Annotated in this window: 40 protein-coding genes and 1 pseudogene; 23 read left to right on the top strand and 18 right to left on the bottom strand. The window is 28.8% G+C overall.

From position 1 onward, the window contains the following. Window positions 1-454: Nif3-like dinuclear metal center hexameric protein (locus tag ABJG40_RS04505; RefSeq protein ID WP_348023375.1), on the bottom strand; the 454-nt coding region annotated here is incomplete at its 3' end. A 76-nt stretch (window positions 455-530) separates the two neighbouring features. On the opposite strand from ABJG40_RS04505, the gene lpxK reads away from it, so the two are divergent. After that, window positions 531-1,544 carry a tetraacyldisaccharide 4'-kinase gene (gene lpxK, locus ABJG40_RS04500; RefSeq protein ID WP_348023374.1) on the top strand — a complete coding sequence of 338 codons (1,014 nt, stop codon included), beginning with the start codon at window positions 531-533 and terminating at the stop codon, window positions 1,542-1,544. A 106-nt stretch (window positions 1,545-1,650) separates the two neighbouring features. Here the strand turns inward: lpxK and ABJG40_RS04495 are convergent, their stop codons facing one another. Beyond that, complete coding sequence (locus tag ABJG40_RS04495; protein ID WP_348023373.1) at window positions 1,651-2,370, bottom strand: YebC/PmpR family DNA-binding transcriptional regulator; 720 nt, start codon at window positions 2,368-2,370, stop codon at window positions 1,651-1,653. A gap of 161 nt (window positions 2,371-2,531) precedes the next feature. On the opposite strand from ABJG40_RS04495, the gene ABJG40_RS04490 reads away from it, so the two are divergent. Further along, window positions 2,532-3,665: a T9SS type A sorting domain-containing protein gene (locus ABJG40_RS04490; protein WP_348023372.1), complete on the top strand. Its 1,134-nt coding sequence runs from the start codon at window positions 2,532-2,534 to the stop codon at window positions 3,663-3,665. A 53-nt stretch (window positions 3,666-3,718) separates the two neighbouring features. On the opposite strand, the gene ABJG40_RS04485 is transcribed toward ABJG40_RS04490, so the two are convergent. The 5 genes from ABJG40_RS04485 to ABJG40_RS04465 form a co-directional block, all read right to left on the bottom strand. After that, window positions 3,719-4,903: an acetate kinase gene (locus ABJG40_RS04485; protein WP_348023371.1), complete on the bottom strand. Its 1,185-nt coding sequence runs from the start codon at window positions 4,901-4,903 to the stop codon at window positions 3,719-3,721. Window position 4,904: 1 nt separating this feature from the next. After that, window positions 4,905-6,998 carry a phosphate acetyltransferase gene (pta, locus tag ABJG40_RS04480; RefSeq protein ID WP_348023370.1) on the bottom strand — a complete coding sequence of 698 codons (2,094 nt, stop codon included), beginning with the start codon at window positions 6,996-6,998 and terminating at the stop codon, window positions 4,905-4,907. A gap of 172 nt (window positions 6,999-7,170) precedes the next feature. Next, window positions 7,171-8,799, bottom strand: a complete 1,629-nt coding sequence (locus ABJG40_RS04475; RefSeq protein ID WP_348023369.1) for a carboxyl transferase domain-containing protein — start codon at window positions 8,797-8,799, stop codon at window positions 7,171-7,173. Window positions 8,800-8,906: 107 nt separating this feature from the next. Then, window positions 8,907-11,795, bottom strand: a complete 2,889-nt coding sequence (locus ABJG40_RS04470; protein ID WP_348023368.1) for a T9SS type B sorting domain-containing protein — start codon at window positions 11,793-11,795, stop codon at window positions 8,907-8,909. A 251-nt stretch (window positions 11,796-12,046) separates the two neighbouring features. Next, entirely contained in the window at window positions 12,047-16,540 is a 4,494-nt protein-coding gene (locus tag ABJG40_RS04465; RefSeq protein ID WP_348023367.1) for a T9SS type B sorting domain-containing protein, read from the bottom strand. 257 nt (window positions 16,541-16,797) lie between these two features. On the opposite strand from ABJG40_RS04465, the gene ABJG40_RS04460 reads away from it, so the two are divergent. The 19 genes from ABJG40_RS04460 to ABJG40_RS04370 all read left to right on the top strand — a co-directional run bounded on the left by ABJG40_RS04460 (window position 16,798) and on the right by ABJG40_RS04370 (window position 35,357). Beyond that, window positions 16,798-18,141, top strand: a complete 1,344-nt coding sequence (locus ABJG40_RS04460; RefSeq protein ID WP_348023366.1) for a microtubule-binding protein — start codon at window positions 16,798-16,800, stop codon at window positions 18,139-18,141. Between the two features lie 93 nt (window positions 18,142-18,234). Next, window positions 18,235-19,272 carry a hypothetical protein gene (locus ABJG40_RS04455; protein WP_348023365.1) on the top strand — a complete coding sequence of 346 codons (1,038 nt, stop codon included), beginning with the start codon at window positions 18,235-18,237 and terminating at the stop codon, window positions 19,270-19,272. Between the two features lie 124 nt (window positions 19,273-19,396). Next, window positions 19,397-19,756, top strand: coding sequence for a four helix bundle protein (locus ABJG40_RS04450; protein ID WP_348023364.1), 360 nt, complete (start codon window positions 19,397-19,399; stop codon window positions 19,754-19,756). Between the two features lie 161 nt (window positions 19,757-19,917). Next, window positions 19,918-21,876 carry an AAA family ATPase gene (locus ABJG40_RS04445; RefSeq protein WP_348023363.1) on the top strand — a complete coding sequence of 653 codons (1,959 nt, stop codon included), beginning with the start codon at window positions 19,918-19,920 and terminating at the stop codon, window positions 21,874-21,876. After that, the gene (locus ABJG40_RS04440; RefSeq protein WP_348023362.1) at window positions 21,869-22,453 is read left to right on the top strand and encodes an NUDIX domain-containing protein; all 585 of its coding nucleotides are present in this window, start codon (window positions 21,869-21,871) and stop codon (window positions 22,451-22,453) included. Before ABJG40_RS04445 ends, ABJG40_RS04440 begins: the two co-directional genes overlap by 8 nt. Before the next feature lie 82 nt (window positions 22,454-22,535). Continuing rightward, window positions 22,536-23,771, top strand: a complete 1,236-nt coding sequence (locus tag ABJG40_RS04435; protein WP_348023361.1) for a DUF6638 family protein — start codon at window positions 22,536-22,538, stop codon at window positions 23,769-23,771. 42 nt (window positions 23,772-23,813) lie between these two features. Continuing rightward, the gene (locus ABJG40_RS04430; protein WP_348023360.1) at window positions 23,814-24,326 is read left to right on the top strand and encodes a hypothetical protein; all 513 of its coding nucleotides are present in this window, start codon (window positions 23,814-23,816) and stop codon (window positions 24,324-24,326) included. A gap of 113 nt (window positions 24,327-24,439) precedes the next feature. Beyond that, complete coding sequence (locus ABJG40_RS04425; protein WP_348023359.1) at window positions 24,440-26,131, top strand: hypothetical protein; 1,692 nt, start codon at window positions 24,440-24,442, stop codon at window positions 26,129-26,131. Window positions 26,132-26,378: 247 nt separating this feature from the next. Further along, on the top strand, window positions 26,379-26,732 hold the full coding sequence (locus ABJG40_RS04420; protein WP_348023358.1) for a DoxX family protein: 354 nt from the start codon (window positions 26,379-26,381) through the stop codon (window positions 26,730-26,732). Beyond that, the gene (locus ABJG40_RS04415; protein ID WP_348023357.1) at window positions 26,732-27,118 is read left to right on the top strand and encodes an OsmC family protein; all 387 of its coding nucleotides are present in this window, start codon (window positions 26,732-26,734) and stop codon (window positions 27,116-27,118) included. The genes ABJG40_RS04420 and ABJG40_RS04415 overlap by 1 nt, the downstream gene beginning before the upstream one ends. 106 nt (window positions 27,119-27,224) lie before the next feature. Continuing rightward, complete coding sequence (locus tag ABJG40_RS04410) at window positions 27,225-27,758, top strand: NAD(P)H-dependent oxidoreductase (RefSeq protein ID WP_348023356.1); 534 nt, start codon at window positions 27,225-27,227, stop codon at window positions 27,756-27,758. Window positions 27,759-27,916: 158 nt separating this feature from the next. Beyond that, window positions 27,917-28,354, top strand: a complete 438-nt coding sequence (locus ABJG40_RS04405; RefSeq protein ID WP_348023355.1) for a MarR family transcriptional regulator — start codon at window positions 27,917-27,919, stop codon at window positions 28,352-28,354. Window positions 28,355-28,357: 3 nt separating this feature from the next. Next, entirely contained in the window at window positions 28,358-29,074 is a 717-nt protein-coding gene (locus tag ABJG40_RS04400; protein ID WP_348023354.1) for a pirin family protein, read from the top strand. A 123-nt stretch (window positions 29,075-29,197) separates the two neighbouring features. Then, a complete protein-coding gene (locus ABJG40_RS04395) occupies window positions 29,198-31,222 on the top strand; it encodes an NADPH-dependent 2,4-dienoyl-CoA reductase (RefSeq protein ID WP_348023353.1) in 2,025 nt (674 codons plus the stop codon). 90 nt (window positions 31,223-31,312) lie between these two features. Then, window positions 31,313-31,894, top strand: a complete 582-nt coding sequence (locus ABJG40_RS04390; RefSeq protein WP_348023352.1) for a hypothetical protein — start codon at window positions 31,313-31,315, stop codon at window positions 31,892-31,894. A gap of 104 nt (window positions 31,895-31,998) precedes the next feature. Next, window positions 31,999-32,991: a UDP-3-O-(3-hydroxymyristoyl)glucosamine N-acyltransferase gene (gene lpxD, locus ABJG40_RS04385; RefSeq protein ID WP_348023351.1), complete on the top strand. Its 993-nt coding sequence runs from the start codon at window positions 31,999-32,001 to the stop codon at window positions 32,989-32,991. Between the two features lie 255 nt (window positions 32,992-33,246). Further along, window positions 33,247-33,429, top strand: coding sequence for a CAL67264 family membrane protein (locus ABJG40_RS04380; protein WP_348023350.1), 183 nt, complete (start codon window positions 33,247-33,249; stop codon window positions 33,427-33,429). Window positions 33,430-33,481: 52 nt separating this feature from the next. Next, window positions 33,482-35,173 carry an energy-dependent translational throttle protein EttA gene (gene ettA, locus ABJG40_RS04375; protein WP_348023349.1) on the top strand — a complete coding sequence of 564 codons (1,692 nt, stop codon included), beginning with the start codon at window positions 33,482-33,484 and terminating at the stop codon, window positions 35,171-35,173. A gap of 7 nt (window positions 35,174-35,180) precedes the next feature. Continuing rightward, window positions 35,181-35,357: a hypothetical protein gene (locus ABJG40_RS04370; RefSeq protein WP_348023348.1), complete on the top strand. Its 177-nt coding sequence runs from the start codon at window positions 35,181-35,183 to the stop codon at window positions 35,355-35,357. A 201-nt stretch (window positions 35,358-35,558) separates the two neighbouring features. Here the strand turns inward: ABJG40_RS04370 and ABJG40_RS04365 are convergent, their stop codons facing one another. Continuing rightward, entirely contained in the window at window positions 35,559-36,476 is a 918-nt protein-coding gene (locus tag ABJG40_RS04365; RefSeq protein WP_348023347.1) for a hypothetical protein, read from the bottom strand. A gap of 244 nt (window positions 36,477-36,720) precedes the next feature. Here ABJG40_RS04365 and ABJG40_RS04360 point away from each other — a divergent pair, with 244 nt between their 5' ends. Next, window positions 36,721-37,218 carry a DinB family protein gene (locus ABJG40_RS04360; protein WP_348023346.1) on the top strand — a complete coding sequence of 166 codons (498 nt, stop codon included), beginning with the start codon at window positions 36,721-36,723 and terminating at the stop codon, window positions 37,216-37,218. Between the two features lie 10 nt (window positions 37,219-37,228). Here the strand turns inward: ABJG40_RS04360 and ABJG40_RS04355 are convergent, their stop codons facing one another. From ABJG40_RS04355 to trmD, 9 genes are all read right to left on the bottom strand, one after another. Continuing rightward, complete coding sequence (locus tag ABJG40_RS04355; protein ID WP_348023345.1) at window positions 37,229-38,221, bottom strand: DUF6695 family protein; 993 nt, start codon at window positions 38,219-38,221, stop codon at window positions 37,229-37,231. Window positions 38,222-38,225: 4 nt separating this feature from the next. Beyond that, window positions 38,226-38,468, bottom strand: coding sequence for a DUF6095 family protein (locus ABJG40_RS04350; RefSeq protein ID WP_348023344.1), 243 nt, complete (start codon window positions 38,466-38,468; stop codon window positions 38,226-38,228). Further along, complete coding sequence (gene murQ, locus ABJG40_RS04345) at window positions 38,465-39,277, bottom strand: N-acetylmuramic acid 6-phosphate etherase (RefSeq protein ID WP_348023343.1); 813 nt, start codon at window positions 39,275-39,277, stop codon at window positions 38,465-38,467. The genes ABJG40_RS04350 and murQ overlap by 4 nt, the downstream gene beginning before the upstream one ends. Before the next feature lie 143 nt (window positions 39,278-39,420). Then, window positions 39,421-40,251, bottom strand: coding sequence for a DUF4249 family protein (locus tag ABJG40_RS04340; protein ID WP_348023342.1), 831 nt, complete (start codon window positions 40,249-40,251; stop codon window positions 39,421-39,423). A 4-nt stretch (window positions 40,252-40,255) separates the two neighbouring features. Continuing rightward, entirely contained in the window at window positions 40,256-42,625 is a 2,370-nt protein-coding gene (locus ABJG40_RS04335; RefSeq protein ID WP_348023341.1) for a TonB-dependent receptor, read from the bottom strand. 160 nt (window positions 42,626-42,785) lie between these two features. Next, window positions 42,786-45,011, bottom strand: coding sequence for an NADP-dependent isocitrate dehydrogenase (locus tag ABJG40_RS04330; RefSeq protein WP_348023340.1), 2,226 nt, complete (start codon window positions 45,009-45,011; stop codon window positions 42,786-42,788). A gap of 862 nt (window positions 45,012-45,873) precedes the next feature. After that, on the bottom strand, window positions 45,874-46,224 hold the full coding sequence (gene rplS, locus ABJG40_RS04325) for a 50S ribosomal protein L19 (RefSeq protein ID WP_348023339.1): 351 nt from the start codon (window positions 46,222-46,224) through the stop codon (window positions 45,874-45,876). Between the two features lie 112 nt (window positions 46,225-46,336). After that, window positions 46,337-47,815, bottom strand: coding sequence for a glycosyltransferase family 39 protein (locus ABJG40_RS04320; RefSeq protein WP_348023338.1), 1,479 nt, complete (start codon window positions 47,813-47,815; stop codon window positions 46,337-46,339). Continuing rightward, a complete protein-coding gene (gene trmD, locus ABJG40_RS04315) occupies window positions 47,808-48,488 on the bottom strand; it encodes a tRNA (guanosine(37)-N1)-methyltransferase TrmD (protein WP_348023337.1) in 681 nt (226 codons plus the stop codon). Before trmD ends, ABJG40_RS04320 begins: the two co-directional genes overlap by 8 nt. A 107-nt stretch (window positions 48,489-48,595) precedes the next feature. Between trmD and ABJG40_RS04310 the strand changes: the two genes are divergently transcribed. Continuing rightward, window positions 48,596-49,003, top strand: coding sequence for a DUF2721 domain-containing protein (locus ABJG40_RS04310; protein WP_348023376.1), 408 nt, complete (start codon window positions 48,596-48,598; stop codon window positions 49,001-49,003). Between the two features lie 87 nt (window positions 49,004-49,090). Here ABJG40_RS04310 and ABJG40_RS04305 read toward each other — a convergent pair. Beyond that, window positions 49,091-49,224, bottom strand: a pseudogene (locus ABJG40_RS04305) (IS982 family transposase); the annotation flags it as partial.

Below are 49,224 nucleotides of genomic sequence, written 5' to 3'. Positions count from 1 at the left end.
AAAGAGAAGTTCTTAATGCTTTTGTATTGTTTGTAGGTACATAAGTGGTTAATTTTTTTATAATTCCTTTTTTTGGAATTAATATTTTAGTGTTTTCTAAGCCTAAAATTGCACACATTTTAGCTGAAACACCGTTTTTACTATTGTCTAAAGCTGTATGAGTAGCGTAAATTGCAATGTCATTTTTAATGGCTTTTAAAACAACACGTTCTACATACGAGTTTCCATTCAATTTTTTTAATCCACCAAAAATAATAGGATGAAAACTAATAATTAAATTACATTTTTTTGCAATAGCTTCATCTACAGTTTCTTCTAAAGTGTCTAAGGTAACTAAAACTCCAGAAACGGAAGTAGAATAATTACCAACTAATAAACCAACATTATCAAAATCTTCAGCATAATTTAAAGGAGCTAATTCTTCTAAGTAATTTGTGATGTCTTTTATAATCATAAATCAAAATTGTATCGAAAATCAAAGTTAACATTTTCCATGCATCAATCCATAAAAATGACTTATTTTCGTATGAATGAAATTTCTACGATTTTTATTATTTCCATTTGCTGTTATTTATAACGTTGTAACAACCATTCGCAATTTCTTTTTTGATGTAGGGTTTTTTAAGCAAACATCTTTTAAGACACCAGTAATTGTTGTTGGTAATTTAAGTGTTGGAGGAACAGGAAAAACACCTCAAATTGAATATTTAATTCGTTTGCTAAAAGATGAATTTAAAACTTCGGTTTTAAGTAGAGGTTACAAACGAAAAACTAAAGGATATGTTTTGTTAAATGAAACACATTTTGCAGAAGATGTTGGTGATGAACCTTTACAATATTTTAAGAAGTTTAAAAACATAAATATTGTTGTTGATGAAAATAGAGTAGAAGGAATTACTAAATTAGTTAAAGATAAATCACCTGAAGTTATTTTATTAGATGATGCTTATCAGCATAGAAAAGTAAAAGGTAGTTTTTATATTTTATTAACTAAATTTAATGATTTGTTTGCTGATGATTTTTTACTGCCAACAGGAAATTTAAGAGAAAGTAGGATAGGAGCAAAAAGGGCGGATGTTATTTTGGTTACTAAATGTCCAGAAAATTTAACTGAAGCTTCTAAAAATGAAATTTTAAGAAAATTAAAGAAATATCATAAAAAAGTATTTTTTACTACTATTTCTTACAATTTAAAAACTTCTGGAAGTCAAGAAGTTCCAGTAAGTCATTTATCTGATTATGAGGTCTTATTAATCACCGGAATTGCAAATTCTACACCACTTTTAAGTTTTCTGAGTGATAAAAATATAAGTTATACGCATTTAAAATATACAGACCATCATCATTTTACAAAAAAAGAAATAGAAGACATTAAGAAAGAATTTTTAGGTTTTAAATCGGCTAAAAAACTAATTTTAACTACAGAAAAAGATTATGTTCGTTTAGAAAGTAAGTTAGAAGAGCTTTCTTTTTTAGGGATTCAAACTTCATTTCTAGAGAATAAAGAAGAATTTAATTTAATTATTAAAAATCATATAAAATAAAACCAGCGTTGTTAAGCGCTGGTTTCTTCTTTTTGATTTTTGTTAGAAGTATCTTTAATAAGGTTACTTCATTTTTATGACACAAATTTTTTATAAAAGTCACTTTTTATTCAATCACCATAGAATGATACACGTTTTGTACATCATCATCTTCTTCTAATTTTTCTAAAAGCTTCTCTACATCAGCTTGTTGGTCTCCACTTAAAGTTGTGGTGGTTGTAGGTATTCTTTCAAATCCAGAAGATAAGATTTCTGCATTATTTTTTTCAAAGAAAGCTTGTATTGCTCCAAACTGCTCAAAAGGTGCATAAATAATAATACCTTCTTCATCATCAAAAACTTCTTCAACTTCAAAGTCAATTAATTCTAATTCTAACTCTTCCATATCCATTGTAATGTCTTCTTTTTTAATGGTGAAGTTACAAGTATGGTCAAACATAAAAACTACAGAACCAGAAGTACCTAGGTTTCCATCGCACTTATTAAAAGCTGCTCTAACATTAGCTACAGTTCTGTTATTATTGTCTGTTGCAGTTTCTAAAAGAATTGCAATTCCATGAGGAGCATACCCTTCAAACAAAACTTCTTTATAGTTAGCAGTATCTTTATCTGTTGCCTTTTTAATTGCACGCTCAACATTGTCTTTAGGCATGTTTGCCGCTTTTGCATTTTGTATAACAGCACGCAAACGAGAGTTTGTTTCAGGGTTAGGACCTCCTTCTTTAACAGCCATTACAATATCTTTACCTATTCTGGTAAAAGTTTTTGCCATTGCTGACCAACGTTTCATTTTTCTTGCTTTCCTGAACTCAAATGCTCTACCCATTTCTAATGATTGTTTTAATTAAAATGCCTACAAATGTAAAAATAAGCAAGTTGTTTTACAATTTTTAAGTTAAAATTTAAAAAAAAAGAATACCTATTTGTAAGTATTGTTTTGTTCTTAATTTAAGAATAGTTTTATAACGAATTAAAATGAATATAATTATGAAAAAAATTACTTTTTTACTTTTAACAATTGTTTCTATTTCTGCTTTTGGGCAAGATAAATTAACTTCGGCAATAGAAGAATATTATGATGGCACAAATTGGTTAATACAAGGAAAAACAGAGTACACTTATGATACTCAAGGGAATGTAGTTACAGAAACTTACTATGATAGTAATAATGATGTAACAGACACAACAACTTATACTTATAATAGTTTAAATAGGCTTATTGAGGTAGAATCAATTTATGGAGACGATTCTTATAAAAGTGAATTTATTTATAACTCCGATAATTTACCTGAAACAATAATACAATATGACAAAGAAAATGGTAATTGGGTTAAAGATGATAAAATAGAAGTGGTTTACAATGGCACTAAAATAGATTATTATGTTGAATACGAGGAGTGGAATGGTGAAGAATGGTATTTAGAAGATGATAATTCTTATAAGGCTAAGTATATTTATACAAATTCTAATTTTACAAAAATAATTTATTATGAATATCACAATAATATTTGGGTAGAAGATGATAAAGACGAATATACATATGATGCCAGTAATAAATTAATAAAAGAAAAGTGGTTTTCAAAAAATGATGATGGTACTTATCTGTTAGGTGGGGGTATTGAGTATTCTTATGATTCAAATAATAATATTATAGAAGAAGGATTTGTAGAATATACTGATGAAGGTACAATTAATTATTCTGATACAACAACGTATCAATATGATTTAAATGTAAAAATGAAGGATATTATTCATCCTTTTAAAGATAAGTATGGAGTAAAAATTGATTTTGAAACAAGTGATTTTTATGTAAACAAAATTCTTTTAGAAACAGATGGTTCAAATAGAACTACGTATTATTATAATGGTGATACAGCTAGTGTAGAGGAATTTAATGCATTTGCATTTAAAATATACCCAAATCCTACATCTTCTATTTTAAATATTGATGACAGTAGTTTTTCAATAAAAAGTGTAGAAGTTTATAATTTATTAGGTAAAAAAATAATAACAACAACTCTAAATGAAGTTAATATAGAAAATATTACCAATGGTATTTATATGTTAAGAGTACAAGATATAAATGGTAATTTTGCTACAAAAAGATTTGTGAAGAATTAGAAAAAGAAAATAGATATAAAAAACCACAAGTTTTTTAAGCTTGTGGTTTTTATTTATTTTAACAGATTGTAAGATTGTTTTGCAATTTCAATTTCTTCGTTTGTAGGAATAATTAAAATTTTTGTTTTACCATTTTCTTTTTGAATTTCCCTTATTTTTTTAGAACGAATTGCATTTTTTGCATCATCTAATTCAATACCAAAAAAGTCCATGTTTTCACAAGACATTTGTCTCATTAATGCAGAATTTTCTCCAATTCCAGCAGTAAATACAATTGCATCTAAGCCATTTAAAATTGCAGTATAAGAACCAATATATTTTTTAATTCTATAGGCAGCTAATTCTAAAGCATTTTGACAATTAGCATCTCCATTTTCTGCTTTTTCAGAAATTTCTCTTAAATCAGAAAATCCTGTTAAACCTTTCATTCCAGACTCTTTGTTGAGTAAATTAGAAACTTCATCTGCGGTTTTATTTAATTTTTTCATTAAATAGAAAATTACAGACTGATCTATATCTCCAGAACGAGTTCCCATTACTAAACCATTCATTGGTCCAAAACCTAGAGAATTTTCAATACTTTTTCCATCTTTAATTGCAGACATGCTACAACCATTACCTAAATGAATTGTAATAATGTTTTTAGATTTTTCTCCTAAATATTCAATTGCTTTTTCTGAAACAAATTTATGACTTGTACCATGAAAACCATAAGCTCTAATTTTATGCTCTTCTAAGTAAGAATTATCTATAGCATATTGGTAGGCTTCTTTAGGCATTGTTTGATGAAAAGCAGTATCGAAAATTGCAATTTGTTTTGCTGATGTGAAAATTGTTTCTGCTATTTCTATACCTGTTAAGTTTGCAGGGTTGTGTAAAGGCGCTAAATCAAATAATTCTCTAATACTCTTTTTAACTTCTTCAGTAACCACAACTGTGCTACTAAATTTGCTTCCACCATGAACAACTCTATGGCCAACTGCAAGAATTTCATCAACAGAATTTATAACACCAATTTTAGAGTCTAATAAAGTTGCTGCAATTTTTTTTAAACCTATTTCATGGTTTAAAATTGGCAAAATTTCAGAATATTCATCATCTCCTTTTTCGTGATTAAAAATGGCATCTTCCATACCAATTCTTTCTACAAGACCTACACATTTTACTGTTTTAGCAGGCATTTCTATTAGTTGGTACTTTAAAGAAGAAGAACCAGCATTTAAAACTAAAATATTCATATTACTCTTGATTTGCTTGAATTGCAGTTAATAAAACTGTGTTAAAAATATCTTCAACAGTACAACCTCTACTTAAATCGTTAACAGGTTTGTTTAAACCTTGTAACATTGGTCCAATTGCTAATGCACCAGTTTCTCTTTGTATTGCTTTGTAAGTGTTGTTACCTGTATTTAAATCTGGAAAAATTAATACAGATGCTTGACCAGCTACTTCAGAGTCTGGCATTTTTGTTTTTGCAACAGACATGTCTACAGCAGCATCATATTGTATTGGTCCTTCAATTTTTAATTGAGAATTTTTTTCTTTTACAATTTCAGTAGCTTTTCTTACTTTTTCTACTTCTTCACCTTTTCCTGAATTACCAGAAGAATATGATAACATTGCTACTCTAGCTTCTATACCAAAAGCTTCCGCAGATAATGCTGAAGAAATGGCAATTTCTGCTAATTGTTCTGCATTTGGGTTTGGGTTTACTGCACAATCTCCCATTACTGAAACTCTATCTGATAAACACATAAAGAAAACAGAAGAAACTACAGAAACGCCAGGTTTTGTTTTAATTAATTGTAAAGATGGTTTAATGGTATGCATTGTTGTGTGTACTGCACCAGAAACCATACCATCTGCTAAACCATTCATAATCATTAAAGTTCCATAATAAGAAACATCATTTACTAAATCTTGTGCAGCTGTTTCTGTCATACCCTTATGTTTACGTGCTTCAAACAATGTATTTACAAAATCATCATTATGAATAGAATCTTCAGGGTTTAAAATATTTATTTCATTTAGATTTAATTGAGAACCTATTTGATCACATTTTAATTGTATGCTAGCTTTATCTCCTAATAAAGTTAAATCTACAATATCTAACAATTGTAAGCGAGCAGCAGCTCTAATAATTCTTTCGTCTTCACCCTCTGGTAAAACAATGTGTTTTTTATTAGCTCTTGCTTTTTGCATTAAGTTGTATTGAAACATACTTGGTGTTAACTTATTAGATTGATAAGAAGTTAATATGTTTGTTAAACCTTCTGCGTTTACGTATTTATCGAAAGTGTCTAATGATAATAAAATCTTTTTATTATGCGATGAGTAAATTTTAGATTTTACGTTACCAATTTTATTTGAGATTCCAAAAGTTCCACCATCAACAGAAATAATTGGTACAGTAGATTGTACCCCTTCAATTAATTTGATAATAGATTCTTCAGGTATTAAAGTTCCGGTTAAAATAATACCAGATATTTTAGGATAATTGCTAGATGCATTTGCTTGTAAAGCACCTAAAATAATATCTGCTCTATCACCAGGAGTTACAACAAGGGCGTTTTCTTTTAATCTGGTTAAATAGTTACGCAATTGCATTGCACCAGTACTGTAACTTCCAATTGGGTTGTCTAGAAATTGTTCTCCAAATAAAACTCTTCCGTTTAAAGCTTCTACAACCTCTTTAACTGTAGGGTTAGATAAAAAGTCAACTTTAGGAATGATGTCTATTTGTAATTTTTCAGGAAAACTTTTTTGCAGTTCTTTTTTAATATAATCTACTTCATCAATTTCTATTTTATTAGCAATAAGACCAATAACATCAACTTCTTTATTGATAAAAGATTTATAAGTAAGTTGCATTGTATTTATAAAATCTTTCTTCTTTTTACCATTTCCAGAACCAACAATTAATGCAGGAATACCAAGGTTTTTGGCAATCATAAGGTTAACATCTAACTCTGTAAAACCTCCTTCACCAGAAAAATCTGTACCTTCTACTAAAACATAATCGTAATTGGCTTCAAGTTTTTTGTATTTTTCGATAACAGTTTGAATTACATCATCAGCTTTTCCATCACTTAAAAGTTCTACAACTTCACTTTGTTTGTATGCAAAACAATCGTGATAATTGATGTTTAAGTTAAAAAAATTGATAGCAGTATTTGTATGATTATCACGTTTACTGCCTTCTAAATCATTAATAATAGGTCTAAAATATCCTACTTTAGAAGATTTGGTTAACATCATTCTTAAAAGACCTAATGAAACCAATGATTTACCACTGTCCGATTCTACTGCGGCAATATAAATAGCTTTACTCATGTTGTGTTTAAATAATTATTTGGCAAAAATATATCATAAAGTAACTACTAATTATGATAATAGTCATTATTTTTTGAAAAATAAATAGGTTTTAGTTTAAAAAATTTAGTATTCAATAAAAAAAATAAACAAACCTTATTAAAATTGTGTTTTATTCAACAAAGTACAAGTTTTACACTTGTAATATTCCCATATTAAATTGTTTTTCTATTGTAGCATGATTTGCAGCTTCAATTCCCATAGAAATCCAAGTTCTAGTATCTAAAGGATTGATAACTGCATCTGTCCAAATTCTGGCAGCTGCGTAATATGGCGATATTTGATTGTCGTAACGAGATTTAATTTTATCAAATAATTCAGCTTCTTTTTCAGGAGTTATTTCTTCTCCACGTTTTTTTAGTGAAGCCGTTTCTATTTGTAATAAAACTTTTGCTGCGGAATTTCCGCTCATTACAGCCAGTTCTGCACTTGGCCACGCAACAATTAATCTTGGGTCATACGCTTTACCACACATTGCATAGTTTCCTGCTCCGTAAGAATTACCTATAATAATTGTGAATTTAGGAACCACAGAATTACTTACAGCATTTACCATTTTAGCGCCATCTTTTATGATTCCTCCATGTTCAGATTTACTTCCAACCATAAAACCAGTTACATCTTGTAAAAAAACCAAAGGTATTTTTTTCTGATTACAATTGGCAATAAAACGTGTAGATTTATCTGCGGAGTCATTATAAATAACACCTCCAAATTGCATCTCTCCTTTTTTAGTTTTTACTAACTTTCGTTGATTGGCAATAATACCAACTGCCCAACCATCTATTCTAGCATACCCAGTTATAATTGTTTTTCCATAACCTTCTTTGTATTGTTCAAATTCAGAATTATCAACCAAACGTTTGATAATTTCTAGCATATCATATTGTGCATTTCTTTCTTTTGGAAGAATTCCAAAAATTTCATCTTCATTTTCTTTTGGCGGAAAAGATTCAGTTTTGCTAAAACCAGCCTTATCATAATCACCAATTTTATCAATAATAAATTTAATTTTATCTAAAGCTTCTTTATCATCTTTTGCTTTATAATCTGTTACTCCAGATATTTCGCAATGTGTAGTTGCTCCTCCAAGAGTTTCATTGTCTATAGACTCGCCAATTGCAGCTTTTACTAAATAACTTCCAGCAAGAAAAATACTAGCAGTTTTATCAACAATCAAAGCCTCATCACTCATAATTGGTAAATAGGCTCCACCAGCAACACAACTTCCCATAACAGCAGAAATTTGTGTAATTCCTATACTACTCATTATTGCATTGTTTCTAAAAATGCGTCCAAAATGTTCTTTATCAGGGAAAATTTCATCCTGCATTGGTAAATAAACTCCTGCAGAATCTACCAAATAAATGATAGGTAACTTATTTTCTATTGATATTTCTTGAGCACGTAAATTCTTTTTTCCTGTAATAGGAAACCAAGCACCAGCTTTAACAGTAGCGTCGTTAGCAACAACTATACATTGTTTTCCTTTTATATAGCCAACCTTTACTACAACTCCACCAGAAGGACAACCCCCATGTTCTTTATACATATCTTCTCCTGCAAAAGCACCTATTTCTATAGATTTAGAATTGTTATCTAAAAGATAATCTATTCTTTCTCTTGCAGTCATTTTACCTTTAGTATGTTGCTTGTCAATCTTTTTTAGACCACCACCTAACTTTACTTTTGCAAAACGTTTTTTTAAATCAGATGCTAGTAATCTATTATAATCTTCGTTTTTATTGAAGTTTAAATCCATAGAAATTGTTTTCTTAGTTTGTGCTAAATTAAGAAATATTCTTCTGATTGAATTGATAAAAAATTCGGTAAAATAATTATTTCAGCTTAAGTTAATTAAAATATATTTTATCTTCTTAATAAAGAAAAATGGCCATTTTTTGTTCTAATATTTCCATTTATATCAATTAAAACAGCATTGTACCAATAATCATTTGAAGGTAATAATTTTCCATTTGAGAATCCATTCCATCCATTTTCGTTTTTTTGATTTATAACCTTTAACAACCTACCATATCTATCAAATATTTTAAAACTAATTTTATTGTAAAATGAATTATCTATTCCTGAAATTTTCCAGGTATCATTTATCCCATCGTCATTAGGTGTAAAATGTCTTTGAAAGTATAAAAAAGAAATTTCTTGAGAAGAGGTTACACCACATTCATTAATATCTCTAATGTATACTTTATTCAATCCTGGTTTGATATTAGTGAAAGTGTAAGAAAGATTGTTATTTCCTTTTTCGAATTCACTAATATCATCTGTGTTTAAAGCGAATTCATAATTTCCTACTCCACTAACTTTGATTGTTAATGTGTTTTCATCTAAAATGTCTTGGTCATCATTGAACTCTAAAGATTCAATTAAAGCAAAATTAGATCTTGTTATAGTAAAAGAATTATAGCCAACATTAATGATGTTATCGGAATTAATTGCTGTGTCATTTTCATATTCTCTATAAGCTTTAACCTTGTAGGTACCTGTTTCATTTGCGTTTATAGTAGCATTTGTTTCTCCACTAATTAATTGATTATTTAGATACCATTTATATGTATCTGTTGAATTTCCTGTATTTCCATCTAGATTTATAGAAGTAAGTTTAGAATTATCAATAGGGTTATTTACACATAAAATCTGTTCAGTTGAATTCCCTTGTGGAATAGGTAAGGCTAAAACGTTCATTTTAAATTGACCAATACTTTCACAAGAATTAGAATCTTTTAAAGTAATCCTTACAAAAATATTATCTTCATCATTAAAAAGGTGATCTTCAAAAGGAGTAGTAATTTCATTGTTTTGTAAACCAGCGTCATCTTTTGTTTTATAGTAAGCAAATTCGTGTGTGGTTAAAGTTAAAGCACCACCAGAATTGGAAATAATATCTTGCGTTTTTGAATCAAAATCATAAGTAGAATTTCCAGACCCTGAGCTATTTCTGCTGTCTACTGTATTTAAATTACTATCTAATTCGCTCGCATAAACATCTTGGTAATAGGAAACTCCAGATGGATTCACTTTTAGTTCAATTTCTTTAGTTTGATAACAGCCTGTATTTATATTTGTTATTCTTACATTTAATTTATGATTTCCGTTAGAAATTGTTGTTGCTGTAATATTTCTATAATTCTCTTTTGTTACTGGTGAAGAAAATGAAACATCAGATATTTCAAAAAACTCAATTATAACATCATTAGTTCCTGTATATAATTGAGATTCTCTACTTGTTAAGTTAAAACTTGTAATAAAATCATTTGGATTTGAATCGAAGTCACATTGCTCATAAACATCAATGGTGTTAATTGTAGGTTTTGACTCAAATACTACATTTATAGATGCTTCTAACGTTCTCTCTTTATCACAATTATTGAAATAGTAAGTAGCTTTTAAAGTATAAATAGCATTTGTGTCTTTATCTGGAGTTCCAACTGTAATTATACTATTAGTTTCACTAGTTAATAAGGTGTTGTCTTTAAGCCATTTATAAGTAATTGGTTTTGTTGTATCTGCTTTATCATCAAAATCTGTAATATTATTAATTCCGAATTTTTTAGTTTCACCTTTACAAACGAATAAATCACTTGTAATTTTAGTTCCAGTATCAAAATCAGTTAAAGAAACTTCAAAAAATGATTGAATGAAAGGTGGTAGTCCTTCAGAAGAAGTTTTAGAGCCTAATGATATTCCATTATGAACATAATCTACGCTAGTACCTAATTCTTCAGGGTTATTAATAATACCTAAACTGTTTTCTCCACTTTTGGCATAATAAATTTTTGCATCTGGTCCTAATTGCAAAGCACCTCTAAATCCATTCCAAACATTAATTATAGATTTTGAATTATTAATATCATCAATTGTATTATTTGTTAAATCGTATTGATAAATATAGGAATCAGAGGGGAAATAACCTGTACCATTTTGGTCTCCAGCATTACCTGTAGAAATATACAATCTATTTCCTGTTGGCGAGAACTCTGCACCATAACTTCTACTCACATTTAGGGTTGTTTTATTGGTAACCAGACCTGTAGTTGTATTAAAATCAAAAAGTAAACAATTAGATCGTTGACTTGTAATGATTAACTTAGATCCATTAGGAGATACTTTTAAACTTCCTCTGTAATAAGTGTCCTCTTCATCTATTAAAGATATTATTGGTGTTGTATCTACTCCGTCTTTTGTAGCCTTATAGGCATATATTTTGGTTCTACTTGCAGAAATAATCCAAAACTCATCACTTTTATTAGACTGTATAGCAGTAACTCTTTCTGTCCAAAAATGTTTTTCTCCATTATTTAAATCTATAGGTCCATCTGTAATACTTCCGTATCCATTGTTTATTAATGGATCAATAGTAATTGTGTAATAATAAAAACCAGAGTTAAAATTACTCCCAGTAACAAAAAGGTAGTATATATTTGAATTTTCTGGGTTTGGAATAAATAAAGCAGCTTGTGCGCTCGAAGAATCTCCGAGTAACCCAGTTCCTCCTGTAATTACATTATGATCTTGGCCCCATACAGTAGATCCATCAGAATAAAACCTTAATTCACCAGTTTTACTTGAGATTGTAGAACAACCTTCATAAGTTGATAATTCACCATTTTCTATAGCTTTAGGTGTACAATCAGTAAAATCTAGACCTGCATTAAAACCGAAATACCAAAAGTTAGCTTCATCTTGTGAAAATGAATGTAATGTAATAAATAGAAGTAAAAAAAGTATTTTTTTCATTTTAAGATGTGTCTGTTGGTAGAATATAAAATATACTTTAATAAGTATTAAAAATCTTTTTTTTTTAAATATTGAGTAAGGTAAATAGAAAAAAATAAAACTCCAAACTTATATAATAATAGGTGATGCGAAACTTAAATCATAACTTTTTGTGAAGTTCTTATCCATCTGATTATTACCAAATCTAACTTAATAGATATTAGATTAAAACTTTATAAAGTCTTTTTAAAATTTTCAAAAAGGCTTTGTTTTTATCTTCTTAATAAAGAAAAATGTCCTTTTTTATTGATTGGAGGTTTACTAGTGTCGGTAGGAAAAAGTTGAATGTTAAACCAGTAGTCATCAGAAGGTAATATTTTTCCGTTATAGGTTCCATCCCAACCTTGATCTTCAATAAGAATTTGTGCAACTAGTTTTCCAAACCTGTTAAAAATATGAATATTACTTGTAGAGGTATAGAAAGTTGTATTAGCTCCTTTTATTTTCCATAAATCATTTTCTCCATCGCCATTGGGTGTGAAGAATTTAGGGAATTGGAGTACAGAAACTAAAAGTTCTGAAGATCCACATCCATTTTTGTTTTCTACTAATATATTGTAGATACCACCTTCAATATCATTAAATATATTACTATCCTGATAAGCATGAATTAAGGTTCCATTTTCATCTTCTAAAGCATATTGAAATTCTTCATAGATTAAAGGATTTGTAGGGATGTTTATTTGAATACTAAGATTGGTGTTTGTACTAGAAGTATCATCTGTAATAGTAATATAACTTTCATCAATTGTTTCAAAACTAGATTTTAATACGTTAATTGTTCTTGATCGAGAACAACTATTTGCTCCATTACTTGATGCTGTAACAGTATACTCACCGGCATTACTAATCTCTATATTTTGGGTGTTTCCTAAATCATCTCCATTTTTGTTGGTCCATTTGTAACTGTATGTATCAGTAGGATTTAACACATTTAATGTATAAGGAATATTTTTTGCACAAATAATTATTGGGTCGTCAGGAGATTCACCTTCAACTGAAAACTCTGGAATTTGATTTACTTCTAAATAAAATTCACTAATACCTTGACAATTGTTATTTGTTTTATCTATAATTTTGTAAAAAATAGTTGTAGAGTATGGATTGTTTGTATTTCTATAATTTGATAAATTTTGAGTTTCTGTAATTTCATCTATAGATTTTGTTCTGTCTTCATCTGTTTCATAAAATTCAACTTTTTGGTTAGTGTCTGTTGTAATTTTATTTGGGACAGCACTTAAATCGAAATCTGTAATTCCATCTTTATCAGAATTATTTCCATCAATATCAAATAAGTCATCACATTCATAAAAAGTATCACCAAACGTTTGATTAGGAGTGTAGCTAACACTTAATTCAATTTTAGAAATAGTGTAACAACTTGTTGTGATAGAAATTGTTTTTACCCAAGCTTCACCAGAAGTATCTACAAAATAAGTGGTTTTATCGTCAACTTCTGGCGTACCATTTTCTGCATCAGTTTCCGTTTTATAATATTCGAAAACTACATTGGTTTCACTTGTAATACTAATTTCAGCTTCTGTAAGGTTAAAAGTTGTTTGGAGGTCTGAATTGTTATCGCATTGAAACAATTGTGCAGGATTATTTAAAATAATTGGTTTAGGGTTTACAGTTAATGTAATTGTGTTAGAAGGAAGACCGCAGCTATTTCCTATTTTGTTTAATTGTACTCTAAATTGATAATTATTATAACTATAAGGTGTATTTGCTATTTGTAAAGATTTTGTTGTTGCTCCTTCGTATGTGTCTGTTGTATCTAAATCATTAATAGTTTGCCAAGTTGTGCCATCTGTAGAAACTTCCCATTGAAAAGAATCTGCATTGCTTTCTATTTTTAATTCATTTGTTTCATCTTCACAGAATGTAATGTTTTCAAATTTATCTATTACAATTGGAGCTGATAATGTGTAGTTTGAGTTTGGAGTTGTATAACCATCTGAGTTATTCACTACTTTTCCAAAGAGATTAACAGCAAAAGGAGATGCGTTTAAAATTCCTGAACCATCTCCAGTATAACCGGCTTCAATAACATCAAAACAATCATCGCCGTCTGCGTCTAAATCAACAAAATTGAAAAAGAGATCTTGGTTGTCTACAACAATTGAAGCGCTGTCAGAATTTCTAATAGGAGTAATTAAAATACCTGAATCAGGTGAGGTTTCTAAAGCATCTAACAATCCATTTATACCTACTGTTGATGCGTTGGCACTGTCAATAAATCCATTATTATCTGTGTCTAAACTTTCATAACCTGCTTCAATGATGTCATAAATACCATCGTTATCAGAATCGATGTCTAGATAGTTTGAGATACCATCATTATCTGTGTCTTGATTTGGAGTAACTGTATCAAAAAGATCATCCAAACCATCTAAATTTGTGTCTACGTTTGTTAAAGTTACATCTTGTGTTGTTGATTCAAAAAAGTCAGGAACTCCGTCATTATTACTATCTAAATCAAACATGTCTTCAATTCCATCTCCATCAGAATCTCTGGTGAAATTTGTTAATTCAATGTTTCCATTAAAAGTAGATGCTATAGTATTTCCATTTGTTTTATGTTCAAAACTAATTTCATTTACTTGATTTGCTAAAAACTGAAATGTACTTGCCGCACCTGTAGTATTTGTAGTAAATTTAAAATGAATTTGAGAAGCAGATATATTTGTAACTCCAGTTTCAAATTCACCATCAAAATTAGTATCAATAAGTAATTGATCATCTGGATCTATAAGTGTAATGTTTTTATTGTCTGGACCAATTTTTAGTATAAAAGATTCACCATCAGAAATTGTATGATTGCTAGTGCTATTTTGTTTAAAAATAAAGTTTATTTCTTGAGTAAATTCTATATTATAGATAGAATTAGAAGAAGTTGATGAAGGTATTGTAGAAGTAAAATTTCCATTGATATCACCTGCAAAAGAATTAGCAATATCATTTGGAGTGTATAAACTATTGCTAATAATATTTACATTGTTTGTTGGGTTTAAGGCAGACGCATTATGTTTGTCGGATAAATCAATATTCACATTTCCTAGAGATTCTATATCGTTTATTATTCCATCATTATCAATATCAATATCAATATTGTCAATAATTCCATCACTATCATAATCATCTGGACAAATACTTACAACAATGTCTGTAGAGGTATAAGTAGTCATTGTACAACTAATTATACCTCTTAATTGATAGGTTCCAGCTTCCATTGGTGTGTATTCAGGATCTGTATTATTTGTTGTTTTATAATCATTAATGGTGTTATCGTAAATAAACCATTCTAAATTATCAAAAAGATTGGTATTTGCCGCTTGTAATTTTAAACCGTTACCAAGACAGTTTCCTAAAGTTTCTATGTCAACGTTAAAATTAATTTCTGGTGCAGAAGGAAATCCAGAGTAAAAACTACCAGAAGATGCAGCACCATTTTGATTAAAATAAGCACAATATAATTCGCCACTACTTTCAATAGAAGTATCACCTGTTAAATTGGTTACCTTATAAGTTACATATTCTGTATTTCCATCAACATTAAAAGGGCCTGAAGTTGCGAAATTTGATATTGGTAGAGAATTAATATTTACAGAAGCACCTTTGTTAGTTACAATAGTTACTCCTCCAGTAAATATTGTCGTTCCAATATCTTCAATATCAGGAATATTATCTACTTTTCCTCTGTTTTCACAACTTAAAGGAGGAACAAAAAATAAACCTTGATTCGCTTCGCTATTATTTGCACCAATACCTTGATAAGCAAAAACATCTTTAGATGTTTCTACATACATATTTCCATTTGTATTGTATTGATTTCCTTCAATTAAATAATATTCACCTGCGTTTAAGGAAGTTGTAGCTGTAGTGTTTCCGTTAGTAAATATTTCGGTATTATCTTCGTTAGCAACAATTAATATGTTCTCCCAACCATCAGAACCATCACCTTTTACAAAAATATATTCGCTTCCAATTTTATCTGCCCCTACAATTTGATCTATTCCATAATCTCTTCCAGTTCCGTTATGAAAACTTCCATTTGTAGAACCAACGTTTGTTACAATATCTTTGTTAGAAGCTATTAAAGTTCCAATTAAGCCATCTGTATTAACAATGTTTTCATCTGAACTTGCAGCAATAATATAGCTTTCACCTTCATTTAAATTAATAGAAATTGGTGAGCCTCCATTTTCAGTAGAATTTTGAATTGAAAGACCAAGAGGTAAATCACTAAAAATAACATTTGTATTATCTTCAGTTGCCATAACAGAAATGAAACTTAAATAATTGTCTTGCGGGTTTTCATTTGTAAACATTCCTGCTCTAAAAGTTGTACCTAAAGCAGAAGAACCTTTACTAACTAGTGCGCCTGCTTGTGCTCCACTACCAGCTAAAACACGTATAGAAACATATACAACATCGCTTGCTTCTACAATATATCCTTTGTTATTATAAACAGTACTTGTGGTATTAGAATCTACAAAAAGTTGACTGTTTCCATCTCCTATATAAATTTCTTTAGGAGAAGTATTAGAAACAATTCCAGTAATATCATTATTAGAACCAATTTGTGTAATTGTATAAGTTACATTTTGATTGCTAGAAGTGGAAATGTAAAAATATTGACCTTCTGGGTTCGCATTTCCAGTATCAGCATAGGTTAGTGGTGGAATAAAGTGTTTTTTACTCAATTGAGCATGAATATTTTTAATACTCATGAAACTAAAAATAACAATAAGTACTGCTGATAATTTATATTTACACATAGAGTATTTTAGAAAGGATATTAATTGCTAAATGTAGCAAGAAATTGATAAAAATTTAGACTTCTTGTAACAAAGATGATTTATTTGCTACATATATTTAGAGACAATTTTGTTTTAATTCAAAATTTTTAACGAAATTGCTTGTCTAAAAATTGTTCAACTTTAAAAACTATAAAATAACTATGTCTGATGATTTTGATTTACTAGAAACTAGTTCTAACGAAAAAACTGAAAAAGTAGATGTCAATTGGGGGAAAGCTATAGATACCATGAAATCTAAATTAGCACAAGAAGATGATCCAGAATCTCGCCAAAAAATTCTTAATGCAACTTTAGATGATGTTGTACATATGGCAGAAAAAGACAGAACTACACTTTTAGATGCTATTAAAGATCTTACAGATTATCAAGATGAAGTTGGTATTATGTTCGAAAAGTTTTCGTCTTTAAATGAAACCGAACAAAAGGTAATTGACGATGCACAAAAAGCATTAGAAAGAGCCAGAATAGAGTTAGAAGATGCAGAAAATAAACCAGATACTTGGTGGAACAATCTTTGGGGAAGAAAATCGAAGATTAAAAGAGAACAAGCAGAATTTAAAGAAGCAGAAAAAGTACGTGCAGGAGCAGATAACAAAGCAAAAGCAATGTTTCAAGAAAGAATTGAAAGTGCAGATATTCAAACTTTGTTAAGTGAGCTTTCATATAAATCTCAAGCAGCAGTTACTCGTCTTAAAAATAGAGAAGTAGAAATAAAAGAAGTAGAAGAAAAATTAAAAGACTCTATTGTAGAAGCTTCTAAAAATCACACCAAAGCTTTAGAAAAAAAGAAAGAAGTAGAAGGTAAACTAGAAGAACAATATGCTTTGTTAAAGCAATCTCGTCAAGAATTAGATGAAATTGCCGACAAACAATCAACTGAATATTCAGAAGCTATTGGTAAAATGACAACTATTGAGCAAAAAGTAGAAGAACTAGAAGGTCTTAAAAATGCTTATACAACTTTAGCAGCTAGTAAAGATAGTTTTGTACACAAGCATAATTTAACGATTAAAGTATTAACGTCTTTACGTTCTAATTTACAAACTCACAGAGCAAAATTAAAGTCTGATACAGAAGAAAGATTAAAATATTATGATGGCTATGTAGTTGCGTTAAAAGCAAGAACAGATCAAGAATTTGCAGCTATTTTAGAACATTTAGGTGTAAAAACTGATGAACATATTGGAGAAACTTTAGCGTCTATGCATTCTGCAAGCGCAAGAGCTCGTCAAGAAATGATGGATAATATTCCTGTTCACGAAAAAGTAATGAAAGGTGTTTACAGCACTTATGCAGAGGCTTTACATGAAATTCGTGAAAAAGATATTGATATTCAAAAGAACTTTGCAGACAGATATGGAATAGATATGAAAGAAATTTTCGAAGACTATTACAAAGCAGATGCAAATGCTCCAAAAGGCGATGATGGAGAACCAGCAGAAGCTCCCAAAAATGAATCATCAAACGACGATTTATTATCATAAAAAAGTATACAGTAAGGTAGTATTCAGTTTGCAGTCAGTATTTGACTGTGAACCGATGACTGCAAACTGATAACTGAAAAACTGCATACTGAAATGATTACAACACCTTTAGATTCAGCAATCTTAAATTCTAAAGAACAATATGTTTTTTACCATAAAATGGTAGATTTTGTATTAAAAGAACTTATAGTAAGTGTACAACAAGAACAATTATGTTCGCATCAAGAATTGCTGATTTTTAAACAGTATTCAGACTTATTATTATATTCAATAGAAGCAATGCGTATTAAATATATGTATGATGAAGAAGATAATATGAAAGTTGATTTAACAGATTCTGGTTTCCCTAATTATTTGGAATTTAGGTATTTGTATAATGATTTAGAATTGAAAAATGAATATGCTAGCAAATTAAAAGGGAAAGATATTCTAAAGAAAGAATTTTTAGACACTTTATTAAAAACAAAACAACCAATTAGAAGAGACAAACTATTTCAAGCTTCTTCAATTGTATATTATAATTCTGTAAATCAAAAATACATTTTCAACAAATTTGTTCAAGGAAAAATAGTTGAAGCTCCAAAAAATAGCCAGGGAGATTTAATGACAAGTTGGAGTTTTTATGATGTAAGTAGAAACAGACCTTACATTTGTTATATGTATTTTAATTATGATGGAACTCGAATTTTAGATGAAAAAGAAAATATTTATAAGGTATTAAAAGAAACGGCAGATAGAGATATGGCATTAGATACCATGGCATATTCTATAGATAGAAAGTTACCAAAAATAGAACCTAAATATATTAAAAGAATAGATTTAGGACCCTTTCATAATGTATTTGCAAAAGACGAAAATGAAATAACACATGCTATTTTAGCAGGCATTGCTAAAAAGGAAATTCCTTTAGAATCTTATGCATTATCATTAAAGATAGATGAGGTTTATTCTGGAGATACTTTTAAAGAAGGAAGTTTTTTCTCTAAACAAACCATGCAAAAATGGAGCGATGTTATTAAACAAAAATATGTTTTTGCACCTCATAGAATTATTCAATTATTGCATAATCAAGCGCCAAGAACATTAGACAAGTTGGCAAAACAACCAATTCAAATGGCTGATATTCAGTAAACAGTCTTCAGTAGGCAGTTTACAGTAAGCAAGTTTGTGAAGTAAGAAAAAGTAAAAATTAACAAGCAAAGTAAGAAAAGCAGAGTGAACTGCCTACTGAAGACTGTCAACTGAGAACTAAATTATGAGTTTTAAAACACTTTTAGCGTATCAAAAGGGATTTGCTTTAGCAATGGAAATTTTTCAGATGACAAAAACATTTCCCAAAGTAGAATTGTTTAGTTTAACTTCTCAAATTGTTCGTTCAAGTCGTTCTGTTTGCTCAAATATTTCTGAAGGATATAGAAAAAGGCAATATGAAAAACATTTTAAAAGTAAAATGTCTGATGCTGATAGTGAAAATTCTGAAACTCAATTATGGCTAGATTTTGCATTAGCTTGTGAATATATTTCCGAAGAAAAGAAAATAGAATTGCAAAATAAAAGTGAAGAAGTTGGTAAGCTTCTAAATTATATGATGAATAATCCTGATAAATTCAGGTGATTGTTATTGGGTAGGCAGTTTTCAGTCTACAGTATGTAGTCAGTAGGTTTGTGAAATAAAAAAGATAGTAAAACTAAAAAAGAAAAATAATATAAATAGCAGTATAAGAAGAGCAGAGTAGACTGCCAACTGAAGACTGCTGACTGAAGACTTAAAAAAAAATGGAACATAACTCAACTTTTCCTATAAAACAAAACGAATTAGATATGCTTAGAGATGAAGCCTCTGGATATTTAAAATCGGTTCAATGGGAGCAAAGTAATAGAGCAAAAAGTAAAGAAAATGATGCAAAAGACGATTCAGTTTTATTGTATTTGTCAAGAGCAAATTCTGGTTCTAATGTAGAAATTACATCGGTTTCTAAAACAATTTTGGCATTAAAAAAGCGTTTATTGCCAGATTCTATTGCAATACCAGTGTATTTAAATCAAACTTTATACGCAGTTCAAGAAGGACTAACTTTAGGAATTTGGATTAAAGATAATTATTACGATGCTTCTGGTTTATCTTCTTTAAACGAACGTAAATCGGCTTTAAATTCTCAAGGAAAACGAGAATTTGAAAGCAAAATGCAAACAGCAACTGCCTTTCAATTATTTGCAACATCTTATAAAATTTTATACGATTTAAAACCACATGCTTCAGATGATTTATCTGTAATGAAACAAAAATTTGCAGGTATTCCAGAAGTTTCATTACTATCTCCTTTAAAAGGAATTGCATGTTCTTTGTTTTATTTTGATAAATATTTAGGACATCCAGAAATTGTAAAATCAGACAAAGATGTTATAGATTTTACAGTGGTTTTTTATGAAGCTTTGTTAGATGAAATTCAGCTAAGAAAAAGCAGTTTAGAATACACAGAAACAATTGTAGATAGAACTTATAAATTAGAAAACTCTGAGTTTGCAGTTTCTGGTTGGGAAAACATTTTTTCTGGTACTGCAAAAAGTGTTGAGTTTAATAAAATTCAGTTTGAGCAAATAGTAGGTAATAAAGATGCAAAACATTTTGCACGTAGATTAACAGAAAGAATGTTAAGTTACGATTTTGATGCAAAGAAAAATCCGTTTCAAGAATTAGGTGGTTTTATGCCAGTTTTTATGGGATATGGAATTCCAGGAACAGGAAAAAGTATGTTAATTGCAGCCATTGCAACTCGTTTAAAAGAACACTCAGACAATTTAGATATTCCGTTTTTATTTCATCCAATGCCAGATACATTAATTTCTACTTTTCAAGGAGGAAGTGCAGAAAAAATGGTAGAATGGATGAAACCAATGCAAGATCCAACAAAATTAATTTTTGCGCCTATTGATGATGCAGAAAATAATTTACAAGAAAGAACAGCACAAGGTGTATCTGCAGGGGTAAAAGAGGTTATTGGTGTTTTCTTACGTTATACAGAAGGTGCTTATGCAGTAAATTATGGTAATTCATCTATTGGACTTTTTACCAATTTACCAGAAATGTTAGACAAAGCTGTAATTTCTAGAGTACAAGGAAGATTTAAAATTGATGGAGCAAGAACAGAGCATGATTTCTTAGATCAAGATTATATTTGGTGGAAAAAGTTCGAAAAAACAATGCCTGATTTTGTGAATATGCAAAATCCATCTAATTACGAGTTTTTAAAAGACCAAGCTTTAACAAAAAGCATGGGAGAAATTTTAAGTGCTATCGAAAAACCATCAGAAGAAAGAGTTTTAGAAGCTTATGATAGAGCAGAAAGAAATCATAAATCGAATGAGCATTTGTTTTTTGCAAAGCTTTACAAAGAAATTCAAAAAATATTTCCATTCTTTTCATCTAGAGATGTACGTAATATTCAATCCGCAATTTCATTGCGATTAACAGATTTTGATTTAGAGAAAGATTGGTTTGAAAATCCTGAAATTTATTTCAAAAAAGATTATGAAACTAAGTTTAATATGTTGCAAGAATTGATGAAAGCAAATATGAGAGGTTTAGATTTTTCTGAAATAAGAAGACAAGAAGTTGTACGTTATTTAGACAATGTAGCAACCATTGCAGACACAGATTTTAAGAGAAAAGTAGATGCAAGAGTCAATCAAATGAATATAGATTTAGAAGCAAGAAGAAATTTTGAAAATGAGTAATCAACGAATCAAAAATATAGAAAAGACTTTATTGTCAGATAATTATTACACGCTTCATAAGTTTAATTTCGATTATCAAATGCCAGATGGAAGTTGGGTAAACCAAATGCGTGAAGTGTATGAACGTGGTCATGGAGCTGGTATTTTGTTATACAATACAACTAAAAAAACGGTTGTTTTAATCAAGCAATTTAGAATGCCTACTTTTTTACACGATAATAAAGATGGGTTTTTAATTGAAATTCCTGCAGGTTTATTAGATGGAGATAATCCAGAACAATGTGTTATAAGAGAAACAGAAGAAGAAGTCGGTATTCGTTTAAAGTCTGTTAAAAAAGTGTATGAAGGCTATTCTTCTCCTGGAGTTTTAACCGAAAAAATGCACTTTTTTGTAGGTGAATATACAGATGATATGAAGGTGAGTGAAGGTGGAGGTTTGGAAAGCGAAACGGAAGATATTGAAGTTTTAGAAATACCTTTTACTGAAGCTGTTAGAATGTTAGAAAACGGAGAAATTGTAGATACAAGAACGATTGTGTTATTACAATATGCACAAATTCATAAGTTGTTAGAATAAATAGTTCTGTCATTCTTGCGTAAGCAGGAATCCACATTAAATAAAATAGATTCCTGTTTTCACAGGAATGACAAAAAAGAAAATGCAAAAACTAAAACAAGCCAATTTATACAGAAGTGAGTCAATTTCTATTAGTGGAAAATTGGTAGAACGTTATAATAAATGTTTAGTAAAACTTGGTTTTACAGAAACTAAACTTAAAAAGTTTACAATTGATGGTGTGGGTTGGAGTCCAGAAATTGCAGACGAAAAAGGAGAATCTTTTTACTTAAATAATGGAGAAGCAAACACGCATGCAATTATCATTACTCCAAAACAAAAAGGATTACCTGTGTATAACCCTTTTCATTCTTTTGATAAAGAATTAATGAAAGCTGTGTTTAAAAAACACGAAAAAACCATTAATGATATTACAAGAGATTCAGCTATTTGCATCGATTTTGATCAAAAAATAGATGTCTTTTATGAACCTTTAGATGTTTTAAGATATAAAGATGTTGTTATTAAGTTTCATTTAATCGACAATCTTAATAAAGCTAAAGAAGAACAGTTAAAGTTGATTGAATCATTTAATTATGAAAACAATTTTATTGATGAAAATATTCATCAACAGCTTTTAATATCAGCAAAAAAACATGGCGATTTAAGAGAAAGAAACTTAAATATAGAAGAAATTAGTTTTACCACAGATTCGTTTTATACCAAAGCGTTTGGAGGTATTTATTTATTGAGAGATTTAGCAATTCCTATTTTAATTTTTGAGTCAGAAGAAACTTATAAAGAAGCGATACAAGACACAACTTATGATGTGTTAATGTATCACATTTCACATGCAGAAATGATTGAGAAACTTGTTAGTTATAATGTAATTGAATTAGAAATAGAAGAAGAAACCACAAAGAAAAGATACAAAAGAATTCAGAAGTACTTGTTTTCTACCTATTTAAAAGAAACAAGACATCCAATAAAAGAAATATTACAAGACGGAATTTTATTTAAAAGTTATTTAAATAAAATAGATATTTCTGCAAGAAAAAAAGTAATGAGTTTAGAACGTTTTTTAGATAAACAAAAAGTATCTAAAACCTTGATTCCTAAAGATAGTATAGAAGAAGAAATATATATTTCTCTGCATAAACCACATTCGTCTTTAAAACCTAATCATCAAGATTTAATATGGAGTTTATTGGTAAATATTGTTCCTAAAGATGTGTTATTCCTATATTGGTATGATAAAGAACAGTTCTATCAATTATTTACAACATTAGAAGATTCAACTCAAGATTGGGTAATAGAAACAATTTGTAACAATTTTTAGAAAAAATAGACTAATTTTATATAGACGTTTAATTCAACAACCATGACATTAGAAATCATCATATTTATAGCAGCAATTTTATTAGGAATTGTTATTTATTGGAGAGAATCTCAAGGAAATAAAATCTACAGATTTTTCAATAAATTAATGAATTCAGAAGAGTTACAGATGAAACCATCAGATAAAAAAGGTTTTGTTTTTAAACAAAATTTTGTTCTAAGGTTGGTGTATATTTCAGCTTTATTTCTGATAGGTATTTTAATAACACAGTTTTTAATACCTATTGGTATAGCAGCAGTTTCATTATTTGCATCTATGATTGTAGGAACCTTAATAGGAACCTACATTGCTGGAGCTATCTTTAAATCAACAGAAATTATAGAAGAACAAACAGAAACTATTGAAGAGAAATTTGAAGAAGTTATAGAAAAAGGAAAAGAATTTATTGAAGATTTTCAATCAAAAGAAAAAGAAATTATAGAAACACCAGAAGAAGTACCTAAGGTTGAAACTAAAAGTGCCAGAGAAAGATTAAAAGATAAAGGATTATTATAAAAAGCGTCATTACGAGGAGGGAGTTTTCGACGAAGTAATCTTTTTTTATTAAAACTATAAATTAACAAATTGCCACGACTTTTTTTAAAGTCTTGCAATGACAGATATACATTATGATTAAAAATTATTGGAGTAAAGGATCAAAACAAAAGAAAAGAGTTATCATATTTAGTATAATTCTGTTAGCGGTATTATTTTTTTTAAGAGATGATTATCAACCAGCATTATTATTTGTAAGAAAATTTATTTTCATCATTGTTTTGTGTTTGTCTTTCTTATTTTTAGGTTTAAGAAAATTTAGAAAATCTGCAAGTACTGGTAATAGAATAGGAATTTTATTTTTCTTATCGCTCTTTTTTGGAGCTTTATATTATGTTGGTTGGAGTATGAATTTTTACGATTACATGAAAACATATAATGTTTTTAACGATTTAAATAAAGTAGAAATCAACGAATTACCATTAACACAAAACGAAAGAATTCAGCCATTAAGAAATATATTTTCTATGGCAAATGAATCTGTTGGAGAAACTAAAGATGTTTCTCTTCCACATTTAGTTAGAGTAGATGGTCATAATCAATGGACAATGGCAATTCAGCCAACAGAAAAATATGTTTGGCAAGGTATAAAAGATAATACAGAAGAAGTTTTTTCTGTGTCTAGCACAACACCATTTCCTCGTTTTTCATCAGAAAATAGAATTCCAGTAACATTTTCTATAGGAGAATCTTTAAAATTTAGTAGAAATACGTACAATGCAGTTGTTCAGCGTTTAAATCCTTGGATGTTATTTAATTACGAACCAAGTGATACATATTACATGAAAAATGATAAAGGCGCTTGGGTTGAGGTTGTAAGTTTAATAAAATGGAAAGGTTTCTTTTTCCCATATCCAACATTTGGAGGTGTAATGGTAATTGAAAATGGAGAACATGATGTAAAAGATTATTTAGAGAGAATTACTATTGGTAAAGGAACCTATATTTCTCCAGAAGAAATGAAAAATTTTGCTTATTTAACAAAGCAAAATACCTTATCAGAAAGCGTTTCTCGTTTACAAGCAGAAAGCTTAAAGTTTTTAGCAGGTTTTTCAGACCCATTACCTTGGAATATGGAAAGTGCTGTAAAAATTCCTGAAGCACCCAAAGATCAAAATGCACAACCTTATGTTACAGATTTTAATTTTTCAGATTCTAAAACAGACGCATATAGTGGCTTGTATCATTGGTTTGGTTTAGAACCTGTTGGTAACGAAAGAACTAGTTTAAGTTACAGTGTTTTTATTCCTGCAGATGGTACAGATAAATTGTATTATTACGATCATGCATCAAAAAAACAAGGTTATGCAGGTGTTTCTGCAATGCCTTTAAAAGTAAAAGAATCTAAAAAAGAATACGATTGGAACTCAAATACACCTGTAGAATTTAGACCCTATATTAAAGAAATTGCAGGTAGAAAACGCATGTTTTTCTTAGGTACAGTTTCAACAATAAGTGCCAACAATCCAGAACAATTTGATGGTTCTGCAACACCAGATTTAGCTTTGGTTGATAGTGAATATAGAGATGTTGTTTGGATTAACGCAAAAAAACCAAGTACTTGGAACGAAGAAGTGTATAGCCAATTAAATGAAGCTTGGAGAACAAGTGAGGGTACCAATATTTATTTCGAAAAAGAACATACGGTTTTAGAAAAAAATCAGCAAATCTTAGATTCTATAAAGTTACTTTCAAAGCAAGAAATGAAGCGTAAAGAAATAGAAAAACTTCAAAAACAAATAGATTCTATTAAAAATAACCAATAATTTTTGTAGCTATTTCCAGCTTTCATTACTCGCTTTTTTTTCTGAAAAAGAAAAAAAGAGCTCAAACATGCCATTCAATCTGGGCTAAACTTAATTGCTGTTTTTTAGAAAATTTAAGGATTCTATTATTTTCTTTGTTACTATTTGATTTAAAATTAATTTGACAGGCATAATGTTTCCTTGGGTTTATTTTCCTTGGTAAATAAATTTATATTTTGTAACTTTGTCAAGAATTTAAAATCTTAAGATGAAAACTACAAAAATTATATACTACGTTTCTACAACATTATTAACTTTATTAATGCTTTTTTCTGCAGGAATGTATTTTTTCAATCACGCAGAGGTAGCAGGTATGTTTACAAATTTTGGGTATCCAACCTATATTATTTATCCATATGCAATTGCAAAATTATTAGGTTTGGTTGCGTTATGGTTTGTCGCGAATAAAACGGTTAAAGAATGGGCATATGCTGGTTTTTTCTTCGCATTTATTTTCGCTTTTTTTGCACATATAATGATTAATGATGGAGAACAAATGGGAGCAATACTAGCAATGGTGTTTCTAATTACTTCATACATAACTTCTAAAAAATTAAACTAATGGCAAATTCTAAAGTAGTTTTAACAAACAAACATTATTTAGCAGAAGCAAAAGTGAGAAATCATTTTTCTGTAATTGACGAACCTGTTTCTGCAGGAGGAGATGATAATGGACCAACACCCGTAGAATATTTATTAACTGCAATTGGTGGTTGTGTTTCTATCACTTTAAGAATGTATGCAGAAAGAAAAGGTTGGGATGTTGGCGAAATAACGGTGAATGTTTCTCAAGTAATAGAGAATAACAAAAGATCTTTAACCGAAGAAATTTCTTTTGAAAAAGAAGTAACAGAAGAGCAAAAGAAAAGACTGTTGACTATTGCAGGTAAATGTCCTGTAGCAAAAATGGTAAAAGGAGAAACAAAAATAGTTACTAGTATTCAGTAGTTGTAAAGGAGCAGTTTACAGTCACAGTTTTCAGTTGCATTAATAAATTAAACGTTTTTACGATTCAACTTTTAAACAATTCAACAATTACACAAAATTTGAAAATATGAAAAAAATACTAGCCTTTGCAGGAAGTACAAGTTCTACATCAATCAATAAAAAATTAGCAACCTTTGCTGCAGAAAATTTAGAAAACACCTCTTTTGATGTTATCGATTTACGAGATTTTACGTTACCAATTTATAGTGAAGATGAAGAGAAAAATGGATTTCCAGAAGACGCAAAAAAGTTTTCTACTTTGTTAGATAATTATGATGGATTTATCCTTTCATTGGCAGAACACAATGGTTCTTACGCTGCAGCTTTTAAAAATATTTTTGACTGGAGCTCAAGAATTGAAGCAAAAGTTTTCAGAAACAAACCTTTATTATTAATGGCAACTTCTCCAGGAGCTTTAGGAGGTAAGTTTGTTTTACAAGCAGGAGAGCAAAGATTTTCTAGACAAGGTGCAAAAGAATTAATTACATATTCTTTACCTAGTTTTTATGATAATTTTAAAGAAGATGTAATTGTAAATAAAGAATTATTGAATTCCTTAAAACAAGAAGTTAGTAAATTTGAAAACTTTGTTCACCAATAAAACAAAACAATATTTAAAATTAGGAATGTAGTTTTTTTGTTTAAAGATTAAAATTTATCAACCGTTTAAAAGAAATTTATTTCAAAATGATATTCGTTGTAATTTTTTAGTTTTGAACACTGAACACTGAACACTGAACACTGAACACTGAACATATTATGGGAGATATTTCTAAAGACATAAAATCGAAGTTTGTAAACAATAAAGTAAAAGCTTTAATCAATATAAAGTATACTGCAAATTGGTTAAGCAGTAAAGAAGCAACATTTTTTAAACCTTACGGAATTTCATCACAACAATATAATATACTACGAATTTTACGTGGAGCAAAAGAACAAATAAAGGTGCAAATTGTAAAAGATAGAATGATTGAAAGAGCGCCCAATGCAACACGTTTAATGGATAAACTATGTGATAAGAATTTAATTGATAGAGAGCGTTGTAGGCATGATAGAAGAGTTGTTTATGTGAAAATTACAAAGACTGGTTTAGAATTATTATCAACAATTGATGCTACTAAAAATCTTTCTTTTTTAGATAATATTACAGAAGAAGAGGCAACTATTTTAAGTAATCTTTTAGATAAAATTAGGTAGAAAATGAATACTATAATTCATAAATCAGCAAATAGAGGACATGTAAATCATGGATGGTTACAAGCAAATCATTCGTTTAGTTTTGCTAATTTTTATGATTCAAATAGATTACAGTTTGGAGCTTTAAGAGTTTTAAATGATGATTTAATTGCTCCAAGTATGGGTTTTGGGACACATCCTCATAAGGATATGGAAATTATAACGATTCCATTATCTGGCGTTTTAAAACATAAAGATAATATGGCAAATGATTGGATTTCTGTTTTACCAGGAGAAGTTCAAGTAATGTCTGCAGGAACAGGAGTGTATCATTCAGAAATAAATGGCTCTGAAACAGCACATTTAAGTTTGTTTCAGTTATGGGTAATTCCAGAAAAAAATGGTGTGAAACCTAGATATGATCAAAAAGAATTTGATGAAATTGATAGAAAAAATAAATTACAAATATTAGTAAGTTCGTTTAATTCTGATGATGAAAATAGTTTAAAAATACATCAAGATGCACAAATTTCTAGAATTGATTTGGATGAGAATCAAAGTTTTGAATATCAATTAATATCTAAAAATCATGGAGTTTATGTGATGAATATTTTTGGAGAAATAGAAATTGATGTTACCAAATTAAGTAGTAGAGATGCTTTAGGAATTTATGAAACAGAAAGTTTTAACATTAAAACTAACTCTAATTCAGAATTATTACTAATAGAAGTACCCATGTAAAAAACCATAGATATAAAATAATATACACCTCAAAGAATCATTTCTTTGGGGTTTTTTCTTTTCAAAAAATAAACATATCTTGCAAAGTGTTATGCATGCATAATAAATTTAATTCCAAAAGACATGAAATATAAGCACATTTTTGAACCCTTAGATTTAGGATTTACAACTTTAAAAAATAGAATTTTAATGGGTTCTATGCATACAGGTTTAGAGGAAGAAAAAAACGGAATTGATAAAATTGCAACCTATTATGCAGAAAGAGCAAAAGGTGGAGTAGGATTAATTGTTACTGGAGGTATTTCACCAAACATACAAGGTTGGACAGCTCCTTTTTCTGCAAGAATGTCTACAAATAAACATGCAAAACATCATCAAAAAATAACAGATGCAGTACATAAAGAAGGAGGTAAAATTTGTATGCAAATTCTACATGCTGGTCGTTATGGATACCATCCTTTTAATGTAGCTCCTTCAAAAATAAAATCGCCAATAACACCATTCACACCTTATAAATTAAGAGAATCTGGTATTAAAAGAACCATTAATGATTTTGTTAATAGTGCAGAATTGTCTCAATTAGCAGGTTATGACGGTGTAGAAATTATGGGTTCAGAAGGTTATTTAATAAATCAGTTTATAGCAAAAAGAACCAATAAAAGAACCGATTCTTGGGGTGGTGCGTATGAAAATAGAATGCGTTTACCAATAGAATTGGTAAAGCAAACTAGAGAAGCACTTGGAGAAAATTTTATTATTATCTACAGATTATCAATGTTAGATTTAGTAGAAAACGGAAGTTCTTGGCAAGAAGTTGTTCAACTAGGAAAAGAAATTGAAAAAGCTGGAGCAACTATTATAAATACAGGTATTGGTTGGCATGAAGCAAGAATACCAACCATTGCAACATCAGTACCAAGAGCTGCATTTACTTGGGTAACTAAAAAAATGAAAGAAGAATTATCAATTCCGTTGATTACTTCTAACAGAATTAATATGCCAGAAACTGCAGAGAAAATACTATCAGAAGGAGATGCAGATATGATTTCTATGGCACGTCCTTTTTTAGCTGATCCTGAGTGGGTTAATAAAGCTGAAGCTGATAAAAGTGATGAAATAAATACGTGTATTGGTTGTAATCAAGCTTGTTTAGACCATGTTTTTCAACAAAAAGTAGCAAGTTGTTTGGTAAATCCAAGAGCTTGTCATGAAACTGAATTGAATTATAATCCAACAGAAAACAAAAAGAAAGTTGCCGTAATTGGAGCAGGACCTGCAGGATTAGCAGCTGCAACAATTTCAGCAGAAAGAGGTCATACTGTTACTTTGTTTGATGCTGATAAAGAAATTGGTGGTCAGTTTAACATAGCAAAACAAATTCCTGGTAAAGAAGAGTTTTATGAAACCTTACGTTACTTCAAGAAACAAATAGAAATCCATAATGTTGAAGTTAAATTGAATACTAAAGTTTCAGTAGAAGATTTAAATGATTCAAATTTCGATGAAATTATTATAGCTACAGGAATTAAACCTAGAGAATTAAAAATAGAAGGAATTAAACATCAAAAAGTATTAAGCTATATTGATGTTTTAAAACATAAAAAACCAGTAGGAAAACGTGTTGCTGTAATTGGAGCAGGAGGTATTGGTTTTGACGTTTCAGAATATTTAACACATAAAGGAGAAGCAACTTCACAAAATATTGATGCTTGGTTAAAAGAATGGGGAATTGATAAAACTTTAGAAGCCAGAGCTGGTATTGAAAACGTTAAACCAAAATATGAAGTCTCTCCTAGAGAAGTTTTTATGTTTAAAAGAAGTAAAGGGAAGTTTGGAGGAAATCTTGGTAAAACAACGGGTTGGATTCATCGTTCTTCTTTGAAAAAGAAAAATGTCCAATTTATCAACGAAGTTCAGTATACAAAAATTGATGATAAAGGGTTGCATTATACTCAAAATGAAGAAGCTAAAATCTTAGAAGTTGATAATGTAATTATTTGTGCTGGTCAAGTTCCTTTTAAAGAATTGTATCAACCATTATTGGATGCTGGTAAAAATGTACATGTAATTGGTGGAGCAGATTTTGCAAGTGAGTTAGATGCTAAAAGAGCTATTAATCAAGGTGCAAGATTAGCAGCTAACTTGTAATTATTTAAAAAGTACAATCATAATAATTAGCAAGTTTTTTATATTTGTTGCATCTAAACAAATAATGTTTATTTCAAAAAAATATAAATCATGAAAAATATAATTTTTATCTTAATAACTTTCTTAACCTATACTATTTTAGCACAACCTCCAGGAGGTGGTGGTAGAAGACAACAAGGTACATCAGCACAATCAAACCAAACACAAAAACCAGTAAAATTTAATGCAAGTAATATGGCTGGTATTTTTTATTATGATATTGAAGATGTAATAAAAAAAACTAAGGTTAAAGAAGAAAATAATCAGTTTTTAGTCAGCAAAGAATTAAAAAATTATAATTTTAAAGTGAAAGAAATTTCATTTTTAAATTCTAAAAAATTTACAGATTTAGATGCTGTAGTTAATTCTATTCCTCAAGGAGGTGATATAGAAGTAATAAAAAAATTAAGAACAAAGATTGATGAGTTGATTAAACCCGTAAGAGAAGATATTCATGAAATGGAAAAAGTGCTAAATGATAATTTATCGAAAATTTTATCAGAAAAGCAATTTAAAAAATGGTTGAAATATCAAAAGAAAAAGAAAGAAAGTATACAGCCAAAAAGGGCTAAAAACAATCAAAGACAAGGCCAAAGGCAAATGCAAAATGGAGGAGGTAGAAGAAGACAATAATTTTATGAATTGATAAAAATTCTACTTTGGTAGTTTTTTAGATTTATTTCTAAAAAAAGATTAAAAATAAAAATGCTATTTTTAGCAAAATATATAAACTATTTATGAAATTATTTACTGCTCAAGAAATTGTAAAACTTATTAATGGTAAACTTATAGGAAATTGTAATGATCAAATAAATGCACCAGAACAAATAGAAAAAGCAGTAAAAGGAAATATAACCTTTATTGGGAGCTCAAAATATGTAAAGTTATGGAAAGATTCTAATGCAAGTATTGCTGTAGTATATGAAAATATAAAAATTGAACCTGGAGAAGGAAAAGCATTTATAAAAGTAAAAAATGCAGATTTAGCTATGGCAGTTTTATTAGAAGCTTTTGAGCCAAAATCACCAAGTTTTGAAAAAGAAATACATCCTACTGCAGTTATAGATAAAACTGCAATATTAGGAGTTGGTTGTAAAATTGGAGCAAACACTTATATAGGGAAAAATGTAGTATTAGGAGATGGTGTAACAATATATCCTAATGTTTCCATTTTCGATGATACAACAATTGGAAACGAAACAATTGTTTGGTCAGGAACTGTAATTAGAGAAAGAAGTAAAATTGGTAGTCATTGTATTTTTCATCTAAATGTAAGTATTGGTGCTGATGGATTTGGGTATAGACCAAGTAATGATGGTAGAGGTTTAGTAAAGATAATACATATTGGTAATGTTGTTATTGGAAATGGAGTTGAAATTGGAGCAAATTCTTGTGTAGATCGTGGAAAATTTAGTTCTACTATTTTGGGTGATGGTTGTAAGATAGATAACTTAGTGCAAATTGGTCATAATTCTGTTTTAGGAAGATGTTGTATAATGGCAGGAAGCAGTGGTTTAGCAGGTTCTGTAACTTTAGGAGATGGTGTTATTATTGGAGGTAGTGCTTCTATAAAAGATCATGTTACAATACATTCTGGAGCAAAAGTAGGTGCAGGTTCTGGTGTAATTGCAGATGTTGCAGCTGGTAAAACAGTGGTGGGGTATCCTGCTTGCGACTCTAGAGAAAAAATGAAACAATGGGTTGCTTTGCGTAAACTTGGAAGAAATTAAGATAAGCTTATTATTACTATTTTTGAGAAAAAAAAATGAAAAAAATAGTATATACCCTAATTATATTTACTTCTATCAGTTTTTTATCACAAAACAGTACTAGAAGAAATCTTACTCAAAAAGAGTTTTTAGTTCAGAACGACAAGTAAGAGTTGAAAAAAGTTGGAATTAAACTGCATTTTTTTATTTGAGACTTCTTTATAATAAAAAAAAATAAATAACGATATTTGCGATTCAACAAACTAATTACGAATTATGGGAATGAATAAAAATACTGTCCTTGGTTGGGCAACATTAATAATGATAGTTGTGGGACTAGGATTAATCGCAATTGGAATTTTTAAATATAGGGAAGTTTCAGCTTGGGGATTTGCAGCTGTTGGTTTTGGTTTCTTTTCGATTGCCTGGGTTTTTAATGCCCTAAAAGGAAGAGTATAAAGTCTACTATTTCTGTAGCATTTTTTCAAATAAAAATATAAAATATAGCATAATGAGTGACGATAAGAAAGTAATCTTTTCTATGAATAAGGTTTCTAAAACCTATCAATCAACAGGAAAACAAGTTTTAAAAGATATTTATTTAAGTTTTTTCTACGGAGCAAAAATTGGAATTCTTGGTTTAAATGGATCTGGAAAATCTACTTTATTAAAAATAATTGCTGGTGTAGAAAAGAATTTTCAAGGTGATGTTACTTTTTCTCCAGGTTATAAAGTTGGTTATTTAGAACAAGAACCACAATTAGATCCAGAAAAAACAGTTTTAGAAGTTGTTAAAGAAGGAGTTGCAGAAACAGTGGCTATTCTTGATGAATACAATAAAATAAACGATATGTTTGGTTTAGAAGAAGTCTATTCTGATGCAGATAAGATGGAAAAACTAATGAATCAACAAGCAGAATTACAAGATAAAATTGATGCTGCCAATGCTTGGGAATTAGATACCAAATTAGAAATTGCAATGGATGCTTTAAGAACGCCAGATTCTGATAAAAAAATAGGAGTACTTTCTGGTGGAGAAAAACGTAGAGTAGCACTTTGTAGATTATTATTACAAGAACCAGAAATTTTATTATTAGATGAACCTACTAACCATTTAGATGCAGAATCTGTACATTGGTTAGAGCATCATTTAGCTCAATATAAAGGAACTGTAATTGCAGTAACGCATGATAGATATTTCTTAGATAATGTTGCAGGTTGGATTTTAGAGTTAGATAGAGGAGAAGGCATTCCTTGGAAAGGAAATTACTCTTCTTGGTTAGACCAAAAATCTAATAGAATGGACCAAGAAAGCAAAACAGCTTCTAAACGTCAAAAAACATTAGAGCGAGAATTAGAATGGGTTCGTCAAGGAGCAAAAGGTCGACAAACAAAACAAAAAGCACGTTTGAAAAACTATGACAAATTAATGAGTCAAGACCAAAAACAAGTTGATGAAAAATTAGAAATTTACATTCCTAATGGTCCACGCTTAGGAACCAATGTAATAGAAGCAACTGGAGTCTCTAAAGCTTTTGATGATAAAATATTATATGAAAATTTAGAGTTTAATCTTCCTCAAGCAGGAATAGTGGGGATTATTGGTCCAAATGGTGCTGGTAAAACTACTATTTTTAAAATGATTATGGGAGAAGAAACTCCTGATAACGGTAATTTTAAGGTAGGAGAAACTGCAAAAATTGCTTACGTAGATCAAGCACACTCAGACATCGACCCAAACAAAACAATTTGGGAAAATTTTTCTGATGGACAAGATTTAGTAATGATGGGAGGAAAACAAGTGAACTCTAGAGCGTATTTAAGTCGTTTTAACTTTTCTGGTAGTGAACAAAACAAAAAAGTAAATACACTTTCTGGAGGAGAAAGAAACAGGCTTCATTTAGCAATGACACTAAAAGAAGAAGGTAACGTTTTACTTTTAGATGAGCCAACAAATGATTTAGATGTAAATACTTTAAGAGCTTTAGAAGAAGGACTAGAAAATTTTGCAGGTTGTGCAGTGGTAATTAGTCACGATAGATGGTTTTTAGATAGAATTTGTACACATATTTTAGCTTTTGAAGGAAATAGTGAAGTATATTTCTTTGAAGGATCTTTCTCTGATTATGAAGAGAATAAGAAAAAACGTTTAGGAGGAGACTTAATGCCAAAACGTATTAAATATAAAAAGCTTATTAGATAAAAAAGTTATGAAAAAGCGTATTTTAAAAACACTAATATTATTACTATTTGTATTTATCTTTTCTTGTGAGAAAGAAAGTACATGTCAAACAAAAAAACAATGTTATAGTGATGGGAATGGGGGGCAAACTTGTGTAGAAGTTCCTATACCTAGAACTTGTATTAATAATAGTTTTGGTATTTAATATGTAGAAAATATTTTTCTTGACAATTTTATTTCAAATAAAAACAAAATAAAAAGCCTCATTTCTTTAAGAAATGAGGCTTTTAACTTCTACTTTTTCTATCACAACTAATTAGTGGTTAGTTGTAGTTCTTTTTCGAATTTTCATATTACAAATGTAAAAAACTACCTTAAAAATAAACCACGTATAAATACCTGTTTTTTAGTTTCTTCTTTTTCTTTCGGTTGTTTTTTTAGTATCTATTTTTCTTTTTGTAGATTTATTTATAGTTCTATTAGAGTTAATAGGTTTATTATTAACACTTTTTTTAATAGTGTTTTTTGAAACAGAATTTCTGTTTGTATTTATATTAGACCTTCTAGTTGTAGAGTTAGTATTTCTTTTTTCAATTATAACTTTTCTATCAGAATTTACAGAAGTAGGTTTTCTATAAGTTGTATTGTTTCTTCTTAAATTATTTTTAGTAATATTCTTTAATATAGTTGTAGCTGGTTTTTTTCTTCTTATAGTTTTACTTCTTTTACTTGTATTAGCATTTGTGTTTGCTCTATAATAAAAGTAGTTTCTGTCTTCTCTAATTTTAATATAATTTCTTTTAAAGTCATCTCTATAAAAATAAGCATCATTATAATTAAAAATATCACCAATATTTAAATTAATTCTAAAGCCATTATGGTTATAATAATTATCTTTTACATTTCCGTAAAAACTAGGATTTCCCCAGTAATTATATCTAACTTTTAAGTTACCAACATTGGTTAATTGACCTCTATAATATCTCATGTTAACGTTTCCAATTTTTGTTACATTTCCATTTCTATCGTAGTTAATATTTGCATCACCTATTCTTTTTATTCTACCCCTAAAGTCTTTTTCAATTCTAATTTTTCTTTCATTACGATTTTTATTGTAGTTAAAATAGGTCTTATTATAATCTGAATTAAAATCAAATTCGCCATTTGTAAAAATGAAAAATTCAATCCCACGTTCTATAAAATTTACAGCATTATTATAAGAGTAATTAAACCCAATTCTGTTTGATAATTCATTGCCGTTTTTGGCTTCAACAGTAGAAACCATCATAAACATTCCTAATAATATAAGTACACCTTTTTTCATAATATATGGTTTTAAGGGTTTTGCCTACTCTAAATACTTTTCGGCTTCCGTATTCGATTATCATAAATTCAAATAGTGTGCCAAAAAAATGAATAATTAATTTTTTTTTATGTGATTATTTAAATTATATGTACGTAAAGGTTTGTTGTATAGTGATTTATATTTTTAAAAAAAATTTTTAAAAAAGAGAAATAACTTGTAAATTGAGTCAAATTTTAACGACCAAATTTGAAATTATTTTTTTATGATTGATGCTATTGAAAAAAACTTGCAAAGAGGGATTAATTTATTAAATTCAATTTCAAACGAACAATATTCTGATGCTACTTTAGCACCATATTATTCAAGTATTGGATGTCATATGCGTCATATTTTAGATGTATTTTCTTGTATTTTTGAAGGTTTAGATAAAAGTAATGTTTGCTTAAATAAAAGAAATAGAAATCAATTAGTAGAACAACAAACAAATTTAGGAATTGAGTATTTCGAAAATACAATTCATCAATTAAAAGTATTAGGTGCTACAGATTTTTCTAAAACAATTATAGTTTCAGATGACATGGGGTTAGGTGTTGAGTCTGTAAATTATACTTTAGGAGCAATTTTAATGCAAGCTCATAGTCATGCAATTCATCATTTTGCAAGTGTAGGGTATATTATTTATCATTTAGGAATAGAATTACCAGACGCAGATTTTGGTTTTAACCCAACTACACCAAAGTTAAATTTACAAAGGAAATAAATAACGATTATTAGCTTATTTTTAGAGTATAAATTGTACTATTTTGCTGTATGATTACTTCTTTGCAATTTGTAGGGTGTATAAATTGATATTCTTTTTGATGATTAAAACATGTTTTATCAATTGTAAATAAGGTTTCAAAATCTTTTACTCCAAAAGAATTATATCTAGAAATTTTATAAAAATTATCATCTATTTTTTCTTCAATATTAAACCAAGCACCACTTCCAATTCCACCAAGCCAAGTTCCTTTTTTTAATTTAAAAGTTTTTAAATCTGGTTTTTCAGTACCAATTAGGTTGGGTTCTCCTTTAAAACTTTTAAAAAATGAAGCTTTGTATTCCTTAGTAATAGACCTGTTTTTGTATTCTACAAGCTGTTGCTTAAAGATAGAAAATATTTTGTTAGTTGTATTGCCTTTAATTACATTTCCAATAGGACTAGGAGTAAATAAATTAGATTGTTTTAATTGTTTATCAATTTTATGATTAGTTGTAGAAGAAATAATTGTATCCGTAACAAAACGTGCGCAATTAGTGCCGTTTTTTATAAAAGCACCGTAAGGAATTTCTTTATTATGTATTAGTTGATAAATGTAATTTTTAGCTTTATTAAAATCAATTTTATCATTTATACTAGCAACTAATCTGCCATCACCATGCGTTTTTTCAGGATGCTTTTCAATCCAAAATAATATTTCTTTTAGATTATTTAACTCTCCATTTTTAAATTTAGCTTTTATGCCAACTTTTACATCAGGATCTGTTTCTTTACAACGAACACGTCCATTTCCATAAGTTGTAATGTATCTTCCAAAATCGAAATAATTAATTTCGGAATTCCCTTTTTCTATCAATAATAAAGCAGCATGTCCTGCTTGTACAGCGTGTTTACCACCAATACCTATTTTTGGCCAAATCTTACTAGATTTTTCCCAATAAGCAGGCCTTACTACTGTATCTGGGTAAGAAAGAATTATTATTATTCCGTCAGAATTTTGCATGCTGTTAATTATTAAACAAAGCTTTTAATAAAATTTTGAAAGTTTTAAAAGCAAAGTAAATTGTAAAAATGATGAGCAAACCAGCAACCGTTAAAATTAGATAAGACATATATTGTTTTGGTGTGTTTTCAAACTTTTTTAAAGCTTTAAACCCCATAGTAAGAGAAATAGGAGATGTAATAAAAAGTAGAATTAAAATACCTAAATGTTTTAATCCTTTGCCCAATAAATTTACATCTGTACTCATTTTGTGTAGTTTTTAATAGCTGTTCTAACATTACCAAACTTTTGTAATAAACTAGCAGCTTTTACTTGGTCTATATTTAATTCTTTAGCTAACATTTTTTGTCCTCTTTCTACCAATTTATTGTTAGAAAGCTGCATATCAACCATTTTGTTACCTTTAATTTTTCCTAATTGTATCATTGTTGCTGTAGAAAGCATGTTTAAAACAAGCTTTTGTGCAGTTCCAGCTTTCATTCTCGAGCTTCCAGTTACAAACTCTGGACCAACAATAACATCAATAGCAAATTTAGCTGTATTAGATAAAGGGCTATTTTTATTACAAGAAATACAACCAGTAATAATATTGTTTTCATTACATTTTTCTAGTGCAGCAATTACATATGGCGTTGTGCCAGAAGCAGCAATACCAACCACAACATCTTTGTCTGTAATTTTATGGTCTTGTAAATCTAACCAACCTTGGTTTTTAGAATCTTCTGCATTTTCAACGGATTTTCTTATGGCAATATCTCCACCAGCAATAATACCAACCACCAATTCATGAGGTACACCAAAAGTTGGCGGACATTCAGAAGCATCTACAACACCTAATCTCCCAGATGTTCCTGCACCTAAATAGAATAACCTTCCACCATTTTGTAATTTATTTACAATCTGTTTGGTTAAAGCTTCAATTTGGGGCAAAGCTTTTTCTACAGCTAATGGTACTGTTTTGTCTTCGTTATTAATATTGGTTAATAAATCTGCTACAGACATCTTTTCTAGATGATTGTATTTAGAATCTTGTTCTGTGGTTTTTATAAAAATCATTATTCAAAAATACAGAATTCTATGTTATATTCTGTATTATTTTTTGGGCGTTTTAACGGGCTTTACACTATATCTTTTTTTAGAAAAATAAAAAAAGGATGTCGTTTCAATCCCTAACGCAAAAGCTAGTTTAATAAAGGAATTTAATTTTTTTCAACTAACTCTATTGTAAAGGTATCTGTTTCAGAAATATGAAAATAACCTAAAGGAAAATTCTCTTCTTTAGTTGTGTTTATCATATTACCTAATAAAGATGATGGTACAGCCTGAAAAGGTCCACCACTATTTTGACCACTTTGGCTAACCAAAATCTGGAAATATGTGTAATATTCTTTGGTAATACCAGAAAGTCTAACAACTACAGTTGAAGGTAATTCTATTTCTTTCATATCAATATAATATGAAAAATTGTATTCAGAACCATTTAAAAACTGATCCTCAATGGTTGTAAAATTATTATAATCAAAATTAAATAAATAATAATTTTCTTTTGTACCATCATCTGTAAATGAAGTTTTAATTTCAATTTCATCACCAGAAAACAGCGTTTTATCACCTTGTTCAATATTATTTATAACAGCAGATTTTACTTTAGTTGCTTTTCCATTATAGGTTTCATTGTCATGAATAATTGTCAATTCATATTCAATATCATCTTCAGGTATAAAAGAAGTTGTTGGTTCGTAATTTCCATCAGCATTTACAGCAGAAAAATTAATAACACTATTGTCTGATAAGTTGGTTAAAAACACAGTTGCATTTGTAACTGCAGGAATTTCATCTTCAAAATAATCTGAAGATAAACTAAGTTTTACTGTAGTATTTGCAACAACTGGGTTTTCATCAAATAAAACTTCAAAAGAAGCATCAATAATTAATTTTGGTTCTATAGAAGGAACATCAACATCTATTACTTTTTCACAACTGGTAAAAAAGAATATTGTTAAAATTGGAAGTAAATATATCTTTTTCATTGGGTTAAAATTTAAAATTATAAGTAACAGAAGGCACCATACCAAAAATAGAAGTTTGTACAGCTTCATTTTTAAAGGTTTCTCTATTTTGAGAAAAATTTATAGAAGCAGCATTTTGCCTTCCATATAAATTATAAATTCCAAAAACCCATTCTCCTTGCCATTTTCTGTTTTTATTCTTTTTAGGAGTTAAAGTTGCAGAAACATCTACTCTATGATATGCAGGTAATCTGTCTGCATTTCTTCTATTATCATCATAAATTGGCACATTTAAACCTTGTATTTCATATTGACCAACAGGGTAATTTGTAGGTTGCCCAGTTTGAAAAACAAAGTTGGTATTAAATTTCCATTTATCATTTAATTCATAACTAGCATTAATAGAAAAGTCGTGTGTTTTGTCATAAGGAGTATTGTACCATTCTCCACTATTAATACCAGGTTCATTAGTAGTTCTACCAGGTGTTAATTGTTCTGACCTAGATAATGTATATGCTAACCATCCTTTAAATTTACCTTTGTTCTTTTTTAATAAAACTTCTAAACCATAAGCTCTTGCTTTTCCGTTTAAAATTACGGTTTCAATTTCGTTGTTAGCAACTAAATTAGCGCCATTTATGTAGTCTATTCTATTTTGAATGTCTTTATAAAAAGCTTCTGTTTCTATAGAATAATCTCCCTCTTTTAGTGTCTTAAAATATCCAATTGCAAATTGATCTAATAACTGTGGTTTTATATATTTTCCACTTGGAGTCCAAACATCTAAAGGAGTAGGAGAAGAGGTGTTAGATAGTAAATGTAAATACTGTGCCATTCTATTATAACTAGCTTTAATAGAAGTATTTTGATCTACAATATAGGATATTGAAAGTCTTGGTTCTAAATTATTAAAACTGCTTATTACATCACTTTTATTAAAATTTTCTGTACCAATTGCCTCTGCAGATTCATATTTTTTAAATTCACTATTATAAATTACAGCCTCATTGTTTGTGTAAATATTTAATTCACTTTGGCCTAATCTTGTAAAATTGCTAAATCGAATTCCATATTGTAATCTTAGATTATTGTTAATTTTATGTTCTGCATCTATATAAGTAGCAAATTCATTGGCATATTTATCTATTAACTTTTCTGCTACTATACCAGAATCTTCTCTGTTTGGTCTAATTTCTCCTGGATTAAATTTACTGTAGATATTATTAATACCATAACTCAATTTAAAATTACTACTTAAGTAGTGTTTAAAATCGTATTTTAGGTTATAGTTTGTAATTCCAGAATCCCACTCAAAACCAACAAAATCGAGAGTTAACCCATAGAAATAATCAGAATATATTAAAGATAAATTAGAAAATAATTTGTCTGAGAATAAATGATTCCAACGTAAATTGGCAACCTTATTTCCATACTTATTTACAAAACTATCACTAATTCCAAATACATCTTTACCAAAATAACCAGAAAAGAAAACACTATTTCTGTTATCAATTCTATAGTTAATTTTAGTATTTAAATCATAAAAATAGGCGGTGTTATCAATATCAAACAATGGTAAGAACAAGTGTGCATAAGAAGATCTACCACCAACTAAAAATGATATTTTTTCTTTTTTAATTGGTCCTTCAATTAATAATCTAGAAGAAACCAAACCAATTCCTCCTGTAGTTTTAAACTCTTTACTATTTCCTTCTTTTTGATAAATATCTAAAACGGATGATAATCTTCCTCCGTATTTTGCAGGAATTCCACCTTTGTATAGCTTAACATCTTTTATAACATCAGGATTAAAAACTGAGAAAAAACCAAATAAATGAGATGAATTAAAAACGGTTGCTTCATCTAATAAAATTAAATTTTGATCTGCAGCACCCCCTCTTACATTAAAACCAGAAGCACCTTCGCCAGCACTTGTAACTCCAGGTAATAAAATTATAGATTTAATAATATCTGCTTCACCCAAAACAACAGGAATTTGTTTTATGGTTGATGAAGTAAGTTTGTTAACACTCATTTGAGGAGTTCTAACATTTAGTTTTTCGATATTAGATTCAATAATTATTTCATCTAGACTTTCTGCTTCTTCTTTTAATTTGAAGTTTTTTGATAGTTTGTTTTTTAAGTTTATAGTTTCTGTAATAGTAGAAAAACCGATATAGCTAACCTGAATTTTATAACTTCCTTCTGGTAAAGTAACAGAGTAGAATCCATATTCATTGGTTGTGGTACCAATGTTTATTTCTGGAAAATAGATAGAAACACCAATTAAGGTTTCATTATTTCTATCATCATAAACAGTTCCGCTAATGGTGTTTTTTTCTTGGCTAAATAATGAAAAAGTCAAAAATAAAAATAAAAAGAATATTTTTTTCAAATGTAATTTTCTGTTTAATGTTTGAGTTAATAATTTAAACAAAAATACAATTCTAAAAGATAATAAAATGTTAAAAAAGAAGTTTTTTAATGTATCCGTTAATAACAACAAAAGCCGATGAATAACATCGGCTTTTGTTAAAAAAAAATGTTTTAAAAAATTAAATCGATTCTAAAACCTTATTTAATGTTTCGTTAGGTCTCATTGCAGCGTTAGCTAAACTATCAGTAGGTTGATAATAACCTCCAATATTATTAGCCTTACCCTGAATTTCATTTAATTCGGAAACAATTTTTGATTCATTCTCTTTTAAGTCATTTGCTATTTTAGTAAAAGAAACTTTTAAATCAGCATCTTTATTTTGATTTGCTAATCCTTCTGCCCAATACATTGCTAAATAAAAGTGACTTCCTCTATTGTCTAACTCCCCAACTTTTCTTGAAGGAGATTTGTCATTTTCTAAGAATTTATCTGTTGCATCATCTAAAGTTTCAGCTAAAATTAAAGCTTTAGAGTTGTTGTTAGAAGTTCCTAAATGTTCTAAAGAAACCGCTAATGCTAAAAATTCTCCTAAAGAATCCCAACGTAAGTGATTTTCTTGTAAGAATTGCTGTACGTGTTTAGGAGCAGAACCTCCAGCACCAGTTTCAAACAATCCACCACCATTCATTAAAGGAACAATAGATAACATTTTTGCAGAAGTACCAACTTCTAATATAGGAAATAAATCTGTTAAATAATCACGTAAAACGTTACCAGAAACAGAAATTGTATCTTCTCCCTTAGCTATTCTTTTGCAAGTAAATATGGTAGCTTCAATTGGAGATAAAATTCTAATATCTAAACCAGAAGTATCATGGTTTGGTAAATATTTGTTTACTTTTTTAATGATTTCTGCATCATGAGCTCTATTTTTATCTAACCAAAAAACAGCAGGTGTTTTAGAGGCTCTAGCTCTTGTTACAGCTAATTTAACCCAATCTTGAATTGGTAAGTCTTTAGTTTGACACATTCTCCAAATATCACCTTCTTCAACATTGTGCTCTAAAAGAGTGTTTCCAGAAGTATCAGTTACTATAACTTTACCTTCAGAGGCAATTTGAAAGGTTTTATCATGAGAACCATATTCTTCTGCTTTTTGAGCCATTAAACCAACGTTAGGTACTGTACCCATTGTTGTGGGATCGAAGGCACCATTCTTTTTACAGAAATCTATAGTTGCAGCATATATACCAGCATAAGAACTATCTGGTATTACAGCTTTAGTGTCTTGCAATTCTCCTTTGGAATTCCACATTCTACCAGAAGTTCTAATCATTGCTGGCATTGAAGCATCAATAATTACATCTGAAGGAACATGTAAATTGGTAATTCCTTTATCGGAATTTACCATTGCTAAATCTGCATTTTTTTCGAAAGCAGCATCTATATCAGCTAAAATTTCAGCTTTCTTTTCCACAGAAACTTCATCTAAGTTACTTAATAAGTTTCCAAATCCGTTATTTACATCAACTCCAATTTCATCAAAAGTAGTTTCATGTTTTTCAAATACATCTTTAAAATATGTTTTTACGGCTAAACCAAAAATGATAGGGTCTGAAACCTTCATCATTGTTGCTTTCATGTGTAAAGAAAGTAAAACCCCTTGTTCTGCAGCATCTGTAAACTCTTTGTCTAAAAAAGTTAACAATGCTTTTTTACTCATTACAGTTGCATCTATAATTTCGCCATCAATTAAAGCTAAGTTTTCTTTTAAAGTAGTTTTAGAACCATCATTAGCAATGTGAGTAATATTAATATTAGTAGCGTTTTCTATTGTAATAGATTTTTCATTGTTTGCAAAATCTCCTTCGCTCATAGTTGCAACATGAGTTTTAGAGTCTGCAGCCCATGCACCCATAGAATGTGGATTTTTACGAGCGTAGTTTTTAATTGCTTTTGGCGCTCTTCTGTCTGAATTACCTTCTCTTAAAACAGGGTTTACAGCAGAACCTTTTACTTTATTATAGAGTGCTAAAACAGCTTTGTCTTCATCTGTATTTACTTCTTCTGGATAATTAGGTAATTTGTAACCTAAAGTTTGTAACTCAGATATTGCAGCTTTTAGTTGCGGTACAGAAGCACTAATGTTTGGTAATTTAATAATGTTAGCTTCTGGTTTTTTTGCTAAATCACCTAAAATAGCTAATGCATCTTCAACCTTTTGTTCTTCAGTAATGTAATCTGAAAAATTAGCAAGAATTCTTGCAGCTAAAGAAATGTCTTTCACTTCAATTTCTATATTCGAAGATTTTGTAAAAGCTTTTACAATAGGTAAGAATGATCTAGTTGCTAATGCAGGAGCTTCATCAGTCTTTGTGTATACAATTTTAGCTATTTTACTCATTATATTGTTAATTTTATAGTTAATTATTTCTGTACGAAATGCTTTTCGTAAAAAAAGTGAGGCAAATTTATGAATTAAAAATGATATTTTTATTGGTAAATTGTTATTAATTACATGTTTTTTTTATTGATTTAACAATAAAAAAAGGTTATTAATGTGAATATGGGTTTATTTAAAAATAAAAGCCATATCGTACAATTTCTTGTAGTGATATGGCTTCTTAGAAATAGTATCCTGTATTGTTTTGTATTGCTACAAAATGGAAATAAAAGTTGCTTTTTATCTCTTTCTTTTTACAAAGAAATTACTGTTTACTAATTCTGGTTTTGAAACATCCTTAATTAAAAACCAGCATTCTACTTGTTTAAAATTTTTATTAATGTTTCGATTGTTTTTTTCTTAAACCGTTAACTAATCTATACATCTAAATAAGTTGCTATGTATGAATCATTATAAAAACTTCATTTAAATTCAGTTTACCTTAATTGTCTTACAGTTTCTATAAATTTTCATCTATAGTCTCTAAGTTACATTTTAGGTCTACTTACTTTAGTTTAAAATTTTAGACTATAATTTATCAATTTAGACTTATATAAAAAAACTAATCTCTAGTTAGTGAGAAAAACAATATATAAAGAACGTTACTTTATTATTTACTTGATAATTTTATTAGTTTTTTTAAGGCTAATAATTTTAATTAACGTGTAAATTCTGTCACAAATATATATCTGATTTTAGTATTAGGAAATTTTTTAACTATTTAGAAATCAACACAATATTAACTATGCTTATTAACAATTGTTAACTAAAAAAAGCGTTGTGAAAATCACAACGCTTTTTTAATACTTTTATGAAAAATAAATTATCTTCTTTTTTCAGTAATTCTAGCTTTCTTACCAGTAAGACCTCTAAAGTAGAAAATACGAGCTCTACGTACCTTACCTCTTTTGTTAACTTCAATTTTTTGAATAGAAGGTAAGTTTACAGGAAAAATTCTTTCTACTCCAACAGTACCAGACATTTTTCTGATTGTAAAAGTTTCTGAAAGTCCAGAACCTCTTCTCTGTAACACAACTCCTCTGAAAAACTGAGTACGAGTTTTGTTTCCTTCTTTAATTTCGTAGTATACAGTAATTGTATCTCCAGCAGCAAATTCTGCAAATTCTTTTTTTGTTACAAATTCGTCTTGTACAAATTTTATTAAAGATTCCATATCTTTTAATTTAATTGGTTTTGTAAAGCAACATTCACGATTTCTTCGTCAGAGGTTAATTTAGCGGTTGCAAAAGTAAACAATATATTTTGTTGAAAAAAACTAAAACTAATTATTTTTTTGCTTGATAGTTAGTACAATAGAAAACCCAGAATTTTCTAGATTCTTTACCATTGATTTTAATTATAATTGGTTCTAATTCTGTTACATTCTCAAAATGATTATTTAACAAAGGGTGATAATCATCTTTTGGATCTTTATTTTTAAAACGTTTATCGGAATCTATAAATAAAGCGTTTTTAGTATTTAAAGTTGATAAATCATCTCCTAAATAATCGAAATGTAAAGCAGGTAAACCTATAATGTTTTGTGCATATACTTTATCATCCATAAAAAAGTTTAAACAAGCAGAAGTTTTATAATTATCATTAGAAAACACAAAAGTATTTGGATGTTTTTCTTGTAATTTTTCTGTTTCTAAAGCTAATTCTTCCCAACCAACCCAAGTATCATCACTTTTAATAGGAGCTAAATAGAATATTACTTGTAGGCTTACTAAAACATGAAAAACAATAGAAATAATGATTTGAGTTTTTAGTAATTTCTTGTTGATAAACATTCCTGCTAAAATGATTCCTGTAATGTAAGAAGGCATCATCCAATTTAATTTTACCCAATAAATAGGAGTAAGGGTAAAGAATCCAACAAAAGTTGGAATAAAAAATGCCAATAAAAACAATGTTTTGGCTTGTGGAATTTTAAATTTAAGTAAAGCTCTTTTTACATATTTATACGTAAATGTGATAAATATTAAAAATAAAACAGGTAAAAGTAAAAACATTTGATGCCCAATTGCTCCAAAGAAATTCTTAGGAGAAATCTTAAATTCTGATATAGAACTTGTTCTTTCTGATGATTGAAATGCAAAGGATGCAAATTCGTTTTGATAATTCCAATACCAAACAGGGAACGTAACAGCAATTGATATTATTAAGGATATCCAAAGCCAAGGAGAAAGGAATAGTTTTCTGTATTTGTTAGAAAAAATAAGAAATGCAAATAATCCTATTTGTAATAATAGTGCTGTGTATTTACTGTTAAAGGCTAATCCCATTGCAATTCCGCCTAAAAGCCAAAATATTTTTTTATCCTCAAAAATAGCTTTGTACAAACAGATTAAACTCAATGTCCAGAATAATAATAATGGTACATCTGGCGTAGAATTAAAAGATAATATGGAAACAAAAATGGTTGAAGCTAATAAAATAATTGCTCTTTGTAATTTTTGTTTTGATAAAAAATAAGAAGCAAGTTTATAAAAACTTAAGATAGTTAATGAGGTAATTACAAAGTCTGCAAATTTGACTGCAAATATTGAAGTTCCAAAAACATCTGTAAAAATCCTTAAAATGTAACCAATCATTCCAGGATGATCAAAATAAGATAAAGATAAGTTTTGACCATATAAATAATAGTAAGCATCCTGTGGCATTAAGCCCATAAATGGTAATAATAGCAATCTAAATAATTGAAATCCTAAAACCAAAGATATGGCTTTGTTGTTTTTTAAAAAAGATGAAAACTTATTCATTTTCTAATAAATCTGGTCTTATTTGTTTTGTTCTTTCGTAAGCTTTTTCACTTCTCCAATCATCAATTTTTGGGAAATTACCAGATAATAAAATATCAGGAACTTTCATGCCTTCAAATTCTGAAGGTCTTGTATATACTGGTGGAGATAATAAATTGTCTTGAAAAGAATCTGTTAATGCAGATTGTTCATCGCCAATAACACCAGGAATTAAACGTACAACAGCATCAACCAAAACTGCTGCAGCCAACTCACCACCAGTTAAAACATAATCTCCAATAGAAATTTCTTTGGTTATGTATTTATCTCTTATTCTTTGATCTACACCTTTATAGTGCCCCGTAAGAATTAAAATATTCTCTTTTAACGAAAGTGTATTTGCAGTTCCTTGGTTTAAGGTTTTTGCATCTGGAGTCATATAAATAATTTCATCATATACTCTTTCTGACTGAAGTTTTTTTATACAATTAGATATTGGTTCTATCATCATAACCATACCTGCACCGCCACCAAATTGAGTATCATCTATTTGTTTGTAATTTCCTAAACCATATTCACGTAAATCGTGAATTATAATTTCTGATAAACCTTTGTCTTTTGCTCTTTTAACAATAGAGTGATTAAAAGGACTTTCTAATAAGTTTGGAGCAACTGAAATAATATCTATTCGCATTTTGCAAATGTACTATTTTTGTTGGTTTTAAATGTAATGAATTCTGAATGAGAAATTATATTTCTTATGTTTATAGGTTACTATTATTGCTTAAATTTGCTATTCATATGGAAGAATTAACACTTACAACACCTGCACTTTTATTTTCGGCAATTTCTTTAATAATGTTAGCCTATACAAATCGTTTTTTGGCATATGCATCTGTAATTAGAAATTTACATGCAATTTATTTAGAAAGAAAAGAAGCGTCTTTGTTAAGACAAATTAATAATTTAAAAAAGCGATTAAATTTAACGAAGTTTATGCAAATTTTTGGTATTTCTAGTTTGCTTTTTTGTGTAGTTTCTATGTTTCTAATATATATACACTTAAATTTAGCAGCAATTTGGGTTTTTGGTTTTGCTTTAATTTTATTAATTATTTCTTTAGCTTTATTAATTAAAGAAATACAAATTTCTACAGAAGCATTAAAGCATCATATTGCAGATATTGAAGAGCATTTTGAAAAAAAATAATTTTTTTTAAATAAAAATCTCAAAACAATGTTTAAGGTTTTAGGGCTTTATAATTAAATAAATAATATTATTTACCCGTTGTGCATTTTAAATTATACTAATTTTAATATTATTGATATTTCTATTGAAAATAAACTTATTGATGTATTGAATTGTAGTTAAAGCAGTTATTTTAGATAAAATTCTAGTTTTAAAACCGTCAAAAGACTTTGCATAATTGC

Origin of the sequence: Polaribacter sp., assembly GCF_039939415.1 — a bacterium.
Classification (GTDB): domain Bacteria; phylum Bacteroidota; class Bacteroidia; order Flavobacteriales; family Flavobacteriaceae; genus Polaribacter.
This window is presented reverse-complemented; position numbering and strand designations above follow the sequence as displayed.

Excerpts from the sequence above, each read along its gene's own strand:
- lpxK (WP_348023374.1), top strand. The coding sequence starts at position 531 with ATGAAATTTCTACGATTTTTATTATTTCCATTTGCTGTTATTTATAAC.
- ABJG40_RS04495 (WP_348023373.1), bottom strand. The coding sequence starts at position 2,370 with ATGGGTAGAGCATTTGAGTTCAGGAAAGCAAGAAAAATGAAACGTTGG.
- ABJG40_RS04490 (WP_348023372.1), top strand. The coding sequence starts at position 2,532 with ATGAAAAAAATTACTTTTTTACTTTTAACAATTGTTTCTATTTCTGCT.
- ABJG40_RS04485 (WP_348023371.1), bottom strand. The coding sequence starts at position 4,903 with ATGAATATTTTAGTTTTAAATGCTGGTTCTTCTTCTTTAAAGTACCAA.
- pta (WP_348023370.1), bottom strand. The coding sequence starts at position 6,998 with ATGAGTAAAGCTATTTATATTGCCGCAGTAGAATCGGACAGTGGTAAA.
- ABJG40_RS04475 (WP_348023369.1), bottom strand. The coding sequence starts at position 8,799 with ATGGATTTAAACTTCAATAAAAACGAAGATTATAATAGATTACTAGCA.
- ABJG40_RS04470 (WP_348023368.1), bottom strand. The coding sequence starts at position 11,795 with ATGAAAAAAATACTTTTTTTACTTCTATTTATTACATTACATTCATTT.
- ABJG40_RS04460 (WP_348023366.1), top strand. The coding sequence starts at position 16,798 with ATGTCTGATGATTTTGATTTACTAGAAACTAGTTCTAACGAAAAAACT.
- ABJG40_RS04455 (WP_348023365.1), top strand. The coding sequence starts at position 18,235 with ATGATTACAACACCTTTAGATTCAGCAATCTTAAATTCTAAAGAACAA.
- ABJG40_RS04450 (WP_348023364.1), top strand. The coding sequence starts at position 19,397 with ATGAGTTTTAAAACACTTTTAGCGTATCAAAAGGGATTTGCTTTAGCA.
- ABJG40_RS04445 (WP_348023363.1), top strand. The coding sequence starts at position 19,918 with ATGGAACATAACTCAACTTTTCCTATAAAACAAAACGAATTAGATATG.
- ABJG40_RS04440 (WP_348023362.1), top strand. The coding sequence starts at position 21,869 with ATGAGTAATCAACGAATCAAAAATATAGAAAAGACTTTATTGTCAGAT.
- ABJG40_RS04435 (WP_348023361.1), top strand. The coding sequence starts at position 22,536 with ATGCAAAAACTAAAACAAGCCAATTTATACAGAAGTGAGTCAATTTCT.
- ABJG40_RS04430 (WP_348023360.1), top strand. The coding sequence starts at position 23,814 with ATGACATTAGAAATCATCATATTTATAGCAGCAATTTTATTAGGAATT.
- ABJG40_RS04425 (WP_348023359.1), top strand. The coding sequence starts at position 24,440 with ATGATTAAAAATTATTGGAGTAAAGGATCAAAACAAAAGAAAAGAGTT.
- ABJG40_RS04420 (WP_348023358.1), top strand. The coding sequence starts at position 26,379 with ATGAAAACTACAAAAATTATATACTACGTTTCTACAACATTATTAACT.
- ABJG40_RS04415 (WP_348023357.1), top strand. The coding sequence starts at position 26,732 with ATGGCAAATTCTAAAGTAGTTTTAACAAACAAACATTATTTAGCAGAA.
- ABJG40_RS04410 (WP_348023356.1), top strand. The coding sequence starts at position 27,225 with ATGAAAAAAATACTAGCCTTTGCAGGAAGTACAAGTTCTACATCAATC.
- ABJG40_RS04405 (WP_348023355.1), top strand. The coding sequence starts at position 27,917 with ATGGGAGATATTTCTAAAGACATAAAATCGAAGTTTGTAAACAATAAA.
- ABJG40_RS04400 (WP_348023354.1), top strand. The coding sequence starts at position 28,358 with ATGAATACTATAATTCATAAATCAGCAAATAGAGGACATGTAAATCAT.
- ABJG40_RS04395 (WP_348023353.1), top strand. The coding sequence starts at position 29,198 with ATGAAATATAAGCACATTTTTGAACCCTTAGATTTAGGATTTACAACT.
- ABJG40_RS04390 (WP_348023352.1), top strand. The coding sequence starts at position 31,313 with ATGAAAAATATAATTTTTATCTTAATAACTTTCTTAACCTATACTATT.
- lpxD (WP_348023351.1), top strand. The coding sequence starts at position 31,999 with ATGAAATTATTTACTGCTCAAGAAATTGTAAAACTTATTAATGGTAAA.
- ABJG40_RS04380 (WP_348023350.1), top strand. The coding sequence starts at position 33,247 with ATGGGAATGAATAAAAATACTGTCCTTGGTTGGGCAACATTAATAATG.
- ettA (WP_348023349.1), top strand. The coding sequence starts at position 33,482 with ATGAGTGACGATAAGAAAGTAATCTTTTCTATGAATAAGGTTTCTAAA.
- ABJG40_RS04370 (WP_348023348.1), top strand. The coding sequence starts at position 35,181 with ATGAAAAAGCGTATTTTAAAAACACTAATATTATTACTATTTGTATTT.
- ABJG40_RS04365 (WP_348023347.1), bottom strand. The coding sequence starts at position 36,476 with ATGAAAAAAGGTGTACTTATATTATTAGGAATGTTTATGATGGTTTCT.
- ABJG40_RS04360 (WP_348023346.1), top strand. The coding sequence starts at position 36,721 with ATGATTGATGCTATTGAAAAAAACTTGCAAAGAGGGATTAATTTATTA.
- ABJG40_RS04355 (WP_348023345.1), bottom strand. The coding sequence starts at position 38,221 with ATGCAAAATTCTGACGGAATAATAATAATTCTTTCTTACCCAGATACA.
- ABJG40_RS04350 (WP_348023344.1), bottom strand. The coding sequence starts at position 38,468 with ATGAGTACAGATGTAAATTTATTGGGCAAAGGATTAAAACATTTAGGT.
- murQ (WP_348023343.1), bottom strand. The coding sequence starts at position 39,277 with ATGATTTTTATAAAAACCACAGAACAAGATTCTAAATACAATCATCTA.
- ABJG40_RS04340 (WP_348023342.1), bottom strand. The coding sequence starts at position 40,251 with ATGAAAAAGATATATTTACTTCCAATTTTAACAATATTCTTTTTTACC.
- ABJG40_RS04330 (WP_348023340.1), bottom strand. The coding sequence starts at position 45,011 with ATGAGTAAAATAGCTAAAATTGTATACACAAAGACTGATGAAGCTCCT.
- rplS (WP_348023339.1), bottom strand. The coding sequence starts at position 46,224 with ATGGAATCTTTAATAAAATTTGTACAAGACGAATTTGTAACAAAAAAA.
- ABJG40_RS04320 (WP_348023338.1), bottom strand. The coding sequence starts at position 47,815 with ATGAATAAGTTTTCATCTTTTTTAAAAAACAACAAAGCCATATCTTTG.
- trmD (WP_348023337.1), bottom strand. The coding sequence starts at position 48,488 with ATGCGAATAGATATTATTTCAGTTGCTCCAAACTTATTAGAAAGTCCT.
- ABJG40_RS04310 (WP_348023376.1), top strand. The coding sequence starts at position 48,596 with ATGGAAGAATTAACACTTACAACACCTGCACTTTTATTTTCGGCAATT.